52 protein-coding genes (2 of these 52 running past the window's edge) are annotated in these 56,363 nt (G+C 70.5%); 36 read left to right on the forward strand and 16 right to left on the reverse strand.

The window, feature by feature from the left end; translation table 11 throughout:
- From CRP50_RS07140 to CRP50_RS07165, 6 genes are all read left to right on the forward strand, one after another.
- Positions 1–520, forward strand: partial view of a DsbE family thiol:disulfide interchange protein gene (locus CRP50_RS07140; RefSeq protein WP_176525065.1) — the 3' portion only. Its footprint begins 83 nt before the window's first position; the window shows 520 of its 603 coding nt (coding positions 84–603); its start codon lies beyond the left edge, outside the window; it ends in the stop codon at positions 518–520.
- Positions 517–1,029 carry a cytochrome c-type biogenesis protein gene (locus tag CRP50_RS07145; RefSeq protein ID WP_097278284.1) on the forward strand — a complete coding sequence of 171 codons (513 nt, stop codon included), beginning with the start codon at positions 517–519 and terminating at the stop codon, positions 1,027–1,029. Before CRP50_RS07140 ends, CRP50_RS07145 begins: the two co-directional genes overlap by 4 nt.
- A 16-nt stretch (positions 1,030–1,045) precedes the next feature.
- Positions 1,046–2,491, forward strand: coding sequence for a c-type cytochrome biogenesis protein CcmI (ccmI, locus tag CRP50_RS07150; protein WP_097278285.1), 1,446 nt, complete (start codon positions 1,046–1,048; stop codon positions 2,489–2,491).
- Between the two features lie 12 nt (positions 2,492–2,503).
- Positions 2,504–2,719, forward strand: coding sequence for a light-harvesting protein (locus tag CRP50_RS07155; protein ID WP_097278286.1), 216 nt, complete (start codon positions 2,504–2,506; stop codon positions 2,717–2,719).
- Between the two features lie 248 nt (positions 2,720–2,967).
- A complete protein-coding gene (locus CRP50_RS07160) occupies positions 2,968–3,315 on the forward strand; it encodes a hypothetical protein (RefSeq protein WP_097278287.1) in 348 nt (115 codons plus the stop codon).
- Positions 3,316–3,335: 20 nt separating this feature from the next.
- Positions 3,336–4,997 (forward strand): EAL domain-containing protein, encoded by a 1,662-nt coding sequence (locus CRP50_RS07165; RefSeq protein ID WP_097278288.1) that lies wholly within the window; start codon positions 3,336–3,338, stop codon positions 4,995–4,997.
- 7 nt (positions 4,998–5,004) lie between these two features.
- On the opposite strand, the gene CRP50_RS07170 is transcribed toward CRP50_RS07165, so the two are convergent.
- The 7 genes from CRP50_RS07170 to CRP50_RS07200 all read right to left on the reverse strand — a co-directional run bounded on the left by CRP50_RS07170 (position 5,005) and on the right by CRP50_RS07200 (position 12,505).
- Positions 5,005–5,223 carry a hypothetical protein gene (locus CRP50_RS07170; RefSeq protein WP_097278289.1) on the reverse strand — a complete coding sequence of 73 codons (219 nt, stop codon included), beginning with the start codon at positions 5,221–5,223 and terminating at the stop codon, positions 5,005–5,007.
- Positions 5,223–5,636: a DUF411 domain-containing protein gene (locus tag CRP50_RS26325; protein ID WP_097278290.1), complete on the reverse strand. Its 414-nt coding sequence runs from the start codon at positions 5,634–5,636 to the stop codon at positions 5,223–5,225. The genes CRP50_RS07170 and CRP50_RS26325 overlap by 1 nt, the downstream gene beginning before the upstream one ends.
- A 71-nt stretch (positions 5,637–5,707) precedes the next feature.
- A complete protein-coding gene (locus CRP50_RS07180) occupies positions 5,708–6,181 on the reverse strand; it encodes a hypothetical protein (RefSeq protein ID WP_141415077.1) in 474 nt (157 codons plus the stop codon).
- Positions 6,159–6,446, reverse strand: coding sequence for a hypothetical protein (locus CRP50_RS07185; protein WP_097278292.1), 288 nt, complete (start codon positions 6,444–6,446; stop codon positions 6,159–6,161). Before CRP50_RS07185 ends, CRP50_RS07180 begins: the two co-directional genes overlap by 23 nt.
- A gap of 99 nt (positions 6,447–6,545) precedes the next feature.
- Positions 6,546–7,403 (reverse strand): universal stress protein, encoded by an 858-nt coding sequence (locus CRP50_RS07190; protein ID WP_097278293.1) that lies wholly within the window; start codon positions 7,401–7,403, stop codon positions 6,546–6,548.
- Between the two features lie 15 nt (positions 7,404–7,418).
- Positions 7,419–8,900, reverse strand: coding sequence for a SulP family inorganic anion transporter (locus tag CRP50_RS07195; RefSeq protein WP_097278294.1), 1,482 nt, complete (start codon positions 8,898–8,900; stop codon positions 7,419–7,421).
- Positions 8,901–9,070: 170 nt separating this feature from the next.
- A complete protein-coding gene (locus CRP50_RS07200) occupies positions 9,071–12,505 on the reverse strand; it encodes a PAS domain S-box protein (RefSeq protein ID WP_176525066.1) in 3,435 nt (1,144 codons plus the stop codon).
- 281 nt (positions 12,506–12,786) lie between these two features.
- Between CRP50_RS07200 and CRP50_RS07205 the strand changes: the two genes are divergently transcribed.
- Complete coding sequence (locus tag CRP50_RS07205; RefSeq protein WP_097278296.1) at positions 12,787–14,571, forward strand: acyl-CoA dehydrogenase; 1,785 nt, start codon at positions 12,787–12,789, stop codon at positions 14,569–14,571.
- 385 nt (positions 14,572–14,956) lie between these two features.
- Here the strand turns inward: CRP50_RS07205 and CRP50_RS07210 are convergent, their stop codons facing one another.
- Genes CRP50_RS07210 through CRP50_RS07220 form a run of 3 tightly spaced genes read right to left on the reverse strand, consistent with a single transcriptional unit; the run spans position 14,957 to position 16,721 of the window.
- On the reverse strand, positions 14,957–15,544 hold the full coding sequence (locus CRP50_RS07210; protein ID WP_097278297.1) for a type VI secretion system tube protein Hcp: 588 nt from the start codon (positions 15,542–15,544) through the stop codon (positions 14,957–14,959).
- A gap of 37 nt (positions 15,545–15,581) precedes the next feature.
- Positions 15,582–16,085: a type VI secretion system tube protein Hcp gene (locus CRP50_RS07215; protein ID WP_097278298.1), complete on the reverse strand. Its 504-nt coding sequence runs from the start codon at positions 16,083–16,085 to the stop codon at positions 15,582–15,584.
- A gap of 15 nt (positions 16,086–16,100) precedes the next feature.
- A complete protein-coding gene (locus CRP50_RS07220) occupies positions 16,101–16,721 on the reverse strand; it encodes a type VI secretion system tube protein Hcp (protein ID WP_097278299.1) in 621 nt (206 codons plus the stop codon).
- Positions 16,722–16,976: 255 nt separating this feature from the next.
- Between CRP50_RS07220 and CRP50_RS07225 the strand changes: the two genes are divergently transcribed.
- The 9 genes from CRP50_RS07225 (at position 16,977) to CRP50_RS07265 (ending at position 27,525) form a co-directional block, all read left to right on the forward strand.
- On the forward strand, positions 16,977–17,813 hold the full coding sequence (locus tag CRP50_RS07225; RefSeq protein ID WP_141415078.1) for a hypothetical protein: 837 nt from the start codon (positions 16,977–16,979) through the stop codon (positions 17,811–17,813).
- Positions 17,810–19,876 carry an MFS transporter gene (locus CRP50_RS07230; RefSeq protein ID WP_097278301.1) on the forward strand — a complete coding sequence of 689 codons (2,067 nt, stop codon included), beginning with the start codon at positions 17,810–17,812 and terminating at the stop codon, positions 19,874–19,876. The genes CRP50_RS07225 and CRP50_RS07230 overlap by 4 nt, the downstream gene beginning before the upstream one ends.
- A complete protein-coding gene (locus CRP50_RS07235; RefSeq protein WP_097278302.1) occupies positions 19,873–20,937 on the forward strand; it encodes an ABC transporter substrate-binding protein in 1,065 nt (354 codons plus the stop codon). Before CRP50_RS07230 ends, CRP50_RS07235 begins: the two co-directional genes overlap by 4 nt.
- 35 nt (positions 20,938–20,972) lie before the next feature.
- On the forward strand, positions 20,973–21,557 hold the full coding sequence (locus CRP50_RS07240) for a GNAT family N-acetyltransferase (protein ID WP_097278303.1): 585 nt from the start codon (positions 20,973–20,975) through the stop codon (positions 21,555–21,557).
- Positions 21,558–21,661: 104 nt separating this feature from the next.
- Complete coding sequence (locus CRP50_RS07245; RefSeq protein ID WP_097278304.1) at positions 21,662–23,011, forward strand: urea ABC transporter substrate-binding protein; 1,350 nt, start codon at positions 21,662–21,664, stop codon at positions 23,009–23,011.
- Positions 23,008–25,791 carry a hybrid sensor histidine kinase/response regulator gene (locus CRP50_RS07250; RefSeq protein WP_141415079.1) on the forward strand — a complete coding sequence of 928 codons (2,784 nt, stop codon included), beginning with the start codon at positions 23,008–23,010 and terminating at the stop codon, positions 25,789–25,791. Before CRP50_RS07245 ends, CRP50_RS07250 begins: the two co-directional genes overlap by 4 nt.
- Positions 25,792–25,947: 156 nt before the next feature.
- On the forward strand, positions 25,948–26,253 hold the full coding sequence (ihfB, locus tag CRP50_RS07255) for an integration host factor subunit beta (RefSeq protein ID WP_097278306.1): 306 nt from the start codon (positions 25,948–25,950) through the stop codon (positions 26,251–26,253).
- Positions 26,254–26,290: 37 nt separating this feature from the next.
- Entirely contained in the window at positions 26,291–26,635 is a 345-nt protein-coding gene (locus tag CRP50_RS07260) for a lipopolysaccharide assembly protein LapA domain-containing protein (RefSeq protein ID WP_101613964.1), read from the forward strand.
- A 134-nt stretch (positions 26,636–26,769) separates the two neighbouring features.
- On the forward strand, positions 26,770–27,525 hold the full coding sequence (locus CRP50_RS07265) for a Bax inhibitor-1/YccA family protein (RefSeq protein ID WP_097278307.1): 756 nt from the start codon (positions 26,770–26,772) through the stop codon (positions 27,523–27,525).
- 78 nt (positions 27,526–27,603) lie between these two features.
- Here CRP50_RS07265 and CRP50_RS07270 read toward each other — a convergent pair whose 3' ends face one another.
- The gene (locus CRP50_RS07270) at positions 27,604–28,704 is read right to left on the reverse strand and encodes a TRAP transporter substrate-binding protein (protein WP_097278308.1); all 1,101 of its coding nucleotides are present in this window, start codon (positions 28,702–28,704) and stop codon (positions 27,604–27,606) included.
- Between the two features lie 106 nt (positions 28,705–28,810).
- Positions 28,811–29,635: a HesA/MoeB/ThiF family protein gene (locus CRP50_RS07275; protein WP_097278309.1), complete on the reverse strand. Its 825-nt coding sequence runs from the start codon at positions 29,633–29,635 to the stop codon at positions 28,811–28,813.
- A 177-nt stretch (positions 29,636–29,812) separates the two neighbouring features.
- Here CRP50_RS07275 and hisN point away from each other — a divergent pair, with 177 nt between their 5' ends.
- From hisN to CRP50_RS07330, 11 genes are all read left to right on the forward strand, one after another.
- Complete coding sequence (gene hisN, locus CRP50_RS07280) at positions 29,813–30,610, forward strand: histidinol-phosphatase (RefSeq protein WP_097278310.1); 798 nt, start codon at positions 29,813–29,815, stop codon at positions 30,608–30,610.
- 165 nt (positions 30,611–30,775) lie between these two features.
- Positions 30,776–32,698: an extracellular solute-binding protein gene (locus CRP50_RS07285; protein WP_176525067.1), complete on the forward strand. Its 1,923-nt coding sequence runs from the start codon at positions 30,776–30,778 to the stop codon at positions 32,696–32,698.
- A gap of 21 nt (positions 32,699–32,719) precedes the next feature.
- Entirely contained in the window at positions 32,720–33,823 is a 1,104-nt protein-coding gene (locus CRP50_RS07290; protein ID WP_097278312.1) for a microcin C ABC transporter permease YejB, read from the forward strand.
- 11 nt (positions 33,824–33,834) lie between these two features.
- The gene (locus CRP50_RS07295; RefSeq protein WP_097278313.1) at positions 33,835–34,872 is read left to right on the forward strand and encodes an ABC transporter permease; all 1,038 of its coding nucleotides are present in this window, start codon (positions 33,835–33,837) and stop codon (positions 34,870–34,872) included.
- Positions 34,869–36,479 carry an ABC transporter ATP-binding protein gene (locus tag CRP50_RS07300; RefSeq protein ID WP_217991999.1) on the forward strand — a complete coding sequence of 537 codons (1,611 nt, stop codon included), beginning with the start codon at positions 34,869–34,871 and terminating at the stop codon, positions 36,477–36,479. Before CRP50_RS07295 ends, CRP50_RS07300 begins: the two co-directional genes overlap by 4 nt.
- Positions 36,480–36,511: 32 nt before the next feature.
- Positions 36,512–36,925 carry an NAD(+)--rifampin ADP-ribosyltransferase gene (gene arr / locus CRP50_RS07305; protein WP_245913391.1) on the forward strand — a complete coding sequence of 138 codons (414 nt, stop codon included), beginning with the start codon at positions 36,512–36,514 and terminating at the stop codon, positions 36,923–36,925.
- A gap of 58 nt (positions 36,926–36,983) precedes the next feature.
- A complete protein-coding gene (locus CRP50_RS07310) occupies positions 36,984–37,904 on the forward strand; it encodes a DMT family transporter (RefSeq protein WP_097278378.1) in 921 nt (306 codons plus the stop codon).
- 139 nt (positions 37,905–38,043) lie between these two features.
- On the forward strand, positions 38,044–40,059 hold the full coding sequence (locus CRP50_RS07315; RefSeq protein ID WP_097278315.1) for a methyl-accepting chemotaxis protein: 2,016 nt from the start codon (positions 38,044–38,046) through the stop codon (positions 40,057–40,059).
- 155 nt (positions 40,060–40,214) lie between these two features.
- Positions 40,215–41,408, forward strand: coding sequence for an aminotransferase class I/II-fold pyridoxal phosphate-dependent enzyme (locus CRP50_RS07320; protein ID WP_097278316.1), 1,194 nt, complete (start codon positions 40,215–40,217; stop codon positions 41,406–41,408).
- 22 nt (positions 41,409–41,430) lie between these two features.
- On the forward strand, positions 41,431–43,896 hold the full coding sequence (locus CRP50_RS07325) for an FtsK/SpoIIIE family DNA translocase (protein ID WP_245913392.1): 2,466 nt from the start codon (positions 41,431–41,433) through the stop codon (positions 43,894–43,896).
- 92 nt (positions 43,897–43,988) lie between these two features.
- On the forward strand, positions 43,989–44,573 hold the full coding sequence (locus tag CRP50_RS07330; protein WP_097278317.1) for a hypothetical protein: 585 nt from the start codon (positions 43,989–43,991) through the stop codon (positions 44,571–44,573).
- A 58-nt stretch (positions 44,574–44,631) separates the two neighbouring features.
- Here CRP50_RS07330 and CRP50_RS07335 read toward each other — a convergent pair whose 3' ends face one another.
- Entirely contained in the window at positions 44,632–46,233 is a 1,602-nt protein-coding gene (locus CRP50_RS07335; RefSeq protein ID WP_097278318.1) for a lysine--tRNA ligase, read from the reverse strand.
- 143 nt (positions 46,234–46,376) lie between these two features.
- Here CRP50_RS07335 and CRP50_RS07340 point away from each other — a divergent pair, with 143 nt between their 5' ends.
- The 8 genes from CRP50_RS07340 to CRP50_RS07370 all read left to right on the forward strand — a co-directional run bounded on the left by CRP50_RS07340 (position 46,377) and on the right by CRP50_RS07370 (position 52,849).
- Positions 46,377–46,598, forward strand: a complete 222-nt coding sequence (locus CRP50_RS07340; protein WP_097278319.1) for a TA system antitoxin ParD family protein — start codon at positions 46,377–46,379, stop codon at positions 46,596–46,598.
- Between the two features lie 9 nt (positions 46,599–46,607).
- Positions 46,608–46,886 carry a type II toxin-antitoxin system RelE/ParE family toxin gene (locus CRP50_RS07345; protein WP_217992000.1) on the forward strand — a complete coding sequence of 93 codons (279 nt, stop codon included), beginning with the start codon at positions 46,608–46,610 and terminating at the stop codon, positions 46,884–46,886.
- Between the two features lie 71 nt (positions 46,887–46,957).
- The gene (locus CRP50_RS07350; RefSeq protein ID WP_097278320.1) at positions 46,958–49,723 is read left to right on the forward strand and encodes an ATP-dependent DNA helicase; all 2,766 of its coding nucleotides are present in this window, start codon (positions 46,958–46,960) and stop codon (positions 49,721–49,723) included.
- Positions 49,724–49,795: 72 nt separating this feature from the next.
- On the forward strand, positions 49,796–50,158 hold the full coding sequence (locus CRP50_RS25005; protein ID WP_141415080.1) for a hypothetical protein: 363 nt from the start codon (positions 49,796–49,798) through the stop codon (positions 50,156–50,158).
- On the forward strand, positions 50,136–50,825 hold the full coding sequence (locus CRP50_RS07355) for a nucleotidyl transferase AbiEii/AbiGii toxin family protein (protein ID WP_176525068.1): 690 nt from the start codon (positions 50,136–50,138) through the stop codon (positions 50,823–50,825). Before CRP50_RS25005 ends, CRP50_RS07355 begins: the two co-directional genes overlap by 23 nt.
- A 144-nt stretch (positions 50,826–50,969) precedes the next feature.
- Entirely contained in the window at positions 50,970–51,374 is a 405-nt protein-coding gene (locus CRP50_RS07360; protein WP_097278322.1) for a tellurite resistance TerB family protein, read from the forward strand.
- Between the two features lie 47 nt (positions 51,375–51,421).
- Complete coding sequence (locus CRP50_RS07365) at positions 51,422–52,105, forward strand: NnrU family protein (protein WP_097278323.1); 684 nt, start codon at positions 51,422–51,424, stop codon at positions 52,103–52,105.
- 108 nt (positions 52,106–52,213) lie between these two features.
- Positions 52,214–52,849, forward strand: a complete 636-nt coding sequence (locus CRP50_RS07370; protein ID WP_097278324.1) for a LysE family translocator — start codon at positions 52,214–52,216, stop codon at positions 52,847–52,849.
- Positions 52,850–53,048: 199 nt separating this feature from the next.
- Here the strand turns inward: CRP50_RS07370 and zapE are convergent, their stop codons facing one another.
- From zapE to CRP50_RS07385, 3 genes are all read right to left on the reverse strand, one after another.
- On the reverse strand, positions 53,049–54,179 hold the full coding sequence (gene zapE / locus CRP50_RS07375; protein WP_097278325.1) for a cell division protein ZapE: 1,131 nt from the start codon (positions 54,177–54,179) through the stop codon (positions 53,049–53,051).
- 91 nt (positions 54,180–54,270) lie between these two features.
- Positions 54,271–55,317, reverse strand: a complete 1,047-nt coding sequence (locus CRP50_RS07380; protein WP_097278326.1) for an AI-2E family transporter — start codon at positions 55,315–55,317, stop codon at positions 54,271–54,273.
- Positions 55,318–55,539: 222 nt separating this feature from the next.
- A complete protein-coding gene (locus tag CRP50_RS07385; protein WP_217992001.1) occupies positions 55,540–55,755 on the reverse strand; it encodes a hypothetical protein in 216 nt (71 codons plus the stop codon).
- 188 nt (positions 55,756–55,943) lie between these two features.
- Here CRP50_RS07385 and CRP50_RS07390 point away from each other — a divergent pair, with 188 nt between their 5' ends.
- On the forward strand, positions 55,944–56,363 hold the 5' portion of the coding sequence (locus CRP50_RS07390; RefSeq protein WP_097278327.1) for an NADPH-dependent FMN reductase. The gene runs 159 nt beyond the window's last position; the window shows 420 of its 579 coding nt (coding positions 1–420); its start codon is at positions 55,944–55,946; the stop codon falls past the right edge of the window.

The following is a 56,363-nucleotide window of genomic DNA, read 5'->3' on the forward strand; positions in this document are numbered from 1 at the left end:
CATCGCGCCGACGCTGGTGTTCGTCGTGCTGCTGGGGTTCTTCCTCAAGCAGCTGGGCGAGGACCCGTCGCAGCTGCCGAGCGTGCTCATCGACCGCCCGGTGCCCGCCTTCGCGCTCGACCCGCTGCCCGGCCGCGGCATGGCGCTGTCGAGCGAGGACCTGAAGGGCGACGTGTCGCTGGTCAACATCTTCGGGTCGTGGTGCGTCGCCTGTCAGGTGGAGCACCCCTACCTGATGAAGATCAAGGAGTCCGGCTACGTCGCCATCCACGGCATCGACTGGCGCGAGAAGGACCCCATGGACGGCAAGCGCTGGCTGGAGAAGTACGGCGACCCCTACACCCGCGTCGGCCTCGACCCCGATTCGCGTGTCGCCGTCGACTTCGGCGTGACCGGCGCCCCCGAGACCTTCGTCGTCGATAAGACCGGCGTCATCCGCTACAAGCACATCGGCCCGGTGACCGACGAAGTGTTCGAAAAGACTCTGAAGCCGCTGATCGAGGAGCTGCGCAAGTCATGATCCGCACCGCGCGCGCCCTCGCCCTGGCGGCCGTGGTGGCCGTCGCCGCAGGTTTGCCGGCCCACGCCGTGCAGCCCGACGAGATGCTGGCCGACCCCGCCCTCGAGGCGCGGGCGCGGGAGGTTTCCAAGGAACTGCGCTGCGTCGTCTGCCAGAACGAGAACATCGACGAGAGCAACGCCGAACTGGCGCGCGACATGCGCCTGATCGTCCGCGACCGCATCGTGAAGGGCGACAGCAACGACGAGATCCTGGAGTTCATGGTCGCCCGCTACGGCGACTACGTGCTGCTGGAGCCGCCCTTCAAGGCCAGCACCTATGCCCTGTGGTTCGGGCCGGTGCTGTTCCTGCTGCTGGCCGGCGGCGTCGCCTTCGCCTTCTACCGCAATCGCTCCGCCGCCGCCGGCACGTCCGGCGCCGCCGCGGTGCCGCCGCCCGCCGACCTGACGCCGGAGGAGCGCCGCCGCCTCGACGCCCTGCTGCGCGACGGCGACGGCCCCAACACCTGAGGTTCGGTACCCCATCATGGCTCTGTGGATCGCGCTCGCGCTGCTGACGGCAGTCGTCCTCCTCCTGCTGGTGCTGCCGCTGCTGCGCCGGCCCAAGGGAGCGGTCGACCAGTCCCCCTACGACCTCGCCGTCTACAAGGACCAGCTGTCGGAGGTCGACCGCGACCGCGAGCGCGGCCTGCTGACCGAGGATCAGGCCGCCGCGGCGCGGCTGGAGATCCAGCGCCGCATCCTCGCCGCCGCGCCCGCGCCGGGCCGCAAGGCGGGCCGCAGTCAGGTCGGGCAGCCGGTCAGCGCCACCGCCCGCGTGGCGGCGCTCGCCAGCGTGGTGATCGTGCCGCTCGGCGCCCTCGGCCTCTACATGACCCTCGGCGCGCCGGGCTACCCGGACCAGCCGCACGCCGCCCGTATCGCCGCCCGCGCCGGGATGGAAACGGCGCAGGCGCAGGAAATGGTGACGCTGACCGAGCAACTGGCCGAACGCCTCGCCCAGGACCCCGACAATCCCGAAGGCTGGGCCATGCTCGGCCGCTCGTGGAGCACGCTCGGCCGCTACGAGCAGGCGGTGAAGGCCTTCGAGCAGGCGGTGAAGCGCGGCGTGTCCGACGCCGGCACCTGGGCCGCCCTCGGCGAGGCGCTGGTGGCGGTGAACCAGGGGCAGGTGACGGCGCCCGCCGCCGCCGCCTTCCGCAACACCCTGCGCAAGGAGCGCGACGACCCGCGCGCCCGCTACTACCTCGGCCTCGCCCGCGTGCAGCAGGGCGACGCCAAGGGGGCGCTGGCGGTGTGGCGCGACCTGGAGCAGTCGAGCCCGGCCGATGCCCCGTGGGTGCCCATGATCAAGGACGCCATCCGTCAGGTCGCCACCCAGGCCGGCATCCCGCCCATTTCCGTGGCGGCGGTGCATCCCCTCGACATGACCGACGCGCCCGCCGCCGAGTCGGGCGACGCCGGGGCGGCGATGCGCAACCAGGCCGACGCCGAGCGGGCGCAGTCGGGCGGCGGCTTCTCCGACGAAGAGCGGCAGATGATCCAGGGCATGGTCGGCGGCCTCGCCGAGCGCCTGAAGGAGAACCCCGACGACTACGCCGGCTGGATGCGACTCGGGCAGTCCTACGTGGTGCTGAAGCAGCCGTCCGAGGCGGCGGAGGCCTACGGCAACGCCGTGCGCCTGCAGCCGAACAACCTGGAAGCCTTGCGCAACCTCGCCAATGCCCAGGCGCTGGTCGCCAAGGATCAGGGCTCCGAGCAGCCGCCGGCCGCCTTCTACGAGACGCTTCGTCGCATCCTGACGGTGGAGCCGCGCGACACCGCCGCCCTCAAGCTGGTCGGCGAGTACGAGGCCGCCCAGGGCAACGCCGAGGCCGCCCGCGAGTTGTGGACGCGCCTGCGCGACCTGCTGCCGGAGGGCTCGCTGGAGCGGGACGAGGCGGAGCGCCGCCTGCAGTCCCTCGGCAGCTGAGGGCGACCGCCCGTGGATCTGACGGCGACCCTGGTCGCGCTGGCGGTGGCGGTGGCGCTCTGCGGTCTCGCCATCGTGCTCGACCGCCGGCCCTACGTGCCGGGCCGCATCTGGCGCTTTCCCAGCCGGCTGGTGATGGCGGTGTCGCTGCTGGCCGTCCTGGCGCTGGCGGCGCATCTGCTGTCGCTGCTGACCGGCCGGCCGTTTTCGGGGCGCACCGGCTTCTGATCGGTGCTGGCTACTTCTTTCGGCGCAATGCAAAATAGGAAGATCGGCGCGAAACGGGGCGCGGTGCCAGCCGCCGCGCGGCCGCCCACCGCCGTGCGGGGCGCGGTTTCCCGCAGCGACTCGCCAGCCGACCGGCCAAGACGAGCGGCGGCGGCAGACTGGCGCGGGGTTTGCTCTTCCTGACGCTGCGGACGGCGACAGGGGGCCGTCGAGAGCCGTCCGCGGACATCTTCGAGGAGGAGGATCCCGTGTTCGTCGCTCATCATCAGCCGGAAGTCCCGGCGTTCCCCCATGGTCGTGCCGGTCATCCCGCGCCGCGTTTCGACGGCGCCGCGGCGGCCCGTCAGGTCGGTCGCCAAGTGGCGCTCGTCGCCGAGTTGTCGGAGGTGGCGCGCACCTACTCGTTCGCCGCCGTGATCCGCTTCAAGTGCCGCCTCGTCCTGCAGGCGCACCTCGGCCACCTGCCGTCGCGCGCCGCCGTCGCCGCCGCCGTCCAGTTCGTCGACGGGCTGCGCAGCCCCGCCCGCGCCGACGAGGCGGAGCGGGCCGGCCTGCGCCTGCTCGCCCTGTTGTCGCACGCGCCCGCCGTCGCCTGACGCCCAGCCCGAGGCCCGCCATGAGCCAAGACGATTCGATCACCCGCCTGCGGGCCCAGAAGTCCCGCTTCATCGCCTTCGCCTTCGCCGGCAACGACGTCCTCATCGAGGTCGACGACGACGGCCGCATCGTCTACTGCGGCGGGGTGGTCGAGAACGTGCTCGGGCGCGACGCCGCCGACCTGAAGTCGGGCTTCGTGCACGATTTCGTCGCCGGCTGCGACGTGCTGCTGTTCGACGAGCTGCTGTTGCGCCTGCGCCGCTCCGGCCGCCTCGACCGCGTCCCGGTGCACGTGGAAGGCAAGGACAGCCGCCAGCGGCGCGTCTACCTGTCGGGCCTGACCATGCCCGAGGACCCGACGCGCGCCTACCTCGCCATGACGGCGGTGAAGGAACGGACGGTGCCGCCGCGCAAGTCCAAGACGGTGCCGGTGACCGCCGAGGTCTTCGCCGATACGGTGAAGCGCCGCCTGGAATCGGGCGAGGCGCCCGAGGATGCCAAGCTCACCCTGCTCGACCTCGGCCCCGAGGTGGTGGGCGCGGCGCTGCCGGCCGACAAGGTCGACGGCTTCATGACGCAAGCCATGGACTTCCTGTCGGCGTGGTCGGTGGGCGGCGATTGCGTCGGCCGCCTGCAGGACGGCACCGTCGGCGTGCTGCACGACGGGACGCTCGCCGAGGCCGACATCCGCGACCGCCTCAACCAGATGGTGGCGGTGTTCGAGCCCGGTGCTCCGCCGCTCGACCTGCGCATCGCCGGCATCGAGGCCAGCGCCAGCGGCATGAGCGAGGAAGACCTGTCCAAGGCCCTGGTCTACACCTTCAACACCTTCGCCAAGGGGGCGGAGACGCTGTCGATGGACTCGCTGTCGGCGGGCTACAAGGCTGCCATGAACGAGGCCATCGCCAAGGTCGTCGCCTTCCGCAACGCCATCGGCAGCAACCTGCGCCTCGTGTTCCAGCCCATCGTCGACCTCACCGGCTGGCAGGTGCACCACTACGAGGCGCTGGCGCGGCTGGAGAGCAACGAGCGCCTCGTCGCCCCCGCCGCCCTCATCGACTTCGCCGAGAACTTCGGCGTGGTGCAGGAACTGGACATGGCGGTGGTGCGCCAGGCACTGCAAGTGCTGGGCGCCAACCGGATGGTGCGCGGCGGCGCCAAGATCGCCGTCAACCTGTCCGGCCGCTCCATCGGCAACGACGCCTTCTGCCACGACCTCATGGCGCTGCTGCAGCAGCACGATCACCTGCTGCCGCGTCTGAAGTTCGAGGTGACGGAAAGCCACGAGATCGCCGACCTCGCCCGCGTGAACGCCGTGCTGCAGGAGCTGCGCCGCCGCTCCTGCCCGGTGTGCATCGACGATTTCGGCTCGGGCGCCGCCGCCTTCCAGTACCTGCGGGCGCTGGAGGTGGACTACCTGAAGATCGACGGCGCCTACATCCGCGAGGCCTTCACCGACCGCTGCGGCCGGCCGTTCCTGCGCGCCATCGCCGGCCTCGCCCGCGACCTCGGCATCAAGTGCATCGGCGAGATGGTGGAGAACGCCGAGACCATGTGGCTGCTGCGCGAACTGGGCATCGGCTACGGCCAAGGCTGGTTCTTCGGCAAGCCGAACCTCGACGTGTCGCGCTTCGTGCTCGGCGACAAGCCGGAGGGCTTCGGCCGCCGCCCCGCCAACTGACGGCACGTCAGCGCTCGCGCCGCGTGCCGCGCAGGATGCGCCCGAGCAGGTGGCCGAGCCCGCCGAACAGGACGAGGCTGAAGGCGACGCCGGCGATCAGGTCGGCGGCGACCATGGGCACGGCCGTCCCGCGTGGCAGCAGCGCGGCGAAGCCGAGGGTGACGGCCCACAGCCCGAGAGCGGTGGCGATGCCGACGGCGGTGAGCGTCCAGGGCAGCGACCGCATCACGACCGGTCCTTCTTCGGCGGCGGGAAGGCGCTGCGGCTGCCGTCGCGGTTGAGGGCCAGCACGCCGCCCTCCGGCGCGCCGTCCACCGTCAGGCCGGTGACGCCGCGCGGCTTCTTGCGCAGCAGCACCGACACCATGTCCGGCGGCACCGCGCCTTCCAGGGCGAACCCGCCGGTTCGCCCGGCGACGCAGGCGGTGGTTCTGCTGTCGGCCGAGGCCGTGGCCGTGGCGGGGTCGCCGCGCACCACCTCGAACCCGTCGGCGGCGAGGCTGGCGGCCCAGGCCTCGGCCTCGGCGGCGCAGCCGGCGGCGGCGGTGACCTCGACGACGGGGTCCTGGGTGAACACGGCGGCGGTGACGGACAGCCACCCGGCGGCGGCGGCGAGCGGCAACAGGACGATCTTGCGCATGGTCGGTTCCGGCTGAAGGGGGAGCATGCGCCCACCCTGCCAGCCGCCCCCGGCACCGGCCTTGATGGTGGTCAAGAGGCCGTCAGATGCCGCCGCGCCATGATGGGGCCGAGGTAATCGCGGGTATCGGCCGGATCCTTGTCCTGATCCAGGACGGCGAGCAGCTTGCGCTCCAGGATCATGCCCTTCAGCAGGCCCACGTGCGACAGGTTCCGGATGACATGGTAGGTGGTCATGTACGCATCGAGGCACGTCTCATGCCCGGGGCGCGGGACGATGCCCTCCCGGCTGTTCTGCAGCACCCGCTCCACCGCCTGAATCATGAAGTCGCGGCCGTCGGCGGTGTCGATGATCTCGGCGTAGAGGGCGATGAGGCCCAGATCGCGGTCGGTCAGCGCACCCGAGTCGAGCGCCCGTTCGGCGTGCATGCGGAACCGTTCGCGGTGAAGCCGCCTGCCTTCGGCATTGGCCGCCACCCGGCCCGCGACCCAGCGCAGCGCCAGACCGGCGGCCACAGCCAAGCTAATCGCGACGATCCAGATCAAGGAAGCCTCCATGCCGTTTCGTCCGCTCCTGCTCGATCCTGCGCGCCAGGTGCGCCATGTCGACCCGACGGGCCCGGCGATCCTGCCGGTCCAGGCGCCATGCCCGGATGGCGGCCGGCAGCGCGACGACGAGTATGATTGTAACGCATATGATGGCGAGGGCAGCGATTTTGTAGCCGTCGTCCTGGAAGGTGGCGATGACGCTCCAGTCGGGCCACAGGCTTCCCCCTCCGTCCGCCGGCTCCTCGACCGGCTGCCCCTGCATGGCGACCCGCCTCCCCCTATGGCATCCGCACGCAGCCGGTGCATGCGTCCTGCTGCGTGTGGGGATGTTTCCATAATCGCGGAAGGAGGTCCAGTGGGTCTAGTGCACCATGAGCAGCGGCACCTGACAGGTGCGGATGGTCTCGGTGGTGGTGGAACCGATGATGAGGGCGCGAATGCGCGAGTGGCCGTAGGCGCCCATCACCACCAGGTCGGCGGCGGTCAACTGGACGTGGGCGGCGATGGCCTCGGCGGGGGTGCCCTCGGCGGTGACGGCGCGGGCCTCGCGGCCGACGGCGCGCAGGGTGCTCTCGGCCCAGGGCAGGTCCTCGGCCGCGACCTTGGAGGACGGCCGCACCGCCAGCACGTCGACGGCGACGTCGTGCAGCAGCGGACCGGCGGCGGCCAGTTCCACCGCCCGGCGGGCGCTGGCGCTGCCGTCGAAGGCGATGACCGCCCGGCCGATGGGGCGGAAGGCGCGCGAGGCCACCAGAACGGGCTTGCGGCTGCTGCGCACGGCACGCTCCAGGTTGGCGCCGAGGTGGCCGCCGGCGACGTCGTGGGTCTCGCCGCGCTTGCCGATCACCACCAGGTCGGCGCCCTGCTCGCGCTCGCCCAGGGTTTCGACCAGGGTGCCGTGACGCAGCGTCGCCTCCACCTCCGCCACGCCGAGCGCCTGCAGGCGGGCCGTGGCGTCGTCGAGCACGAGGCGGCCCTTCTTCTGCGCCACCTTGGCCTTGGCGGCTTCCAGGTCGGCCAGCTGCTGCAGCAGTTCGTCACGGGCGTCGACGCCGATGGCGCCGGTGAAGTCGGCCAGCATCGCCTTCTCGCGTGCGGCGTCGAGGACGTGCAGCACCTCGACCGCCGCGCCGAGCCGCAGGGCGGCCCAGGCGGCATGGTCGTAGACGCTGGCGGAGTAGGGGGCGGAGCCGTCGGTGCAGGCGAGAATCTTCGGCATGGGAGAGTTCCTTCCTCAGTGCCCGAGCAGGCTGTCCATGGCGCCCGGCTTGTCGTGGATGGCGAGCCGGTCGACCAGCGTGGCGCTGGCCTCGTTCATGCCGACGATGTCGACCTCGGTGCCCTCGCGGCGGAACTTCAGCACCACCGTGTCGAGGGCGCCGACCCCGGTCAGGTCCCAGAAGTGGGCGCGGCTCATGTCGATGGTCACGCGCTCCAGCACCTCCTTGAAGTCGAAGGCCCGGATGAAGGTCTCGGCCGAGGCGAAGAACACCTGGCCCTCCACCCGGTAGGTGCGCGCCCGGCCGTCGGCGGAGGCTTCGCTGGTGACGCGGGCGATCTGCGACACCTTGCGGGCGAAGAACAGCGCCGACAGCAGAACGCCGACCAGAACCCCCTTGGCGAGGTCGTGGGTGAAGACGACCACCAGGACCGTCGCGATCATCACCGTGCTGGAACTGGCGGGCGTGGTGCGCAGGTTGCGCACGGAAGCCCACGAAAAGGTGCCGATGGAGACCATGATCATCACCGCCACCAGCGCGGCCATGGGGATCTGCCGCACCAGGTCGCCGAGGACGAGGATCAGGAACAGCAGGAAGGTGCCCGCCACCAGGGCCGAGAGCCGCCCGCGGCCGCCCGACTTCACGTTGATGACCGACTGGCCGATCATGGCGCAGCCCGCCATGCCGCCGAACAGGCCGGAGACGATGTTGGCCGTGCCCTGGCCCATGCACTCGCGGTTCTTGTTGCTGTCGGTGTCGGTGAATTCGTCGACGATGTTGGCGGTCATCAGGCTTTCCAGCAGCCCGACGATGGACAGCGTCAGCGCCACCGGGAAGACGATCTGCAGCGTCTCCAGCGTCCACGGCACGTCGGGCAGCAGGAAGACGGGCAGGCTGTCGGGCAGCTCGCCCATGTCGCCCACCGTGCGCAGCGGCATGTCGAAGGCCATGGCGACGGCGGTCAGCACCACGATGGCGACCAGCGGCGACGGCACCACCTTGGTCAGGTAGGGGAACAGGTAGATGATGCCGAGCCCGGCCGCCACCATGGCGTAGGTCGGCCAGGCGACGCCCGTCAGCTCGGGCAGCTGGGCCATGAAGATGAGGATGGCGAGGGCGTTGACGAAGCCGGTCATCACCGACCGCGACACGAACCGCATGTAGCGCCCGACGCGCAGCAGGCCGAAGCCGATCTGCAGTGCCCCGCACAGCAGCGTCGCCACCAGCAGGTACTGCAGGCCGTGATCGCGCACCAGGTCGGTCATCACCAGCGCCATGGCGCCCGTCGCCGCCGAGATCATGCCCGGCCGGCCACCCGCGAAGGCGATGACGACGGCGATGCAGAACGAGGCGTAGAGGCCGACCTTGGGGTCGACGCCGGCGATGATGGAAAAGGCGATGGCTTCGGGGATCAGGGCGAGGGCGACGACCATGCCGGCCAGCACGTCGCCGCGCACGTTGCCGATCCAGTCCGCCCGCAAACGGGACAAGGGCATGCGGAAATCCTAGTTGCGGGCCGGCGATGCCTGCAAAGCCGGCCTCGGTCCGGGCCGAGGGAGGGCGGGCCGGACGCTTCCTGCGGCGGCGCGAATCGCCGCTCGTGATGGTGATGGGGGGCTTATACCGTGGCCGTCGGCGCGCCGCAACCGGCGGTGGGAACGCGCCGTCAGCCTTCGGCGAAGCGCCCGGCCGGCAGCACGACCGTGACGGTGGTGCCGATGCCGGGCGTCGAGGAAATGCCGAGGCTGCCGCCGTGCAGCTCGACGATGTCCTTGGCCAGCGACAGGCCGAGGCCCATGCCCTCGTACTTGCGGCCGAGGCTGGAATCGATCTGGGTGAAGCGGTGCTGGATGCGCGCGAGGTCGGCCGCGCTCATGCCGATGCCGGTGTCGGAGACGACGGCGCTCAGGCAGCCGTCCTCGTCGCGGTCGATCACCAGCGAGACGGCCCCGCCCGCCTCGGTGAACTTGACGGCGTTGGACAGCAGGTTGACGAAGACCTGCTTCAGCCGGCGTTCGTCGGCGCGGAAGGGCGGCAGACCGTCGACCACGTCCACGGCCAAAGCGACGCCGGCGTCGAGCGACCGCTGCAGGGCGAGCTGTTCCACCGCCTTGCCCAGCCGCGCGAGGTCGACCTCTTCCTCGGTCAGCTCCATGCGCCCGGAATCGATGCGCGAGGCGTCGAGCACGTCGTTCACCAGGGCCAGCAGGTGCTCGCCCGAGAGGCGGATGTCGCGGGCGTATTCCAGGTAGGTCTCGTTGCCGAGCGGCCCGAGGGCCTGCATGCCCATGACTTCCGAAAAGCCGATGATGGCGTTGAGCGGCGTGCGCAGCTCGTGCCCCATGGCGGCGAGGAATTCCGTCTTGGCGCGGCTCGCCACCTCGGCGGCCTCCTTGGCGGCGCGCAGGTCGGCTTCGGCCTGGGTCAGCGCCGTCACCTCCGAGCCCGTGCCGCGGAAGCCGATGAAGCGGCCGGTGGCGTCGTGCACCGGCACGGCGTTGACGCGGATGAAATGGACCCGCCCGCGGATGTCGACCGTGCGGTAGACGAAGTCGCGCACCGGCTGCCGCTGTTCCAGGGCGTGGTGGTAGGCGGCGATGCCGGCCGGGTTCCAGGTCGGATCCATCAGGTCGTCGCGGCTGAGGCCGATCAGGTCGGCGGCGCGCAAGCCGGTGGTGTCGCCCACCCGGTCGGAGACGTAGGTGAAGCGGCCCATGCGGTCCATTTCCCAGAACCAGTCTCCGGACGACCGCGCATAATCGCCGAACCGGCGTTCCGCCTCCTTCTGGCGGCTGATGTCGGTGAGCACGGCGACGATGCCCTCGGGGTCGCCGTCGGAGCCGAAGTAGACGGTCTTCGACACGATCATGTCGCGGACCGACCCGTCGCCGAGCGTAGCGCGGGCCTCGTACGTCACGCTGCCGCCGGCCGCCAGCAGGTCGCGGTTGATCTGCTGTACGTCGACACCGGTTTCGCGCAAGGAGGCGTGGAAGACGGAGCGGCCGATGACCTCCCGCGCCGGGCGCCCCACCGCCAGCAGGAAGGCGTCGTTGCAGAACACGTAGCGGCCGCGGGCATCGTGGGCGTAGATGGGCATCTGCGCCGTATCGGCCAGCGCCTGGACGAAGCGCATGTTGTCGGCGAGCGCCTGTTCCGCCTTGCGCTGGGCCGTGATGTCGCGCCCTTCGGGGATCAGCATGGTGACGCGCCCGTCGGCGTCGCGCACCGGCTTGATGCTGACGTCGACCACGTGCAGGGTGCCGTCGGCCGAGGGATGCGTCGCCTCGAAGCGGACGGCCTCGCCGGTGGCGGCCTCGGTCAGGGCGTCGCGCAGCAGGTCCTGCTGGGTGCGGTCGTGGTTCCACCACGGCGTCTCCCAGAACCAGCGGCCGATGAGGTCTTCCTCGCGCCCGCCGATGAACGACAGGGCCGTCTGGTTGACGGCCAGCACGCGGCCGTCGGGCGACAGCTGGCCGATGAACTGCACCGAGTTGTCGAACATGGCGCGGAAGCGGGCGCGGCTCTCGGTCAGCGCCGCCTCGCGCAGCTTCATGTCGGTGATGTCGGTGCGCACCAGCAGGGTGTAGTCGTCGGCCGTCCGCGTCTCGCGCACCTGATACCAGCGCCCGCTGTCGAGCTGCATCTCCAGCGGCTCGGTGCGGTGGCCGATCTCGCCGAGGCGGGGCGAGACCCAGTCGGCGTCGCCGGGCATGCCGTCGAACCAGCGGATGGCGCCGCGCTCGCGCAGGGCCGCCAGGAACGCGGGGAACGAGCAGCCGGGCTCCAGCATCTCCTCGAAGCCCGGGTAGTGGTCGGCGTAGCGGCTGTTGACCAGCACGATGCGCTTTTCGGGGTCGAGCAGCACGATGCCGTCGGCCACCGTCTCGATGGCCGACAGCAGGTGGACCTCGGCGCGGGTGGCGCGATCCTCCACCGCCCGCGTGCGGGTGACGTCGAGCCAGGTGCCGACGACGCGCACCGTGCGGCCGCGGTCGTCGGTGACGGCCTTGGCGCTGGCGAGCACCTGCCGCTGACTACCGTCGGCAGTGTTCACGCGCAAAAGGCAGCGCCCGCCGCCGTCGAAGCACATGTCGGCGCGCTGCCGGTCGTCGGGGTGGACGGAGGCGAGCAGGGCCGCCCGCGACGGCACCGCCTCGGGCCCGACGCCGAGCAGGGCGCGCAGGCCGGCCGACCATTGCTCGGTGCCCAGGGCGTCGCGTTCCCAGCTGCCGAGATCGGCGAGCCGTTCCGCCTCCGCCAGCCGGTCGGCCGTGCGGGCGGCGCGCTCGCCGACGGCGCGCAGCTCGGTGATGTCGGTGTGGGTGCCGACCATGCGGACGGCGCGGCCGGATTCGTCGCGGATGATGTGGACGCGGCTGAGGATGGACCGCCACGAGCCGTCGCGGTGGCGCATGCGGAATTCGGTGTCGTAGGCGGGGGAGCCGTCCTCCACCGCCTGACGGGTGCGGGCCTCCACCCGCTCCAGGTCGGCGGGATGGGTGCGCTCGCGCCAGGTCTCCCAGGTGTCGGGCAGCTCGTCGGGGCGGTAGCCGAGCAGTTCCTTCCAGCGCGGCGAGTAATAGACGGTGCCGGCCGTCACGTCCCAGTCCCACACCCCGTCGGCGGCGGCCTTCATGGCGTAGTCGAGTCGTTCCTCGCGGGCCCGCAGGTCGGCCTCGCGCCGCTTCAGGTCGCTGATGTCGGTGTAGCTGACGACGCGGCCGCCGCCGGGCACGGGGCTGTCCTCGATGTACAGCCAGCGGCCGTCGGCGAGCTGCACCTCGCGCCGCCGCATCTCCCGCGGCGTCAGCAGGCGGCTGCGGAACAGGGCGCGGTCTTCGGGCTGCACCGCGAAGTAGTCGGAGCGGGCGATCTGGTCGACGATCTCGTCCAGCGACCGGCCCGGGGTGCACAGCGGCGCCAGGTCGGGGAAGAAGGACAGAAGGTTGCGGTTGGCGTGGATCAGACGGTCGTCGGGGCCGTAGACGACCACCGCCGGGCCGAGCGCGTCCAGGGCCGCGGCCGGAATCGCCGGGCCGGCGTCCCACGTCGCCGGCTCGTCGCCGACCACGGCGCGCGTCGATCCCCCGCTGTCAGCCACCAACCGTCAAGCTCCCCAAAGCCCCCGCTCGGTCCCCGTCCCGGATTCGGCCGCGACTGCACGTCGCCGGTACCCGATCGGATCAAAAGTATTACAACCCGTCCGTTCGGGACAGGACTAAAATGCACGGGCGGTCGCAGGATCCGTCCCTACGGCGGTCATGGAGATTTCGTTTCCACGGCGACGCGTCATGGGGTATTGCGTCGGGGTGACGTATTGGTCACCCTGCAGGGCCGCGGCACCACCGCGCAAAAGCACGAGACTGGGAAGGATCAGGAACGATGTCTGAGTACGTTGCGCCTCTCAAGGACATGAGCTTCGCGCTGAAGCTGGCGGGCATGGAACAGGTCGCCGCTCTTCCCGGCTTCGAGGAAGCGTCCGAGGACCTCGTCGCGGCCGTGCTGGAGGAAGCGGGCAAGTTCGCCCACGGTGTGCTGTCGCCCATCAACTGGGAAGGCGACCGCTCGGGCGGTGCCAAGCTGGAGAACGGCGTCGTGCGCACCGCGCCGGGCTGGCAGGACGCCTACCGCCAGTTTGCCGAAGGCGGCTGGAACGGCGTGCCGTTCGATCCCGAATACGGCGGCCAGGGCCTGCCGTGGGTGGTGACCACCGCCGTCAACGAGATGTGGCAGGCCGCCAACATGAGCTTCGGTCTGTGTCCGCTGCTCAACCAGGGCGCCTGCGAGCTGCTCAGCCACTACGGCAGTGAAGAACAGAAGCGCACCTACCTGGAGAAGATGGTCTCCGGCCAGTGGACCGGCACCATGAACCTGACCGAGCCGGGCGCCGGCTCCGACCTGTCGCAGGTGCGCACCAAAGCGGTGAAGGACGGTGACGTCTACAAGATCACCGGCTCCAAGATCTTCATCACCTACGGCGACCACGACCTGACGGAAAACATCGTCCATCTGGTGCTGGCCCGCACGCCGGACGCGCCGGAAGGGGTGAAGGGCATCAGCCTGTTCATCGTGCCGAAGGTGCTGGTGGGCGCCGACGGCTCGCTCGGCGAGCGCAACGACGCCCGTTGCGTGTCGCTGGAACACAAGCTCGGCATCCACGCCAGCCCGACGGCCGTGATGGCCTTCGGCGACACCGGCGGCGCCACCGGCTATCTGGTCGGCGAGGAGAACCGCGGCATCGAATACATGTTCATGATGATGAACAACGCCCGCCTCAACGTCGGCCTGCAGGGCGTCGCCATCTCCGAGCGCGCCTACCAGAAGGCGCTGGCCTACGCCAAGGAGCGCGTGCAGGGCAAGCCGGTCGGCTTCAAGGGCGACAAGACCCCGGCCATCATCGGCCACCCCGACATGCGCCGCATGCTCATCACCATGAAGGCGCTGACCGAGGCGACCCGCGCGCTGGCCTATACCGCCATGGCGCAGTTCGACATCGCCAACCGCCATGCCGAGCCGGAAGTCCGCCGCGCCGCCGCCGACCGCGTCGCGCTGCTGACGCCGGTGGTCAAGGCGTGGTCGACCGACGTCGGCGTCGAGGTGGCGAGCCTGGGCGTGCAGGTCCACGGCGGCCTCGGCTTCGTCGAGGAGACGGGTGCGGCGCAGTACTACCGCGACGCCCGCATCGCGCCGATCTACGAAGGCACCAACGGCATCCAGGCCAACGACCTGGTGTTCCGCAAGGTCGCCCGCGACAAGGGCGCCGTCGCCTTCGGCCTGATCGCCGAGATGCGCGACGTGGCCGCCGCCGCCACCGGCGACCTTGCGCCGCTGGGTGCGGCCCTGATGGCCGGCATCGACTCCCTCGAGACGGCCACGACCGCCATCGCCGGCGCCGACCCGGTGACCGTCGCCGCCGTCGCCTACCCCTACCTCCGCCTGTTCGGCACCGTCGCCGGCGGCTGGATGATGGTGAAGTCGGCCATCGCCTCCCAGGCAGCCCTGGCGGCCGGCGAGGGCGATCCGGAGTTCCACAAGGCGAAACTCGCCACCGCCACCTTCTACGCCACCAACCTGCTGCCGGCCCACGGCGGCCATCTGGCAGCGGTGCAGGCGGGCGCGGCGCCGGTCATGACCATGACCGACGACCAGTACGGCATCGACCTGTAAAACCGGGTCGCCTCAAAAGGTTGGAGCGCCCCCGGCCCTGTGGCCGGGGGCGTTTTCCTTTGTCGCCGACAGGGGTAACGTGCCGCTATACCTAGGTGCATGGTCGGGTATGCTTTGGGGCGTCGGCGTCCACCTTTCCACACCTGCGCGGCGGGCGGCCCGCTGGTAAGGTTCCTACATGGTCCTCTCCGGACCTGATCGCTCCCGCCGCACCCCACACCGCACATAGGGGTCCGCCCCCACTCGGCCCCTACGGACGATCAGCCGGACTGGATACAGCGGCCTCCTGGACCCCTCCGGGAGGCCGCTAAACTTTTCGGGGCACGGCGTCGGCCGCCGTGCCCCCTTCCCCCGACAGATCCTGCAGAAGCGAGCGCCGCGACCGTCAGTCGCGGCTGGCGACGTCGACGGCGGCCACCACGTTGCCGACGCACTTGCCGTTCTTGTAGACGATGTACTCCATCTTCACCTTCTTGAAGCCGATGGTGAAATCCTCGGTCAGGCTGTCGTTGCTGAGCGAGATTTCGTGGCTGGTGATGTGGCTGTCCGACAGGGTGATCTTCAGGAAGGGTTCCGTCCATTGCACGCCCGAGGTCAGCGAGGCGCCGCTCAGCGACACGTCGAGCTGCATGTTGCCGAGGCCGAGCGGGTCGTCGCGCTCGAAGGCGCGGCACACCAGGATCTTGGCCGTCTCGCCGCCGCCCAGTTCGTCCTTGTCGGCGAAGGCCAGCTCGAAGAACTTGGGCGTCGCCTTGTCGACGGTGCGGGTGATGGAGATGTTGTCGATGCCCATGGCCATGCGGGCTTCCTGCTCGTCGCCGTCGAGCGCCGGCAGGCGGTCCTTCAGCTTGGTCTCGCCGAGGGGGCCCATGGCGCAGCTCATCTTGAAGTCGGTGCAGGCGACGAGGCCCTTGAAGCCGGCCAGGGTGACCTCGCCCTTCACGCCCGGGAAATCGAGGAAGATGACCTGCATCGTATGCTCCTGAACAAGAAAGAGTGCCGCGTCTGCGTCAGATGACGCGGCCGGCCTGGACGTCGAAGGTGAACGAGGTCTTGCCGCGGGCGCCCTGGCCGGAATCGAAGGCGGTGTATTCCCACTCGATGGCGGCGGCGCTGACTTCCAGGGTCTCCTGGATGTCGCCGTCCTCGACCGTGATGGACTGCATGCCGATGAGGGCACGGTGCAGCTTCATGGTCATGAAGTGCTTGACCATGGCGTTCTCGGCCCCGGCCGCCTTGAAGAACAGCAGCGACCACGGGTACTTGGACACGCGCGTCGACAGCAGCGACCGGGTGATCTCGGCCGAGCCGCGGTCGAGCTTGCGTTCGATCATGACGTGCTCGAGGTGCGGCGCGTGGACGGTGCGGCGGCCCTCGACGTGCAGTTCGGCCTCCACCTCGATGTCGTAGGACACCTGTTCCACCACCAGCAGCTTCTCGTAGCCGACGAGGGTGGACTCGCCCTCCACCCAGGTGGAGTCGCCGGTCGGGATCTTCAGCAGGATGATCGCCATGGTGTGTCGCCCGCCTCAGCTCACGCGGCCGGACTGCATGTCGTAGGTGACGGCCACCTGGCCCTCCACCCGCTGCAGGTCGTTGGTCTTGTGGTAGACCCAGCGGATCTTGGTGCCGCTGACCTCCATGCTCTCCTCGGCGTCGCCGTCGCCGATGGAGAAGGAGTATTTGGTGATGAGCGGATTGAAGATCTGCATGGTCATGAACTTCACCTGCATGGGGCCCAGGTTCTCGCGCTGCTCGAAGCCGCCGCCCTCGAACTGGGTTTGCGACCGGATGGTCTGGCCGCCGACGGCGCGCAGGAAATAGAGTTCCCACGGGTACTTGCTGACCTTGGTGGTGAGCACCCAGCGGGTCAGCGCCGACGACGAGGTATCCACCCGCCGCTTGATCTTGATGGTCTCGATCTTGGGCGCGTGCACGGTGCGGCGGCCGTCGCCGGGTTCGTCGGATTCCACCTCGGTGGCCCATTCGACGGATTCCACCAGGATCATCCCACGGTAGTCGTCGAGCATGCACTCGCCCTGCACCCAGGGTGGTTCGCCTGCGGGAAGGCCGACCATGCTCGCCACGTCGCGCAACAGCTGCTCGGTGAAGTCGCTGCGGCGCGGAATCATGAGGACGATCTGTGCCACTCCCGGTCCTTCCTGGTTCCGCCTGTATGGGTTTCGGCTACCCCTTTACTCTCGGCCGAATCGCGCGGCAAGGGTACTGAAAAGTGGTGCCATTGGGAGTAAGGGTAAAACGAAAGGCGAGTTTCTAAAAGACTCTGGCGCGCCTTCTGGTGTATGGTTTCCATCCAGACGGCCGCGAGTGGGACCACGGCAGTCGCGGCGCGCCGCCGGGGGGAAGGCGAGTCGTGAAGTTGGATATTGGGGGGTATGGGAAAAGTGCCGATAGGCAGAGAGTCCGTATTTGGGCTGCGTTTCAGCTACAAGATCACGGCGACGATCCTCGTGCTCGTCATCTTCGCGTCGGCCGTGGTGGCGGTTCTTGCCTACCATAAGTACAAGTCGATCCTCGACGCGCTCATCCTGTCGCGTCTGGAGGTGACGGCCGGCGACCTGCACAACGGCATCCAGGCTCCGCTCCGGCTCGGGTTGTCGCTGTCGGACGTGCAGACCATGCAGGCCCTCATCGACCGCACCCTCGGCCAGGACCGCCTCATCACCGCCATCTACGTCTTCGAGGCGCAGCCCGAGCCGCGCCTCGTGTATCAGGCCGTGAAGGCGGGCATCCCCGTCGACACCCTGCGCCAGGGCTGGCTCGACGCCGTGGCTCGCCAGTCGGGCGGACGCTTCTGGCGCGGCACATCGGAGGGCGGCGACGTGGTCGGCACCACCCTGGTGGACCGGCTGGAGCAGCCCGTCGGCGGCGTCGCCATGGTCTACAGCCCCGCCTATGCGGCGCAGCGGGTGGATGGCATCACCCAGGAACTGTTCGACTACGTCATCATCGTTTCCGGCGCCGTCGCCGCCATCGGCTTCCTGCTGGTGCAGGTGCTGTTCCGGCCGGTGTCCAAGCGCCTGAAGACGCTCGCCGCCCAGGCCGTCGACCCCGGCGACACCCAGGCGGCCGCCGCGGCGGCCGCCGCCGACGATGCGCTGGGCGCCGCCATCGGGCGCGAGTACGCCCGCTTCGACGCCGCCGCCCGCGCCGCCGAAGTCGCCCTCACCGACGCCGAACTGGCGCTCGACTCCACCGCCGGACGGAAGCAGGCGTCATGACCGCCGAACGCAAGGACGACATGGACTTCGGGCACGTCCGCCAGCGCATCATCGTGGTCAGCGGCATCATGGTGGTCATCGCCGCCGTGCTGGTGCTGCTGCTGACGCTGCGCGCCTTCGAACGCGACCTGCTGCCCGAGGTGGACGCCAAGACCCAGGCCGTCGCCAACGCCCTGTCGGGCAGCCTGCAGCAGGCGCTCGACCTCGGCATCCCGCTCGACAAGCTCAGCGGCGTCGAGGAGGTGCTGGACGAGGCGCTCGGCGACAACCCGGAAATCGGCTACCTCGCCGTCACCACCATGGACGACCGCGTGCTGTTCCTGCGCGGCCCCAACGCCGACCAGATGCCGACCCAGCCGGCGCTCGGCTCCGATGGCGCCCGCGAGCGCAGCGTGGTGCTGCGCGGCGAGGGCGAGGGGGCGGCCGGCGTCGGCCGCCTGCGCGTCGGCATCGCCACCGACTTCGTCCGCCGCAGCATGACCGACATCATCCTCGACCTGGCGGTGGTGCTCATGGTGTCGCTGCTGGCGACCTTCGAGCTTCTGATGTTCTTCATCAACCGCTCGCTCGGCGGCCCGCTGACGCTGGTGGTGCGCACCCTGCAGCGCGGCGGCAACGGCGATTTCCGCCACGTCACCGGCATCCGCTCGGGCGACGAGGTCGGCCGGCTGGTCGGTGCCGTCGACGCCCGCGTGTCGGCGCTGAACGAACGCTTCCAGCACCTGCGCGACCGCCTGAGCGACGCCGGCGGCGAGGCCGCGGGCAAGCTGGCGGCGGCGCGCGAGCGGCTGCGCGGCTTCACCTTCGCCGACGGCGGCGTGGTGCCGCTGCAGATGCCGCTGCTGACCGACGTGCGCATGCCGCTGCTGCTCTACGTGCTGGCCGGCGAGATGTCGCGCTCGTTCTTCCCGAACTTCGTGAAGAACCTCTACACGCCCATTCCCGGCCTCAGCTACGAGGCGGTGCTCGGCCTGCCGATCTCGGCCTTCATGTTCTTCATGGCCTCGGCGACGCCCATTTCCGGCGGCTGGGCCGACCGCATCGGCGGCCGCCGGCTGTTCCTGCTGAGCCTGGTGCCGACGCTGGTCGGCATGATCGGCACCGGCTTCGCCCAGACCTTCGGCCAGCTCATCGCCTTCTGGTCGCTCAACGCCGTCGGCTACGCCATGGCGACCATCGCCTGCCAGAGCCGCATCGCCGAGATGACCACCGGCGAGAACCGCGCCCAGGGCATGGCGGTCTTCGTCACCGCCATCATGGTGGCGGCCATCTGCGGCACCTCGTTCGGCGGCGTCATCGCCGACCGTATCGGCTTCCGCGCCACCTTCGTGGTGTCGGCGGTGATGGTCATCATCTCCGGCCTCATCGTCGCCCACGTCTTCACGGCCCAGCCGAAGAAGGAGGCGGCGGCCCGCATGCCGCTGACCAAGGCCATGAAGCGGGTGTCGACCAACGGCCGCTTCATCGCCCTGCTGGTGCTCGGCGCCGTGCCCGCCAAGCTGATCCTGACCGGCTTCCTGTTCTACATGATCCCGCTCTATCTGGCGGAACTGGGCAACAACCAGTCGGCCATCGGCCGCCAGATGATGGTCTACTTCGCCATCATGATCGTCATGAGCCCGCTGTTCGCCCGTCTGGCCGACAGCCGCGGCTGGCGCGGCGGGCTGGTGGTGCTGGGCGGGGTGATCGCCGGCATCGGCGCCCTCGCCATCCCCTACCTCGGCGGCGGCGAACTGGGCGTGCTGGCGGCGGTGGTGACCCTCGGCATCGGCCATGCCGTCGCGACCGCCCCCCTCATCGCCATGATCCCCGAGATCTGCGTCGAGGAAGTGAAGGATATCGGCCAGACGGCGCTGCTCGGCGTGCTGCGCGTGGTGGAGCGCATCGGCAGCGTGCTCGGCCCGCTGGTGGCGGGCAGCCTCGCCACCTTCTACAGCTACCAGACCGCAGCCCAGGTGATCGGCGGCATCGTCGCCGGCACGGCGGTGCTGCTCTGGCTTTCGCTCACCTTCAGCAGACCGGCCGCCGGCCGACCGACCGTGCCCGAGGAGGCCGGACCATGATCCGCACCGCGTTGCTTCCGCTCCCGCTGCGCCGCCGCGCCCTGTCCCTGTTGCTGGCGGGCCTCGTCGCCCTGGCCGGCGTGGTCGCCCTGACGGCGCCGCCCGCCGCCGCGGCCGCCGAGGCGACGGCGGGGCAGGGGGCGTCCTACCGCATCGCCCTCATCGTGTTCCGTGGATGCGAGGACGCCTGCCGCGGCTTCCAGGACTTCCTGACCAGCCGCAAGGTGCCCGCCGCGGTCAAGGTCTACGACGCCGCCACCAATTCCGCCGCCATCCCCGGCTTCGTCGAGGAGATCAAGCGCGAGCGGCCCGATCTGGTCGTCACCTGGGGCACCACCACGGCGCTGACCACCTTCGGGCCCTACGACGCCGTCGACCCGGCCAAGCACATCACCGACATCCCCGGCGTGTTCATGATCGTCTCGCAGCCCATCGAGGCGAAGCTGGTGCCCGACTTCTCCTCGTCGGGCCGCAACATCACCGGCACCAACTATCTGGTGCCGGAGAGCGTGCAGCTGGAAGCGGCGCGGTCCTACCTGTCGTTCGACCGCATCGGCGTCATCTACACCCCGACCGAGAGCAACTCGGTCATCAACACCAAGCGGGTGGAAGAGGAAGGCGTGAAGCTCGGCGTCGAGGTGCTGGCCCGCCCGGTGGCGCTCGGCCCCGACGGCAAGCCCGACCCGACTAGCATCGCCCCGCTGGTGGCCGACCTCGCCGCCGCCGGCATCGACCTGCTCTACCAGGGCGCCGACACCTTCCTGAATATCAACCGCCAGACCCTGACCGCCGAGGCCGTCACCCACGGCATCCCCGTGTTCGCCGCCGGCGAGGCGCCGGTGCGCGACGGCAAGGCGCTGATGGGGGTGGTGAACCAGTACTACGTCGTCGGCCAGCTGACCGCGCTGAAGGCCGAACAGGTGCTGAAGGGCACCGCGCCTGCCGACATTCCCATCGAGGCGCCGCGGCGCTTCTCGTTCCTCATCAACCTGCCGGTTGCGAAGACGCTCGGCATCTATCCGCCGATGAAGCTGATCCGGTTCGCGGAGTTCATCCGCTGAGCCGCACCGGCCAGCCAGCCCCCAAGGAGGCCGACATGACGATGGGTCCCGCCGTGACCGCACCCACCGCCGCCGCCGAGCCCGACGAGCTCCGCACGCTGCCCGCCATGGAGGGGTTGACCTTCCGTCGCGCCACAGAGGACGACGTGGAGGCGCTGCGCGACCTCTACGTCCAGCTCATCCCCGACGCCCGGCCGACGCCGGAGGCCATGCGCGCCACCTTGCGCGACATCAACGCCAGCCCGCGTTCGGGCATGGTGGTGGTGGGTGAGCTGAACGGGCGCGTCGTCGCCACCTGCCAGCTGGTCATCTACTGCAACCTGGTGCGCAGCCCGCGGGTCAAGGCGCAGGTGGATTCGGTGGTGGTCGACTCCGCCCTGCGCGGCCGCGGCATCGGCAAGCGCATGATGAACTGGTGCCTCGCCAAGCTGCGGGAACGCAATTGCGCCCGCATCATCGTCGCCACCGCCTATACCCGCGAGGTGGCGCACAAGCTCTACAGTCGCCTCGGCTTCGTGCAGTCGGGCTACAGTTTCGTGCTCGACGGCCCGCCCATCGAGGACGGCGTCGATCCTGGGCAGGTCTTCACCGAGGCGGTGATCGAGGAGGCCGCGCCCTGACGTCGGCCACCTGACCGCGTTTCCCGCTTCGGCCCCGGCCCCGCCGCCTGCTATCCTGTTTCTCGTGCAGTGCAGCATGAGGCGGGCGGGGGAGGCGGCGGGCCATGGCGGCGGGGGAGCATGACCGGCGGGTCCTGGCACCGCGCCACCGCTACTACGCCGGCGCCATCGTCGCCGCGCTGGTCGGCATCTTCATCGCCATGAACGTGCCGGCGGTGCTCGGCGGCGCCGGGCAGCGGGCCAAGGCGCCCATCCGCGTCGGCGTTCTCCATTCCCTCACCGGCACCATGGCGGTCAGCGAGCGTCCCGTCGCCGAGGCGACGCTGTTCGCCATCGCCGAGCTGAACCGCGCCGGCGGCGTGCTCGGCCGGCCCGTCGAGCCCATCCTGGTGGACGGCGCCAGCGACTGGGACGTCTTCGCCCGCGAGGCCGAGACGCTCATCGTCGACAAGAAGGTCTCCGCCGTCTTCGGCTGCTGGACCTCGGCCTGCCGCAAGACCGTGAAGCCCATCTTCGAGGCGCACGACCACGTGCTGTTCTACCCTGTGCAGTACGAGGGGCTGGAGCAGTCGCCCAACATCGTCTACACGGGCGCCGCCCCCAACCAGCAGATCATCCCCGCCACCAAATGGGCGCTCGACAACCTGGGGCGCCGCATCTTCGTGGTCGGGTCCGACTACGTCTTCCCGCGCACCGCCGGCGCCATCGTGCGGGCGCAGGTGGCGGCGCTCAACGGCGAGGTGGTGGCGGAAGCCTACCGGCCGCTCGGCTCCACCGACTTCGCGGCGGTGGCGGAAGAGATCAAGGCGACGCGGCCCGACGTGGTGTTCAACACCATCAACGGCGACAGTAACATTGCCTTCTACAAGGCCCTGCGCGCCGCCGGGGTGACGCCCGACGCCATCCCCGTCATGTCATTCAGCCTCGCCGAGAGCGAGGTGCGCGCCATCGGGCCGGAGCTGGTACAGGGCGACTACGCCGCCCGCAACTACTTCCAGAGCGTCGCGACGGCCGAGAACCAGGCCTTCAAGGCCGGCTTCCGCGGCCGCTACGGCGCCGCCGCCCAGACCACGGCGCCCATGGAGGCGGCCTATTTCGGCGTCCGCCTGTGGGCGCAGGCGGTGGCGGAGGCGGAAAGCGACCTCTACCGCGACTACCGCGCCCGCCTGCTCGGCCAGTCCCTGAAGGCGCCGAGCGGCATCATCTACCTCGACCCCATCACCCAGCACACCTGGCGGCCGGTGCTCATCGGCCGGGTGCGCGGCGACGGCGACTTCGACATCGTGTGGTCGAGCGGCCGGCCGGTGCGCCCCATCCCCTTCCCCGGCCTGCGCTCGCGGCAGGAGTGGCAGGGCTTCCTGCAGGCCATGTTCTACGGCTGGGGCGGATCGTGGGCGGCGCCGGGGCCGGTCGCCGGCTCCTCGCCCGCCGCCGCCGGGGAGGCACGGCCATGAGCCGGCGGCCGGTGCGCTTCTCCCTGGCGGCCGAGATCGGCGCCATGTTCGTGCTGCTCGGCCTGCTGCCGCTCATGGTGGTGGGGTGGAGCTATTTCCGCTCCGCCGAGGACCAGCTGCGGCAGGAGATCAAGCAGTCGCTGGCCGCCGTCGCCGACGCCAAGGTGGGGCGGCTGGAGGCCTATGCCAACGACCGCCTGCGCGATGCCGTGGCGCTCGCCAGCATGCCGGCCATCGCCGACGCCGTGACCGCCTTCGCCGAGGGTCACGCGGCGGGCGGCATCGGCAGCCCGCGCTGGGGCGAGGCGGCGGAGCAGTACGAGCGCATGCTGCGCCACCTGCGCGAGAGCCTGGGGGCCTACGACCTGTTCCTCATCGCCGGCGACGGCGACGTGGTGTTCACCGCCATCCGCGAAGCCGACCTCGGCACCAACCTCGTCACCGGCGACTATCGCGGCACCACGCTCGCCAACGTGTTCGAGCTGGCGCGCACGCTGCTGGAGCCGCACGTTTCCGACTTCACCTGGTACCCGCCGTCCAAGGACATCGCCAGTTTCACCGCCGCGCCCATCCTGCGCGACGGGCGGGTCATCGGCGTCGTCGCCCTGCAGATCGACAAGGCCGACGTCTTCCGCATCGTCACCGACTATTCCGCCCTCGGCTCCACCGGCGAGACGCTGGTGGCCGGCATCGGGCCGGCGGGAGAGGGCATCGACCTGCACGGCCCGGCCCGCTTCCCCGAGGCGCTCGCCAGCCGTCGCTTCGCCGCCGACGATGCGGGCGCCGCCCCTTTCCGCCTGGCGCTCGGCGGCAGCCGCGGCGTCGGCGAGACGGTGGACTACCGCGGCGAGCCGGTGCTGGCGGCCTGGCGCTACCTGCCGTCGTTCCGCTGGGGCCTGGTGGTGAAGGTGGACGTGGCCGAGCGCATGGCGCCCATCGACCGCCTGCGGCTGACCGGGCTGGCGGTGGTGGCGGTGGTGCTGGCGCTCATCGTCACCGTGTCGGTGCTCATGGCGCGCGCCATCACCTCGCCGGTGCGCGAGCTGGAGACCGCGACGCGGCGCCTGTCGCAGGGGGTGCTGGAGGAAGTGGAGCCGCATACCGGCGCCTGGGAGCTGACCTCGCTGGCGCATGCCTTCAACGACATGGCGCGCCGCATCCACGTCTACCAGACCGGCCTGCGGCGGCTGGTGGACGAGCGCACGGCCGAGCTGACCCGCGCCAAGGAACAGGCGGAAAGCGCCACGCGCGCCAAGACCGAGTTCCTCGCCATGATGAGCCACGAGCTGCGCACGCCGCTCAACGGCATGCTCGGCATGGCGGAACTGCTGCGCCCGCGCCTCGCCCACGACCCGGAGGCGCTGCGCTGCCTGCGCACCATCCAGAGCTCCGGCGCCGCGCTGACGGATCTGGTCAACGACGTGCTCGACATCACCCGCATCGAGGCCGGCAAGCTGGAGTTCGCCGACCGCGCCTTCGAGGTCGCCGGGCTGGTGGAGGCGCTGGAAGCCCTGCTGCGCCCGACCGCCGAGGCCAAGGGCCTGCGCCTGTCGGTGGCGGTGGCGGCGGACGTGCCGGCGCGGGTGTCGGGCGATCCGGCGCGGCTGCGTCAGGTATTGCTCAACCTGCTCGGCAATGCGGTGAAGTTCACCGAGCGCGGCAGCGTCCGCCTGACCGTCGCGACGGTGGGGGAGGGGCGCCTGCGCTTCACCGTCGCCGACACCGGCCCCGGCATCCCGGCGGAGGGGCGCGAGCGCCTGTTCCAGCCCTTCAGCCAGCTGGAGGCCGGGGCGCGGCACGGCGGCGCCGGGCTCGGCCTCGCCATCTCGCGCCGGCTGGTGGAGGGCATGGGCGGCGCCATCGACGTGGGGAGCGACTCGGGCGCCGGCGCGGTCTTCACCGTCGACCTGCCGGTCCGCCCGGCGGCCGCCCCCGAGCCCGAGTCGGAAGACCTGCCGGCCCGCCTGACGCCCCTGTCGGTGCTGGTGGTGGAAGACGACGACGTGAACCGCCAGGTGATGGAAGGTCTGCTCGCCCGCGACGGGCACGTGGTGCGCGTGGTCGCCGACGGGGCGGCGGCGCTGGCGGCGGTGGCGGCGGGCTACTTCGACGTGGTGCTGTGCGACCTGCGCCTGCCCGACCTGCCGGGAACCGAGGTCGCCCGCCGCATCGCCGCCGCCGACGGCCCGCCGGTGGTGGCGGCGACCGCCAACCTGCTGCCGGAGGATCACGCCGCCTGCGCCGCCGCCGGCATGGTGGCGGTGGTGGCCAAGCCGGTGCGGCTCGACGATCTGCGGGCGGCGCTGGCCGCCGCCGTGGCGGGCCGCCCGGTGCCGCCGCCGCCGGCCGAAGCCGTCGCAGCCGAGGCGGACGCGGCGGCGCTGCTCGCCCCCGCCTACCTCGAGGAACTGGCCGGCGCCCTGCCGCCGGCGGACGTGGCGCGGCTGGTCGCCATGGCCGACGACTCCTTGCGCGGCAACGCCGCCCGGGTGCGCGAGGCGTGGCACGACGACGATCCGGCGGCGGCGGCGGCCGCCGCGCATCGGCTGGCCGGCGTGGCCGGCAGCTACGGCCTGCCGGCCCTGCGGGCGGTGGCCAAGGCGCTGGAGAAGGCGGCCCGCGCCGAGGACGGGCCGGCGGTGGAGGCCCTGCTGAGCGGCTTGCCGGCGCTGACGGAGGGCAGCATCCAGGCGCTCGACGCCTGGTGCGCCGGGTCCGGCGAGGGGGCCGTCGACGCCTCCGGCAGCCCAAGAAATATGCAAGCCGGCGCAAGGGCTTAACCTTGACGCACCGGCCCACCTCTGGCACGCTTTTGCAGACTGGCCGAAACGTGGCGTTGCGCCGCCGGCCGCCCGCAGGCGTATCGGGCGGCGCGGGCGGGGGACATGGGGTTCCCGCGCGTGGCGTGCCGGCCCTTCTCGCGAGGTAAGTGGGCCATGACCAAATCGGAACTCATCGCCCGTCTGGCGGAGCGCAACCCTCACCTCTACCAGCGCGACGTCGAGCGCATCGTGTCGTGCATCTTCGACGAGATCGCGACGGCGCTGGCTCGCGGCGACCGGGTGGAGTTGCGCGGCTTCGGGGCCTTCTCGGTCAAGCATCGCGACGCCCGCACCGGGCGCAACCCGCGCACCGGCGAGGCCGTAGACGTGGACGAAAAGGCCGTGCCGTACTTCAAGACGGGCAAGCAGCTGCGCGAGCTCCTGAACGACGCCGACGCGGCCGACGCCGCGGCCGAATGACCGGCCGTCCTGAAGCGAGGCCCGAAGGGAGGATCGCGTGAAACTGATTCGCCGGCTCATCGGCCTGCCGCTCGCGGTGGTCGCCATCGTCTTCGCCGTCGCAAACCGCGACATGGTGACGGTGGAACTGTGGCCCTTCCCCTGGACGGCGACGCTGCCGCTCTATCTGCTGTCGCTCGGCACGCTGGCAGTCGGCATCGTCATCGGCGCCCTGTTCGCCTGGGCCTCGGGCAGCCACAAGCGTGCCCAGACGCGGCGCGAGAAGAAGGGGCAGGAGCGCAAGATCCGCACCCTCGAACGCGAGAACCAGACGCTGAAGACGGAAACCGAGCGCCTCGCCGCGCCGGTGGAAGAGCAGAAGAGCCTGCCGCCGGCCGCCTGATCGCGCCCGTCCCGGCGCCCTGCCGGGCCTGCCACGAAAATACCACGGGAATCGAGACGGACCGTGGTTGAAGTCGTGGCGGAGGCGTCCATATTACGACCTAACTCAGTCTGTCTTGTTTCAGAGGGACGACCATGGCGCTTGATTACAATACCCGGTTCGCCGCGCGCACCGGGACGGCCACCCAGGCCGAGATCGACCAGGGCCTGCGGGCCTACATGCTCAAGGTCTACAACTACATGGCCTCGGGCGTGGCCCTGACCGGCATCATCGCCCTGCTGTCGAGCCCGACCTCGAGCTTCGGCGTGCTGGCGCCGATGTTCTACCAGATGGGGGCCGACGGCTCGGTGCAGCCGTCCATGCTGGTGTGGATCAGCATGTTCGCGACGCTCGGCATCGTCTTCTTCCTGTCGTTCCGCATCAACAAGATGTCGGCGGCGGCGGCGCAGGGGACGTTCTGGGCCTATGCCGCGCTGAACGGCATCTGGCTGTCGACCATCTTCCTGACCTACACCGACGCCTCCATCGTGCGGGTGTTCTTCATCTCGGCCGGTGCCTTCGCGGGCCTCAGCCTGTTCGGCTACACCACGAAGAAGGACCTGTCGGGCCTCGGCACCTTCCTCATCATGGGCCTGATCGGCATCCTGATCGCGTCGGTGGTGAACATCTTCCTCGGCAGCCCGATGATCTACTTCATCGTGTCGGTCGCCGGCGTGCTGATCTTCGCGGGCCTCACCGCCTACGACACGCAGAAGATCAAGGACATGTACTTCGAGGGCGACCACTCCGAGATCGCCGCCAAGAAGTCGGTCATGGGCGCGCTGACGCTGTACCTCGACTTCATCAACCTGTTCATCATGCTGCTGCGCCTGTTCGGCGAGCGCCGCTGATCCAGGTGACGGCGTAAACGAGAAGGCCCCGGAGCATCCGCTCCGGGGCCTTTTTCGTGGGCGTCGGTCCGGCAGGGATCAAGCGTTCTCGAAGAACCACTTGCGCATCTGCAGCACCGGCAGGTCGGCGTTGTTCTGGTAGCGCCAGGCCTTCTGGTTGTAGGCCATGTAGCTGTCGTGGACCTTCTTCACCAGCGCGTCCTTGGCGGCCAGTTCGTCCACCACCTCGCGAGTCGTCTTGGCCAGCGCCTTCAGGATGTCGTCGTTGAGCGAGCGCACCTGCACGTCCGGCCACTTCTCGGCGATCTGCGAGTAGATGTCGATGTTGTGGTAGGTGAAGTCGGCCAGGCTCTCGGCCGACGAGGCCTGCGCCGCGCGGGTCACGATGGCCTTCAGGTCGGGCGACAGGCTGTCCCACCGCGCCTTGTTGACCATCACCTCGAGCGCCGGGCCGGGCTCGTGGAAGGCCGGCATGTAGTAGTACTTGGCCGCCTTCTGCAGGCCGAAGGCGATGTCGAGCCAGGGGCTCACCCACTCCGCCGCATCGACCGCGCCCGACATGAGCGAAGGCATGATCTCGCCCGGCGGCGTCAGGGTGACGGCGACGCCGAGGCGGCGCATCACCTCGCCGCCGAGGCCGGCGATGCGCATCTTGAGGCCCTTGAGGTCCTCGACCGAGTTGATTTCCTTGTTGAACCAGCCGCCCGCCTGGACGCCCGAGTTGCCGGCGTAGAGGCCCTTCACGCCGAACGGCGCGTAGACCTCGTCCCACAGCTCCTGGCCGCCGCCGAAGTAGAGCCAGCCGGCCAGTTCCCAGGCGGTCAGGCCGAAGGGAATGGTGCTGAAGTAGTTGAGCGCCGGGCTCTTGCCGACCCAGTAGTAGGGCGTGGCGTGGGCCATCTGGGCGACGTCGGACTGCACGGCGTCGAGGCACTCGAAGGGCGGCACCAGTTCACCGGCGGAGAACAGGCGCACCGTCAGGCGGCCGCCGCTCATCTCGGTGACGGCATCGGCGAAGCGCTGGGCGTTGACGCCGACGCCCGGGGCGTTCTTCGGCCAGGTGGTGACCAGCTTCCATTCCTGCTTGTCCTGCGCGATGGCCGGCGCGGCCAGGCCGCCGGCCGCAGCGGCGGCGACGCCGGAAACTGCGGCGCCCGTCAGGAAGTCCCGTCGTTTCATGGTCGTTTCCTCGATCTCGGCAATTCCCGGCATCCCCCGGGTGCCAGAACAGTAACAATCCGGCAAAGCTCAGGCCATTGGAAAAAATAAGCTTTCGCAGCCGCCCTCAGCCCTGGGGGCGCACCCCGCAGGCGGCGGCCTCGCGGCCGGCGTGGGGCGACAGGTCGGTGATGGTGGGCGCGTCGCCGCACAGCGGGCAGCCGGGGTCGCGCGGCACGCGGACGGTGCGGAACTCGGCGCCGAGCGCGTCCCAGATGAGCAAGCGCCCGGCCATGGAGGTGCCGACGCCGAGGATCTCCTTCAGCACCTCGGTCGCCTGTAGCGAGCCGATCACGCCCGGCACGGCCCCCAGCACGCCGGCCTGGGCGCAGGTGGGGGCGGAGCCGGGCGGCGGCACGTCGCCGTAGATGCAGCGGTAGCACGGTCCGCCGCGGTGGGTGGCGAAGGTGGTCAGCTGGCCGTCGAACCGCAGGATGGCGCCGGAGACCAGCGTCTTGCCGGCGAAGTGGCAAGCGTCGTTGACCAGGAAGCGCGTCTCGAAGTTGTCGGAGCCGTCGGCGACGATGTCGTAGGCGCCCACCAGCTCCAGCGCGTTCCCGGCGGTGAGGCGGCAGCGGTGCTCGACCACGGTGACGTCGGGGTTGAGCGCCCGCATGCGCATCGCCGCGCTCTCTACCTTCGGGCGGCCGAGGGTGGTGGTGTCGTGGGCGATCTGGCGCTGCAGGTTGGAGGGGTCGACGGTGTCGTCGTCGACGATGCCGATGGTGCCGACGCCCGCCGCCGCCAGGTAAAGCCCGAGCGGCGAGCCCAGCCCGCCGGCGCCGATGAGCAGCACGCGGGCATCCAGCAGCGCCTGCTGGCCGGTGCCGCCGACCTCCTTAAGGATGATGTGGCGGGCGTAGCGGTGGATCTGGTCTTCGCTGAAGGTCACGGCGTCTCGTCCTCGTCGCGGTCCGGCGCCCATGTAACGCCGGGGCGGGGCCGCCTGTCCAGGGCCACCCGTCGTCGCCCGGCGGGGACGCACGCCCTTGTTCCCGTTGACCGCGCCCGCGCCGCCCTGTACCGACTGGGGCAGCGATCCAACCCCTGCCGCCGAGGTGCCCGCGCCATGACCGTCAGCTCGCTCAGCTCCCCCGCCGTGCCCGCCGAGCTTCTGGCGCTGGCCAACCGGCTGGCCGACACCAGCGGCGCCGTCATCCGCCAGTACTTCCGCACGCCGGTGGCGGTCGATGACAAGTCGGACGCGAGCCCCGTCACCATCGCCGACCGCGGCGCCGAGGAAGCCATCCGCGCCGTGCTGGCCGAGGTGGTGCCCGACCACGGCATCATCGGCGAGGAATTCGGCCGCGCCAACGAGGGGGCGGAGCTGGTGTGGGTGCTCGACCCCATCGACGGCACCAAGGCCTTCATCAGCGGCAAGCCGAGCTTCGGCACCCTCGTCGCCCTGCTGAAGGACGGCCGCCCTTGGCTCGGCGTCATCGACCAGCCGATCACCGGCGAGCGCTGGATCGGCGCCGCCGGCCACGGCACCACGCTGGCCGGCAAGGCGCTGAGGACGCGGCCCTGCGCCGATCTCGCCCAGGCGACGCTCTATGCGACGGCTCCGGAGATGTTCAAGGGCGACGACTGGACGGCCTTCCAGCGGCTGTATCAGTCGGTGAAGCTGCCGCGCTACGGCTCCGACTGCTACGCCTACGGCCTCTTGGCGCTGGGCTTCGTGGATCTGGTGTGCGAGGCGGACCTCAAGGTCTACGACTGGGCCGCCGTGGTGCCGGTGATCGAGCAGGCCGGCGGCATCGTCACCGACTGGCAGGGCCGGCCGCTGACGCCCGACTCCGACGGCCGCGTCCTCGCCGCCGGCGACGCCCGCCTGCACGCGGCGGCGCTGGAACGGCTGGCGGGGTAACTCCCTTCCTTCCTTCTTCCGAACGGCGGTTCTTCCGGCGGCGTTGTCCCTGGGAACCGGTCGAAAAATGGCACCAGCGGCTTGCGCCAGCCGCCGCGGGGACCCACTATCCCCTTATCCCATAAGGGTCAGTGGGTTCCGTCAGGGAGGGACGTCTTGCACCGCATGCTCCGCCGCCTCGTGTTCGCCGCCGTGGCCACCGCCGGGTTCGCTTCGGCCGCCGCCGCCCAGGACAAGGCGCAGGAGACGCCGCAACTTCCTGACATCGCCGCCGTCGAGCCCGTGGTCGGCGTCGCCATGCACGGCGAGCCGCGCTATACCCACGGCTTCCCCCATTTCGACTACGTGAACCCGAACGCCCCCAAGGGCGGCGAGATGCGGCTGTTCACCACCGGCACCTTCGACACCTTCAACCCCTACATCACCAAGGGCACGCCGGCGGCCGGCGTCAGCATGATCTACGACACGCTGCTCGCGCCCGCCGAGGACGAGCCCTTCAGCGAGTACGGCCAGATCGCCGAGACGATCCAGATGCCGGAAGACCGCAGCTGGGTGGCGTTCAACCTGAACCCGAAGGCCCGCTTCCACGACGGTGAGCCCATCACGCCGGAAGACGTCGTCTGGACGTTCCGCTTCCTCACCGAGAAGGGCGACCCGCTCTACCGCTTCTACTACGCCACCGTGAAGGACGTGGTGAAGACCGGCGAGCACCAGGTGACCTTCCTGTTCGACGGCACCGCCAACCGCGAGCTGCCGCTCATCCTCGGCCAGCTGCCGGTGATGCCCAAGCACTACTGGGAGAAGGAGGGCAACGACCCGACGGCGACCACCCTGACGCCGCCGCTCGGCTCCGGCCCCTATCGCATCGGCGCCTTCGAGCCCGGCCGCTACATCACCTTCGAGCGGGTGGACGACTACTGGGGCAAGGACCTGCCGGTGAACGTCGGGCGCTACAACGTCGACCGCATCCGCTACGACTACTACCGCGACCGCACCGTGGCGCTGGAGGGCTTCAAGGCCGGCGCCTACGACCTGCGGGTGGAGAACTCGGCCAAGAACTGGTCCGTCGGCTACGACTTCCCGGCCTTCCACCAGGGGCTGGTGAAGAAGGAGACCTTCGACAACGACCTGCCGTCGGGCATGCAGGGCTACGTCATGAACATGCGCCGGCCGGTGTTCCAGAACCCGCTGGTGCGCGAGGCGCTGGCCTACGCCTTCAATTTCGAGTGGACCAACGCGACGCTGTTCTACGGCCTCTACGCCCGCACCAACAGCTACTTCGACAACTCCGAGCTGGCGGCCGAAGGCTTGCCGTCGCCGGAGGAACTGGAGATCCTGGAGCCGCTGCGGGCGCAACTGCCCGAGCGCGTCTTCACCGAGGTCTACACGCCGCCCAAGGGCGACGAGTCCGGCAACATCCGCGACAACCTGCGCACCGCCTTCGGCCTGTTGCAGAAGGCCGGCTACGAGGTCGACCCCAAGACCCGCAAGATGGTGAACAAGGAGACGGGCAAGCCGCTCGCCTTCGAGATCCTGCTGGTCGACCCGACCTTCGAGCGCGTGTCGCTGCCCTTCGTGGAGAACCTCAAGACGCTCGGCATCGACGCCACGGTGCGCACGGTGGATACGGCGCAATACGTCAACCGCATGCGCGACTTCGACTTCGACATGGCGACCAGCATCTGGGGGCAGTCGCTGTCGCCGGGCAACGAGCAGCGCGAGTTCTGGGGCAGCCAGGCCGCCAGCCAGCCGGGCAGCCGCAACTATGCCGGCGTGCAGGACCCGGCCGTCGACCGCCTCATCGAGCAGGTGGTGCAGGCGCCCGACCGCGAGTCGCTGGTGACGCGGGTGCGGGCGCTCGACCGTGTGCTGCAGTGGAAGCACCTCGTCATCCCGCACTGGCACAGCCCGGTGCAGCGCATCGCCTTCTGGGACAAGTTCGGCTACCCCGAGGCGCGGCCCATGCGCGGCATCGACCTGATGTCGTGGTGGGTGGTGCCCGAGAAGGACGGCCGCGTCGCCGCCGAGCAGAAGAAGGAAGCGGACAAGGCGCCCGATCCGGCCGCCGCCGCTCCCGCGGCGCAGTAAGGCGGGGAGCGCACAGACTCCATGGTCGCCTACATCGTCCGCCGCCTGCTGCTCATTCCGCTGACGCTGTTCGGGATCATCCTGATCAACTTCGTCATCGTGCAGTTCGCTCCCGGCGGGCCGGTGGAGCAGATGATCGCCCGCATCCAGGGCACCGGCGTCGAGGCCACCGCCCGCATCACCGGCGGCGGCGGCGAGATGGCGAGCGGGGGCGGGCAGCAGGGCGACGGCGGCAGCGGCAGCGATTACCGCGGCGCCCAGGGCCTGCCGCCCGAGTTCATCGCCGAGATCGAGAAGCAGTTCGGCTTCGACAAGCCGGCGCACGAGCGCTTCTGGCTGATGATCAAGAACTACGCCACCTTCGATTTGGGCGAGAGCTATTACCGCGACCGCAGCGTGCTGGAGCTGATCTGGGAGAAACTGCCGGTCTCGGCCTCCCTCGGCATCTGGTCGACGCTCATCATCTATCTGGTGTCGGTGCCGCTCGGGGTGATGAAGGCGGTGCGCGACGGCTCGCGGTTCGACACCTGGACGTCGGGCGTGGTCATCGTCGGCTATGCGGTGCCGGCCTTCCTGTTCGCCATCCTGCTGATCGTGCTGTTCGCCGGCGGCCGCTACTTCGACTGGTTCCCCCTGCGCGGGCTGACGTCGGACGACTGGGCCGACCTGTCGTGGCCCATGCGCATCGTCGACTACTTCTGGCACCTCGCCCTGCCGGTGACGGCCATGGTCATCGGCGGCTTCGCCGGCCTGACCATGCTGACCAAGAACAGCTTCCTCGAAGAGATCAACAAGCAGTACGTCATCACCGCCCGCGCCAAGGGCCTCAACGAGCGCCAGGTGCTGTACGGCCACGTCTTCCGCAACGCCATGCTGCTCATCATCGCCGGCTTCCCGGCGGCGTTGGTGACCATGCTGTTCACCGGTTCGGTGCTGATCGAGGTGATCTTCTCCCTCGACGGGCTCGGGCTGCTCGGGTTCGAGGCGACCATCAACCGCGACTACCCGGTGATGTTCGGCACGCTCTACGTCTTCGGCCTCATCGGCCTGCTGCTCAACCTGGTCAGCGACATCACCTACCACATGGTCGATCCGCGCATCACCTTCGAAGCCCAGAGCACGTGAGGCGCGACCGCATGGCTCTGCTCCCCACCCTCAGCCCCATCACCCGCCGCCGGCTGGCCCGCTTCACGGCCAATCGACGCGGCTTCTGGTCGCTGTGGATCTTCCTCGTCCTGTTCACGCTCAGCCTGTTCGCCGAGTTCCTCGCCAACGACGAGCCTGTCTTCGTGTGGTACGACGGCAAGGCCCACTTCCCGGTCTTCGTGTCCTACCCGGAAACCGAGTTCGGCGGCTTCTTCCCGACCGAAGCCAACTATCAGGACCCGGCGGTGCAGGAGCTGATCGCCGAGAAGGGCTGGATGGTGTGGCCGCTCATCCCCTTCGACTACCAGTCGTCGGACCGCATGCTCGGCCAGCCGGCACCGAGCGCGCCCGACGCCCGCCACTGGCTCGGCACCGACGACCAGGGGCGCGACGTCATGGCGCGGCTCATCTACGGCTTCCGCCTGTCGGTGCTGTTCGGGCTGATCCTGACGCTGGTCTCGGCGGTCATCGGCATCGTCGCCGGCGCCGTGCAGGGCTACTTCGGCGGCTGGCTCGACCTCATCTTCCAGCGCTTCCTGGAGGTGTGGAGCGGCCTGCCGCAGCTGTTCATCCTCATCATCCTGTCGAGCGTCATCGCGCCGAGCTTCTGGACGCTGCTCGTCATCCTGTTGCTGTTCTCGTGGACGGCGCTGGTCGGCGTGGTGCGGGCCGAATTCCTGCGGGCGCGCAACTTCGATTACGTGCGCGCCGCCAAGGCGCTGGGCATGGACGACGCCCGCATCATGGTGCGCCACGTGCTGCCCAACGCCATGGTGGCGACGCTGACTTTCGCGCCCTTCATCCTGTCGGGCGCCATCGTCAGCCTGACGGCGCTCGACTTCCTCGGCCTCGGCCTGCCGCCGGGCAGCCCGTCGCTCGGCGACCTGCTGCGCCAGGGCAAGGAGAACCTGCAGGCGCCGTGGCTCGGCATCACCGGCTTCATGGTGATGGCGGTCATGCTGTCGCTGCTGGTCTTCGTCGGCGAGGCGGTGCGCGACGCCTTCGACCCGCGCAAACGGGTGGCATGATGGCGGGCGATCCCATTCTTTCGGTACGCGACCTGCACGTCGCCTTCGGGCGCGAGGGCGCCCAGGTGAACGCCGTGCGCGGCGTTTCCTTCGACCTGCACCGGGGGCGCACGCTGGCGCTGGTGGGCGAGTCGGGGTCCGGCAAGTCGGTGTCGGCGCTGTCGGTGCTGCAACTGCTGCCCTATCCGCTGGCGTGGCATCCCGGCGGCTCCATCAGGATGGAGGACACCGAACTGCTCGGCGCCTCCGACCGGGTGCTGCGCACGGTGCGCGGCAACCGCATCGCCATGGTGTTCCAGGAGCCCATGACGTCGCTCAACCCGCTGCACAACATCGAGAGGCAGATCGGCGAGATCCTGGCCATCCACAAGGGGCTGACGGGCGGCGCGGCGCGGGCGCGCATCCTGGAACTGCTGGACCTGGTCGGCCTGCGCAACGCCGAGAGCCGCCTGAACGCCCTGCCGCACGAGCTGTCGGGCGGCCAGCGCCAGCGCGTGATGATCGCCATGGCGCTCGCCAACGAGCCCGACGTGCTCATCGCCGACGAGCCGACGACGGCGCTCGACGTCACCATCCAGGCGCAGATCCTGAAGCTGCTGAAGGATCTTCAGGCCCGCTTCGGCATGGCCATCCTGTTCATCACCCACGACCTGACGGTGGTGCGCAAGATGGCCGACGACGTCTGCGTCATGAAGGACGGCGAGGTGGTGGAACGCGGCCCCGTCGCCGACGTGCTGGAACGGCCGCAGCACCCCTATACCCGCATGCTCATGGCCGCCGAGCCCAAGGGTGCCCCGCCGCGCCCGCCGGTGGACGCGCCGGAGGTAATGGCGGCCGACGACCTGAAGGTCTGGTTCCCCATCAAGAAGGGCATCATCCGCCGCACCGTCGACCACGTGAAGGCGGTGGACGGGGTGACGGTGGCGGTGCGCGAGGGCCAGACGGTGGGCGTGGTCGGCGAGTCCGGGTCGGGCAAGACGACGCTCGCGCTCGGCCTGTTGCGGCTCATCGGGTCCATGGGGCCGATCCGTTTCCAGGGCGAGCGCATCGACGAGCTGCCGCGCCGCCGCCTGCGGCCCCTGCGGCGCGAGATGCAGGTGGTGTTCCAGGACCCCTACGGCTCCCTGAGCCCGCGCATGTCGGTGGCGCAGATCGTCGGCGAGGGGCTGGAACTGCACGGCATCGGCGCCGACGAGGCCGACCGCGACCGCCTGGTGGCCGAGGCGCTGCGCGAGGTCGGGCTCGACCCCGAGACCCGCAACCGCTACCCGCACGAGTTCTCCGGCGGTCAGCGCCAGCGCATTGCCATCGCCCGCGCGCTCGCGCTGAAGCCGCGCTTCATGGTGCTGGACGAGCCGACCTCGGCGCTCGACGTCTCGGTGCAGGCGCAGATCGTCGACCTGTTGCGCGACATCCAGGCGCGCCACCGCCTCGCCTACCTGTTCATCAGCCACGACCTGCGGGTGGTGCGGGCGCTGGCCGACACCATCCTGGTGATGAAGGACGGCCACGTGGTGGAAGCCGGCCCCGCCGACCGCATCTTCGAGGCGCCGGAGCAGGACTACACCCGCGCCCTCATCAAGGCGGCCTTCGCGCTGGAGCTTTGACCCCTCGTCCTTCCTCCATCGGAGCCGACACCGTGACGGCAGGCGGCGACGGCGATTCCGTCGTTTACTATCACGGCACGCGCGCGGACCTGCGCCCGGGCGATCTCATCGGGCCGGGCAACCGGTCCAACTACGGCGCCCGCAAGGCGGCCTCGTGGGTGTATCTGACGGCGACGCTGGACGCCGCCATCTGGGGCGCCGAACTGGCGCAAGGGGAGGGGCGGCAGCGGATCTACATCGTCGAGCCGACCGGGCCCATCGAGGACGACCCGAACCTGACCGACAAGAAGTTCCCCGGCAACCCGACCAAGTCCTACCGATCCCGCGAGCCCTTGCGCATCGTCGGCGAGGTCGCCGAGTGGCAGGGCCATCCGCCCGAGCGGGTGCAGGCGATGAAGGATCATATCGAGGAGCTGAAGCGGCAGGGCATCGAGGCGATCGACTGAAGCGGGGGGATCGAAGCGGCTCTTGCCGCGGCGGCGGCGCGCCCGCATCATGCGGGCCATGAGCTCCCGCCCCGACGCCCCCGCCGCGCCCGCCGCCACCCCTGCCTCGCCGCCGCTGTTCGTGCGGGCGATGCCGGTTCTGTTCGTGCTGCTGTGGTCGACGGGGTTCATCGGCGCCAAGTTCGGCCTGCCCTACGCCGAGCCCTTCACCTTCCTGTTCATCCGCTTCGCCGCCGTACTGGTGCTGCTGGCGCCGCTGGCGGTGGCGGCGCGCGGCGGCTGGACCGGCTGGCGCGCCGCCGGCCACCAGCTGGTGACCGGCGCCCTGGTGCACGGCGTCTACCTCGGCGGCGTGTTCTGGGCCATCGAGCAGGGCCTGTCGGCCGGCGTCGCGGCGCTGGTGGTGGGCGTGCAGCCGCTGCTGACGGCGGTCGCCGTCGGGCCGCTGCTGGGCGAGCGGGTGACCGGGCGCCAGTGGCTCGGCTTGGTGCTCGGCCTCGGCGGCGTCGGCATGGTGGTGGGCGAGAAGCTGGTCGGCACCGGCGTCGGGGCGCTCGATCCGGTGGCGCTGGTGGGGGCGGTGCTGGCGCTGCTCGGCATCACCGCCGGCACGCTCTACCAGAAGCGCTTCGGCGGCGGCATCGACCTGCGGCTCGGCACCTTCATCCAGTATGTGGCCGCCGCCGCGGTGGTGGGCGTCGCCGCCCTGGCGGTGGAGACGCGCGCGGTGCAGTGGACCGGCGAGTTCGTCTTCGCGCTCGGCTGGCTGGTGGTGGTGCTGTCACTCGGCGCCATCAGCCTGCTCATGATGCTCATCCGCCGCGGCGAGGCCGCCCGCACCGCCAGCCTGTTCTACCTCGTGCCGCCGGTGACGGCGGTGACGGCCTGGGGCCTGTTCGGCGAGACCCTCGGTCCGGTGGCCCTGGTGGGCATGGGCGTCGCGGTGGCCGGAGTCGCCCTGGTGGTCTCTCGCCGCTGAACGATCGGGTAATCCTGAATCGACCTATGGATATCTACCCATTCCCTATCCCGAAGAGTAATATCGGCTGTCTGTGTTTTGCCTGAGCGGCGGCCCGGTGTGCGGGCACGGGCCGTGCGCGTATGGGGGAGTAGGGGGTATGGGACTGTTGGACAACATGAAGGTCCGGGCGAAGGTGTCGCTCGGCTTCGTCATCGTGCTCGTCCTTCTGGTGGTGACCGCGGTCGTCGGCGTCGTCGCGCTGCAGACCGTCGGGGACGCCTTCGGCGAGTATCGGCAACTGGCGCGCTTGAACAACGAAGTGGGCCGCGTCCAGGCCAACATGCTGTCGACCCGCATGGGGGCCAAGGATTTCCTCATCCGCGGCGACGAGGAAAGCGTCAGGATCGTGCGCGAGCGCAGCGCCGCCACCGTCAAGCTGGCCGAGGACGCGCAGACGCTGCTCGATCCCGCCGACGCCACCAACCGCGACATCCTGGAAGAGGTGCAGGGCGGCATCGTCGCCTACGTGAAGGCCTTCGAGACCGTCGTCGGCCATCAGGCGTCCCGCAACGCCGCCGTCGACAAGCTGAACGAGCTGGGGCCGCAGATGGAGCGCGCCCTCTACGGCATCATGGAAAGCGCCTTCCGCGATGGTGACGCCGACGCCGCCTTCCGCGCCGGCGTGACGCTGCGCCACCTGCTGCTGGCGCGTCTCTACGTCAACCGCTTCCTGGTCGACAACTCCGACGCCGCCTTCGACCGTGTGACGCAGGAAAAGCAGATCTTCGACCAGCGCCTGGACGAACTGGTGGCCGAACTGCAGAACCCGGAACGGCGCGGCCTCGCGACCACAGCGGCCGACGTGTCCGCGGCCTATACGGCCCAGTTCGCCGCCGCCGGCGCCGCCATCCGCGCCCGCAACGACGTGGTGCGGAACACTCTCGACGTGGTCGGCCCCAAGGTCGGCGACGACGTCGAACGCATGAAGCTGTCCATCAAGGATCGCCAGGACACGCTGGGTCCGCAGGTCGCCTCCAGCATATCCACCGCCACCACCGTCGCCGTCGTGCTCGGCATCGTGGCGCTGGTCGTCGGTGCGCTGGCCGCCTTCGCCATCGGCCGCGGCATCGCGGGGCCGGTGACGTCCATGACCACCGCCATGCGCCGCCTCGCCGACGGCGACCACGGCACCGAGGTCCCCGCCCAGGGCCGCAAGGACGAGGTCGGCGAAATGGCCGCCGCCGTGCAGGTGTTCAAGGAGAACATGATCCGCGCCAAGGAACTGGCGGAAGCGCAGGAGCGCGATCGGGCGGCCCGCGAACGGCGCGCCCAGGTGATCGAATCGCTCACCAAGCGCTTCGACGCCGACGTGTCCAACGTGCTCGGCGCCGTCGCTTCGGCGTCCACCGAGCTGCAGTCCACCGCCGAGAGCATGTCGTCCATCGCCGAGGAAACGGCGCGCCAGGCCACCGCCGTGGCGGCCGCGGCCGACCAGGCCTCGACCAACGTGCAGACGGTGGCGAGCGCGGCCGAGGAACTGTCGTCCTCAATTTCGGAGATCGGCCGCCAGGTGAACCAGTCGGCCACCATGTCGCGCCAGGCCGCCGAGGATGCCGAGCGGACCAACGAGGTGGTGCGCGGCCTCGCCGCCAGTGCCCAGCGCATCGGCGAGGTGGTCGACCTCATCACCGACATCGCCGACCAGACCAACCTGCTGGCGCTGAACGCCACCATCGAGGCGGCCCGCGCCGGCGACGCCGGCAAGGGTTTCGCGGTGGTCGCCAACGAAGTGAAGAGCCTCGCCAACCAGACCGCCCGGGCGACCGAGGACATCGCCCAGCAGATCACCGGCATCCAGCACGAGACCGAGAGCGCCGTGACGGCCATCGAGGGCATCGGCAAGGTGATCGGCGAGATCAGCCAGGTGGCCTCGGCCATCGCCTCGGCGGTGGAGGAGCAGAACGCGGCGACCCACGAGATCGCCCGCAACACCAACGAGGCGAGCGCCGGCACCAACGAGGTGACGGCCAACATCGCCGGCGTCACCCAGGCCGCCGGCGAGGCGGGCCATGCGGCGGGGCAGGTGCTCGATGCCTCGGGCCAGCTCGCCCAGCAGTCGGAACAGCTGCGCCACGTGGTGCAGGAATTCCTGGCCGGCGTCCGCGCCGCCTGAGGCGGGACGACGCGACGACGTAGAGGGGCGGGGCGCCGGCACCATCCGGCGCCCCGCCCCTTTCGTCGTTTTTCGCTTTGTCACGGCCGCGTCGCTTGCTCCCGAGTCGCGGCGGCGGTATCGTCGTTTCCGGTTTGTCCTCAGAACGTTGTCCGATGACCTTCAACCAGCGCCTCGACCTGCTCACCGACTACCCGTTCCAGCGCCTCGCGGCCCTGCTGGAGGACGTGACGCCGCCCGCCGACGGCGGCCTCGTCATGTCCATCGGCGAGCCGCAGCATGCCGCGCCCGCGCTCATCGCCGAGACGGTGGCAAAGACCGGCGGCTGGAACCGCTACCCGCCCGTCGCCGGCACGCCCGAGCTGCGCGCCAGCATCGCCGCCTGGGCGACCCGCCGTTTCCACCTGCCCGACGGCATGGTCGATCCCGGCCGCAACGTGCTGCCGGTGGGCGGCACGCGCGAGGCGCTGTACATGATCGGTCAGGTGGCGGTGCCGACGGTGCCCGGCCAGCGCACGCCGCTGGTGCTCATGCCCAACCCCTTCTACCAGGTCTACCTCGCCTCGGCGGTGATGAACGGCGCCGAGCCGGTCATGCTGCCGGCCGAGGAGGCCACCGGCTTCCTGCCCGACGTCACCGCGCTCAGCCGCGACGTGCTCGACCGTGCCGCCATGGTGTTCTTCTGCTCGCCGGCCAACCCGCAAGGGGCGGTGGCGCCGCTGGAGACCTGGAAGGAACTGGTGCGCCTCGCCCGCGCCCACGATTTCCTGCTGGTCGCCGACGAGTGCTATTCCGAGATCTGGCGCGAGACACCGCCGCCGGGCGTGCTGGAAGCCTGCCGCGACCTGGGTGGCTCGCTCGACAACGTGGTCGTGTTCAACAGCCTGTCCAAGCGCTCCAGCGCCGCCGGTATGCGCTCCGGCGCAGTGATCGGCGATGCCGCCGTGCTCGCCCGCTTCTCGCGCCTGCGCAGCTACGCCGCCGCGGCGACGCCGGTGCCGCTCATGGCCGCCGCCGCCGCCCTGTGGGACGACGAGGCGCATGTCGCCGACAGCCGCGCCAAATACCAGGCCAAGATGGCCGCCGCCGACCGCATCCTCGGCCCGGTGCTGGGGCGGGACCGGGTGGCGCCGGAAGGCGGTTTCTTCCTGTGGCTCGACGTCGGCGACGGCGAGGCGGTCACCCGCCGCCTGTGGGCCGAGGCCGGCATCAAGGTGCTGCCCGGCCGCTACCTGACCCGCGACGCGCCCGACGGCAGCAACGCCGGCGCCCGCTACATCCGCATCGCCCTGGTGCACGAGCCGGCGGTGGTGGAAGAGGCGCTCGCCCGCATCGCCCGCACCCTCTGACCCGGAGAGAGACACCGCGCCCATGGCCCGCAAGCCGCGTCCCAGCTCCTCCCGCGCTCCCGGCCCCGGCCCTGGTTCCGGCTCCGGCGCGGCACGGGCCCTGACCAGCCGCCTGCTGCCGCCCGAGCTGGTGACGGCGGCGCGCGGCATGGGCCTGCGGCTGGTCGGCCTCGCGCTGGTGGTGGCCGCCGGCGTGGTGGCGACGGCGCTGCTCACCCACACCCCCGGCGATCCGTCGTGGAACACCGCCAGCGCCCGGGCGCCGCTCAACGCACTCGGCCTGTTCGGCGCGACCCTGTCGGACCTCCTGCTGCAGAGCTTCGGGCTGGCGGCCGTGCTGCCGCTGCTCGCCGTGCTATCGTGGGGCGTGCGGCTGATCTCGGGCCAGCACGTCAGCGCCGTGTGGCTGCGCACGGTCGGCCTCATCGCCTGCGCCATCCTGCTCAGCCTCGGCCTGGGCGCCCTGCCGAAGCCGCCCGAGTGGCCCATCGCTGCGGGCCTCGGCGGCGCGGCGGGCGCGCTCCTGCTGCGCTCCGCCGTCACCCTGGGGGGCGAGAGCGCCGGCCTGATCGCCGCCATCGGCGGCGCGGCCGGGGCGCTGCTGTTCCTGTGGGTGGCGCACGTGCGCTTCGACGAATGGCGCCGCGCCCTGGCCTCGGTGCGCGGGGCGCCGGACGCCGTGCTCGGCCTCGGCGGCAAGGCGAAGGAGGCGCTCGCCCGCCGCCGCGAGGAGGCCGCCGCCACCCCCGTGCCCGAAGAGCCGCGCCGCGAGCGCCGCCGCCGCGTCGACCCGACCGTCACCGGCCGCCGCGAGCCCATCCTCGGTGCGCCGCAGCCGACCCCGCCGGAACCCGTCGCGCCGGTGCCCGACCTGGTGGTCGCGCGGCCGCGCCCGGCGGCGCCGTCCAAGCGCGAACTGGAGTCGCGGCAGGGCTCGCTGCTGCCGCCCGACCCGCACGAGGGCTGGGTGCATCCGCCCCTCGACCTGCTGACCCCGCCCGACACCAGCGGCAGCGGCCGCCTGGACGAGGAGGCGCTGTCCAACAATGCCCGCATGCTGGAAGGCGTGCTGTCGGACTTCGGCGTCAACGGTCAGATCGTGAAGGTGCGGCCCGGCCCGGTGGTGACGCTCTACGAACTGGAGCCGGCGCCAGGCACCAAGACCAGCCGTGTCATCGGGCTGGCCGACGACATCGCGCGCTCCATGGCGGCGGTGTCGGTGCGCATCGCCGTCATTCCCGGGCGCAGCGTCATCGGCATCGAGCTGCCCAACGCGCGCCGCGAGATGGTGGCCTTCCGCGAGCTGGTGGCGGCCGACGACTTCCACAAGACCGGCCAGGCGCTGTGCCTCGCCCTCGGCAAGGACATCGGCGGCGGGCCGCAGTACGTCGACCTCGCCCGCATGCCGCACCTGCTCATCGCCGGCACCACCGGCTCGGGCAAGTCGGTGGCGGTGAACACCATGATCTGCTCGCTGCTCTACCGCCTGACGCCGGACCAGTGCCGCTTCATCATGATCGACCCCAAGATGCTGGAACTGTCGGTCTACGACGGCATCCCGCACCTGCTGGCGCCGGTGGTGACCGACCCCGGCAAGGCGGTGGTGGCGCTCAAGTGGGCGGTGCGCGAGATGGAGAACCGCTACCGGCTGATGAGCCAGCTGGGTGTGCGAAACATCGCCGGCTACAACGCCAAGGTCGCCGAGGCGCTGAAGACGGACAAGGGCCTGACCCGCACCGTGCAGACCGGCTTCGATGCCGAGACGGGCAAGCCGGTGTTCGAGCAGCAGGCGCTCGACCTCAAGCCGCTGCCCTTCATCGTCGTCATCGTCGACGAAATGGCCGACCTCATGCTGGTCGCCGGCAAGGACGTGGAGGCGGCCATCCAGCGCCTCGCCCAGATGGCGCGCGCCGCCGGCATCCACCTCATCATGGCGACCCAGCGCCCGAGCGTCGACGTCATCACCGGCACCATCAAGGCCAACTTCCCCACCCGCATCAGCTTCCAGGTCACCAGCAAGATCGACAGCCGCACCATCCTGGGCGAGCAGGGGGCGGAGCAGCTGCTGGGCCAGGGCGACATGCTCTACATGGCGGCCGGCGGGCGCATCAGCCGCGTGCACGGACCGTTCATTTCCGACGAGGACGTGGAGCGGGTGGTGGGTCACCTGCGCGACCAGGGCGAACCCGACTACGTCGACAGCGTCACCGAGGAAGACGAGGAGGCCATGGCCGCCATCCCCGGTTTCGGCGCCGGCGGTGGCGGGGCAGGGGGCGAGGAGGGCGGCAACGACCTCTACGACCAGGCCGTGGCGCTGGTGTGCCGCGAGCGCAAGGCCTCCACCAGCTTCGTGCAGCGCCACCTGCAGATCGGCTACAACCGCGCCGCCCGCATCATCGAGCGCATGGAAAAGGAAGGCGTGGTCAGCCGCGCCAACCACGTCGGCAAGCGCGAGGTGCTCGCCCCGCCCATGGTCGAGATGGACTGACGGCGGCCCGTTTGCCGGCACCCGCCATCCCTCTTGCGGCCGTGGGCGTTTCCCGCGACAGTGACGCCCGACCCGACGGAGGAGACGGAGACATGCGACGCATCGCGGCGGCCCTCGCCCTGACGCTCACCCTGGCGGCGACCGCCGAGGCGGCCGCCCAGCAGGCGACGCGCCAGCCGGAGGTCTACGGCTTCGCCATTCCGCCGCGCTGGCAGGAGGCCGACCGCGCCCGCCAGCAGAACGTCGACATGATCACCTTCGTGCCGCAGGGGCAGTCGGCGCAAGGGTGGCGCGACATGGTGATCCTGCAGGTCTACCGCGACATGACGGCGCTGCCGGCCGAAGCCCTGCGCGACCGCACGGTCTCCGCCCTGAAGGCCGCCTGCGACGACGCGACGGCGAGCGAGCTGCAGACCGGCCTGACCAACGGCTACCCCTCGGCCTTCTGGGCGACCGCGTGCACGCGCAACAGCCAGAGCGGCGGCGGCGAGATCGCCTACTTCCGCTCCCTGCAGGGCAACGACAACCTCTATGTGGTGCAGCGGGTGTGGAGCATGGAGCCGTTCGACGGCGACGAGCCGCCGACCCTGGCCGACGCGGAGAAGCAGGAAGCCGTGAGCATCCTGAAGGCGCTGACCGTCTGCCAGCCGTCCGACCCGGCGCATCCCTGCCCCTGACGGGGAGGTGAGGGAGGCCGGCGGCAGCGAGGCGCCGCCGCCGGTCCCCTCGGCAGGGTTACGCGATGTCTTCGCCGGCGATGGCCTTGTCCAGCAGCGCGATGGATTCGTCTACGCCGTAGAGGGCGTAGAACGAGCCCATGCGCGGCCCCTGGTCCTGGCCCAGCAGCACCTGATACTGGCACTGGAACCAGGCCCGCAGTTCCGGGAAGACCTCGGCGTGGGTCTTGCCGACGGCGTAGACGATGTTCTGCAGCTCGGTGGCGTCGGTGCGCTGCTCGGCCGGCACGGCGGCGAGGCCGTCGCGCAGGTCCTTCAGCGCCGCCACCTCGGCCGCGGTCGCCTTGCGGTAGACCTTGGACGGCAGCACGAAATCCCGGTAGTAGCGGATGGCATAGGTCACCAGCCGGTCCAGCATGGGCGCCGTTTCCGGGCTCGCGTCCGGGGCGTAGCGGGTGATGTAGTGCCACAGCACCGCCGGGTCGTCGGAATGCGCCACGCCCGCGAGGTTCAGCAGGATGCCGAACGACAGGTGCGCCTTCATGGCCGGCGGCTGGCCGTTGTGGATGTGCCACGCCGGGTTCGCCAGCTTGTCCTTGGGCTCCTGGTCGTGGAACTTCTCGCACCACGTCAGGTATTCGTCGACGGCCTTCGGGATGACGTCGAAGTACAGGCGCTTGGCGGCCTTGGGCTTCTGGAACATGTAGAGCGCGAGGCTCTCGTCCGGCGCATAGGTCAGCCATTCCTCGACCGACAGGCCGTTGCCCTTGGACTTGGAGATCTTCTGCCCCTTGTCGTCGAGGAACAGCTCGTAGGTCAGGTTCTGCGGCGGCGTGCCGCCCATGATGCGGCAGATCTTGGACGCCAGTTCCACCGACGGGATGAGGTCCTTGCCCGACATCTCGTAGTCGACGCCGAGCACGTACCAGCGCATGCCCCAATCGCACTTCCACTGCAGCTTGCAGCCGCCCTTGTAGATGGACTGGGTGACGCGGGTGCCGTCCTCGTCCTCGAAGGTGATGAGGCCGTTCTCCACGTCACGGTCGAGGATGGCCACCTGGAGCACCCGGCCCGTGGTCGGGCTGACCGGCAGGAAGGGCGAATAGGTCTGGCGGCGTTCCTCGCCGAGCGTCGGCAGCATGACGTCCATGATGGCGTCGTAGCACTCGTTGACGCGCTTCAGGCCGCCGTCGAACTTGCCCGACATGTAGTAGTCGGTGGCCGACTGGAACTCGTACTCGAAGCCGAAGCTGTCGAGGAAGCCGCGCAGGCGGGCGTTGTTGTGGTGGCCGAAGCTCTCGTGCGTGCCGAAGGGGTCGGGAATGCGCGTCAGCGGCTTGCCCAGGTGCTCGCGCACCACATCCTTGTTGGGGATGTTGTCGGGCACCTTGCGCAGGCCGTCCATGTCGTCGGAGAAGGCGAACAGGCGCGTCGGCACGTCGCCGCCGGTGATCAGCTCGAAGGCGCGGCGCACCATGGTGGTGCGCACCACCTCGCCGAAGGTGCCGATGTGCGGCAGGCCCGAGGGGCCGTAGCCCGTCTCGAACAGCACGAAGCCTTTCGCCGGTTTCTCCCCCTTCAGCCGCTGCTCGAGCAGGACGCGGGCCTCCTGGAAGGGCCAGGCGTTCGAGGCGAGGGCGAGATCGCGGAGATCGGACATTCTCGTCTGTTCCAATGAGACGGGTTGATGGGAAGGCCGCCAAGCTATGCCGCGTGCGCCCGTGCGTCAATGGCGGGGGGAGCGGGTTGCAGAATGAAACCGGCGGCCCCATACTCCGTGCTGGCCCCTTGGAGACCGCTGCCATGCCCACCGCCCTGAAGCTCTCGACCGACCTCGTCGACGCGGCCCGTCCGCACGCCGCGGCCATGCATCGCTCGGTGTCGAAGCAGATCGAACACTGGGCGCGCATCGGCAAGGCGGCGGAGGAAAACCCGGACCTGCCGGGCAGCTTCATCCAGGACATTCTTCTTGCGAAGGAAGAAGAGAAGGCCGGCCTCGCCGAGCCGTACAGCCTGGACCAGTGAGACGAGGCCGTGACGCATCTCGTCGCCCTGCCGCGCTTTCAGAAGGCGGCGAAAAAGATGCGGCCGGCCGAAAAGGCGGCCCTTCACGATGCGATACGGGCCGTCGTCGCCGACCCTGCCGTAGGGGACATGAAGGTCGGTGACCTTGCCGGAACGCGGGTCCACAAGTACCGCTATCAGGCAACGCAGATGCTGCTGGCCTACTCCGTCAGCGACGACGGCGGCACCATCACGCTGCAGGCCATCGGCACCCACGAGAACTTCTACCGCGACCTGAAGCGGGATTAAGCAGGCGGCGCCTCCGCCTCCGCCCACCCCGCAGGTGCATCCGCCGCACCTGCGCACTATACTCCGCCGCCATGACCGCCGACGCACCCGCCGATGCGGCGCGCCAGCCGCGCCTCGTGATCCCGCCGAGCCCGGTGCTCGTGGCGGGCCTGCGACATGCGGTGATGCTGACGCCCGACGGCGAACTCGCCACTCTGCGCCTCGATCAGGCGGCGCAGCGGGCTAGGCGCGAGCGGCCGATCCTGGTGCATGCGCCGGCCGTCGGCACGCGCCTGCGTACCGATCCGTTCCACGCCTTCGACGTGCTGGAGCTGTTCGCCTTCATCCGCCCCGCCGCCTTCTGTCTGCCCACCGTGCGCGGCCTGGCGGAGGCGGTCGGCCTGCCGCGCCCGGCGAGCCTGGAGGACGAGGCGCCCGCCGTCATCGAGATCATCCGCCGCCTGCTGCGCGAGGCCGCCACCTGCGCGCCCAAGGCCCAGGGCGCCATGCGCGACCTCGCCTGGGGCATGGGACAGGCGGGCTGGGGCTGGGCGCCGGCGGTGCTCGCCGCCATCGGCGTGCACGGCGATGCGCCGCACCGCGCCAACGTCGCCGCCGGCCTGCGGGTGTGGGAACGGCTGCCGGAAACCTCGGAACACGCGCCCGAGCCGGCGCCGGGCAACACGCCGGTCTCGCCCGAACAGGCGCGCGCCCGCCTCAGTACCCTGCTCGGTCCCTTCGCCGAGGAACGGGCGCCGCAGGCGGAATACGCCAGCGCCGTCACCGCCGCCTTCCAGCCGCGCGACCGCGAGGGCGAGCCGCGCCTCGTGCTGGCCGAGGCCGGCACCGGCGTCGGCAAGACCCTCGGCTACATCGCCCCGGCGAGCGTCTGGGCGGAAGTGAACGAGGGCGCGGTGTGGATCGCCACCTACACCCGCAACCTGCAGCGCCAGCTCGACGCCGAGCTGGACCGCCTGTGCCCCGACCCGGCCGACAAGGCCATCCGCGTCGTGGTGCGCAAGGGGCGGGAGAACTACCTGTGCCTCCTGAACCTGGAGGAAGCCATCATGGGCCTCGGCCGCGACCCGCGGCAGACGGTGGCCCTCGGGCTCATGGCGCGGTGGGCGCTGGCGACCCGCGACGGCGACCTGGTGGGCGGCGACTTCCCCGGCTGGCTGACCGACATCCTCGGCAAGCCCCGCACCCTGGGCCTCGCCGACCGGCGGGGCGAGTGCGTGTTCTCGGCCTGCGCCCACTACGACAAGTGCTTCATCGAGCGTGCCGTGCGTCGCGCCCGGCGGGCCCGCATCGTGGTCGCCAACCATGCGCTGGTCATGGTGCAGGCGGCGCTCGGCGGGCTGGACGAGCGCCTGCTGCCGACCCGCTACGTGTTCGACGAAGGGCACCACGTCTTCGACGCCGCCGACAGCGCCTTCTCCGCCCACCTCACCGGCTTCGAGACGGCGGAGCTGCGCCGCTGGCTGCTGGGGGCGGAGGGCGACACCACCCGCTCGCGCGCCCGCGGCCTGAAGCGGCGGGCGGAGGACCTGGTGGCGGAAAGCCAGGCGGCGGCCGACGCCCTGCAGGAGATCCTGCATGCGGCGCGCATCCTGCCCGGCCCGTCGTGGACCATGCGCGTGCACGACGGCCAGCCGCACGGCCACACCGAGAAGTTCCTCGCCCTGGTGCGCGAGCAGATCTACGCCCGCAGCCCCGATCCGCGCGGCCCCTACAGCCTGGAGACCGAGACCGCCGCCCCCATCCCCGGCCTGTTGGAGGCGGCGGTAGCGCTGGAGACGGCGCTCGGCCGCCTGGAGGAGCCGCTGAAAGCGCTCTGCAAGGCTCTGGAGGCGCGGCTCGACGACGAGGCGGCGGACCTCGACGCCGCCCAGCGCCTGCGCATGGAAAGCCTGATGAAGAGCCTGGAGCGGCGGGCGCTCATGCCCGTCACCGCCTGGCGGGGCATGCTGGCGAGCCTGGGCGAGGAGACGCCGCCCGCCTACGTCGACTGGTTCGCCCTCGACCGCATCGACGGCCGCGACGTCGACATCGGCATGCACCGCCACTGGATCGACCCGACGCTGCCCTTCGCCAAGACGGTGGTGGAACCGGCCCAGGGGGTGCTGGTCACCTCTGCCACCCTGCGCGACGGCTCGGGCGACGACGAGTCCGACTGGGCGGCGGCGGAACGGCGCACCGGCGCCATTCATCTGGCGGCCCCGGCGGTGCGGGCGGCGGTGCCGTCGCCCTTCGACTACCCGGCGCAGACGCGCGTCTTCGTCGTAACCGACGTGCGCAAGGACGACATGAACCAGGTGGCGGCGGCCTATCGGGAGCTGTTCCTGGCTTCGGGCGGCGGGGCGCTCGGGTTGTTCACCGCCATCTCGCGCCTGCGGGCGGTGCATGAACGCATCGCCCCGGCGCTCGACAACGCCCACATCCCGCTGCACGCCCAGCATGTGGACGGCATGGACCCGGCGACGCTGGTGGAGATCTTCCGCGGCGAGGAACACGCCTGCCTGCTCGGCACCGATGCCCTGCGCGACGGTGTCGATGTGCCGGGCCACAGCCTGCGCCTCGCTGTCTTCGACCGCGTGCCGTGGCCGCGCCCGGACATCCTGCACAAGGCGCGGCGGGCGCACTTCGGCGGCAAGGCCTACGACGACATGATCGCCCGCCTGCGCCTGAAGCAGGCCTTCGGACGGCTGGTGCGGCAGTCGGACGACCGCGGGGTGTTCGTGCTGCTCGACCCCATGATGCCGACCCGCCTGCTGGGGGCCTTTCCCGAGGGCGTGCGGGTGGAGCGGGTGGGCCTCGCCGAGGCGGTGCGCGAGACGCGCGGGTTCTTCGGGGGGTAGGAGCGGGGGTGGCTGTTGCCGCCTGCACCTCTGCTGGTGCAAACTGCACCTCCTGACGTGGAGGATTGCACCATGGCTCATCCCATCGCCGAGGCGGTTCTCGCCCGCTACCGGCCGCCGCCGCGCCCGTCGCGCCGGCGAGGATCGGTCGATGCCGTGGTGGAGGCATTCGTCAACGTCCCGTTCCCGGCGGTGGTCCGGGCCGGTGTTCTGGCCGCCGCCCTGCGCGCGGAAGTGCCGCCGGCGGACATCTGGCCCCAGGTGGAGCGACTGCTGGCCGAAGCACCCATGGACCTGATCTTGCGGTTCTGCGACACCCATGGCGTGACGGCGCAGGATCTCGCGCGCGCGGTGGGCGCTTTGGAGCGGCATGGGCCGCGGCTGCACCGGAACGACCTGCAGGAGCACCTCCATGAGCTCCTTTCCCGTTCCTGACGGTCCCCACAACGACGACTGGAAGCGTTTGGTGGATCTGGCCCGCATCGTAATGGCGGAGGCCTGCCCGGACGAGGACGTCGCGAACTTCGTCCAGGTCGGCGGCGGCTCCATGCTGTTGCGCCGGTACCGGCACCGCCGTAGCCGGGACCTCGATCTGTTCGTGCCGGACGTCCGCATCGTGCGGGCGTGCTCGCCGCGGTTCAACGACGCGGCGGGCGATCTGTTTCCCGACTATGCCGAGGATGCGGCGTCGGTGAAGCTGGTGATCGGCCTGCAGGAAATCGACATCATCGCCGCAGCACCGCTGTTCGATCCTGCGGCCGGGCTGGATCCCGAGCCGCTGCCGGGCTGGCCGATCCGTGTCGAGCGGCCGCGGGAAATTCTGGCGAAGAAGCTGGCTTACCGCGGGCGCCGACTCCAGCCGCGCGACGTCTTCGATCTGGCCGCCGTCGCAGCCGTCGAGCCGGAGGAGGTGGCGGCGGCTCTCGCTGTGCTGCACCGGGGGCAGGTCGAGGCGATTCGCGTCCGCCTGGCCGAATTCTCGGCGGACTTCGCGACGGAGATCGCGCTGCGGGTCGACGCCTACCCCGAATTCGTCGACATCCGTGACGACTGCTTGACGATCGTGCGCGACGTTTTCGCCGGTCTCCCCGACCCCCATTGACCCCACGCCCGTTGGCCCCATCTCTCAAGCACTTGTGTCCGCGCCTTCACCCGGTCGCGCTTGACCGCGGTGGGCCTTCGGGCGTTACAGTCGGCAGGCGGTCCGGGGGGACTGGACTGAGGCCCAACCAGGAGTGACTTCCGCATGATCAGCCATCACGACGCCCTCATCTACACCATGGTCATGACCGCCGCGGCGGACGGTGACCTGAAGGACGAGGAGTTGCGCGCCATGGGCAACATCGTCCAGTCCCTGCCCATCTTCCGCGACTTCGACCCCGAGCACATCACCACCATCGCCGAGGATTGCGGCCAGCTGCTGTCGCGCGAGAACGGCCTCGACGACGCGCTGACCATGGTGCGCGACGCCCTGCCCGACAAGCTGAACGAAACCGCCTACGCGCTCGCCGTCGACGTCGCCGTGTCCGACGGCCAGCTCAAGCAGGAGGAGCTTCGCATCCTCGAGCTGGTGCGCCACGAGCTGGAGGTCGACCGCCTCATCGCCGCCGCCATCGAGCGCGGTGCCGTGGTTCGCCACCGCAAGGCCTGACGTCCGTTCGGCGGGACCGGAAGACCAGAACAAGGGGAACGACCGCCATGCTGCAACTCGTGCTCGCCTGCGTGGCGTTCATCGTTCCCCACCTGCTGGTGAGCCCGACGGCGGCGCGACCCGCCCTGATCCGGCTGGTCGGCGAGCAGGGCTATCGCGGGCTCTATTCCGCCGTGTCGCTCGCCGCCCTGGTGTGGATGGGGGTTGCCTACGGCGATGCGCCCTACGTGGCGGTCTGGGAGCCGCCGGTCGGTTTGCGCCATCTGTCGCTCATCCTGGTGCCGCTCGCCTTCGTGCTGCTGGTGCTGGCCGTCGCGAGCCCCAACCCGACCGCCGTCACCGGCGGCCGGGCGCTGGAGGAGGGCCGCGCGCCCGGCATCTTCGCCGTCACCCGCCATCCCATGATGTGGGCCTTCACCCTGTGGGCGGTGGCGCACCTGCTGGCCAACGGCGACCTCGCGTCCATCCTGCTGTTCGGCACGATCCTGCTGGTCGCCCAGGCCGGCATGGTGCTGCTCGACCACCGCAAGGCGCGCGAGGTGCCCAACGGCTTCGCACGGCTGGCGGCGGCGTCGTCGCGCACGCCGTTCCTCGCCATGATCCAGGGCCGCGCCCGCACGACCCTGCGCGAAGTCGGGCCGGTGAAGATCCTCGTCGGCCTGGTGCTGTTTGCCGTGGTGCTGATGTCCCACCGGGCGCTGTTCGGGGTGTCGCCGCTGCCGGGCGGGTGACCTCACCAGGGATCGTCCCACATCCGCATCTGTCCGATGCGCGGCGCCACGAATGCGGCTATCGTCTCATGTGATGCAACCGCTTCAGAACGCCGCAAGGACCGCCTCATGGACTTCATGATCCTCCTGCTCGCCGCCTCCGCCGGGGCCGTCTATGTGCTGACGCCGGGGCCGGCGTTTCTCGCCGTCCTAGGCATCGGGGTCAGCCAGGGGCGGCGGGCGAGTTTCGGGTTTCTCTCCGGGCATCTGGTGGGCGACGTGCTGTGGACGGTGATGGCGCTGACGGCCATCATCGGCGCGCGCAGCGTCGGGCCGCTGGTGTTCGACGTGCTGGGCGTGGCCTGCGGTGCCTACCTCATGTATCTCGGGGTGCGGGCGCTGATGGTGCGCAAGGGCGACGAGTCGGCGGGCGGCTTCAACACCCGCACGCCCTTCCGCCGCGGCCTGCTGTTCGGCGTGACCAACCCGAAGGGCTATCCGGTGGCGGTGGCGATGTTCACCGCGCTGCTCGCCGACCGGGCCGACTCGCTGACCTGGGCGGCCGCGCCGGAGCTGATCCTGGCGGCCTTCGCCGGGTTCCTGGTCGCCGATGTGATCCTGGTGTGGCTGACGGGCCTGTCGGGACTGAAGGCAGTCTATCGCCGCTTCGACATCTGGATCATCCGCGCCACCGGCGCCCTGTTCGTCGGCTTCGCCGTCAACGCCCTGGCGGCCAGCCTGCCGGGCCTGTGGAACCGGCGCTGACTGAGCCCCGGATCTTGCGCCACTACGGCGCGACCGCGCCGCGCGGCCCCTGCCGCGTGAGCCAAGCGGGCCGCGAGGTCCGCGCCCGGCGCCTGAGGGACACCCACAAGAACCACCTACGGCGCGACCGCGCCGCGCGGCCCCTGCCGCGTGAGCCAAGCGGGCCGCCGGCCCGCGCCCGGCGCCTGAGGGGCAAACACTAAGTCAAATGCGGCAGGCGGATGTAGTCTTCCGACTGCATCTCCATGAGGCGCGAGACCGTGCGCTGGAACTCGAACTTGCCGTCGCCCTCGCGGTAGAGGTCTTCCGGCGGCGCCTCGGCGGAACACACCATGAGCGTGCGGTGGTCGTAGAGGGCGTCGATGAGGGTCACGAAGCGCCGCGCCTGGTTGCGGTTCTCCGGCCCGAGGCGCGGGATGTTCTCGATCACCACCACGTCGTAGAGCGTCGCGATCTGCAGGTAGTCGTGGGTGCCGAGCGGCTTGTCGCACAGGTCACCGAAGGAGAACCGCGCCGTGCCGTTGCCGGCCTGCGGCACCGGGATGGCGCGGCCGTGCACCGTCACCGTGTCGGGCTTCGGGGCCTGGCCGTCGAGCAGGCGTTGGAAGATGGCCTCGATCTCGGCATCGGCCGCGGGGCCGAGCGGCGTCACGTAGACCTTGGAGCCCTGGACCCGGCCCATGCGGTAGTCCTTGGTGGAGGCCAGCTGCAGCACGTCGAGCTTGCGGCACAACAGGTCGATGAAGGGCAGGAACTTCTCGCGCTGCAGGCCGTCCTTGTACAGGTCCTGCGGCGGCCGGTTGGAGGTGGTGACGATCACCGTGCCGGCGGTGATGAGCGCCTCGAACAGGCGGCCGACGATCATGGCGTCGGCGATGTCGTGGATTTCCAGCTCGTCGAGGCACAAAAGCCAGGTGCGGTCCGCCACGCCGCGGGCGATGTCGGCAAGGGCGTCGTCGCCGCCGGCCTTGCTCTGGCGCCGCTTGTGGAAGTCGGCGTGGATGTCGCGCATGAACTCGTGGAAGTGCAGGCGCACCTTCTTCTGCACGGGGGCGGTCTGGAAGAACAGGTCCATGAGCATGGACTTGCCGCGCCCCACCTCGCCGTAGATGTAGAGGCCCTGCGGCGGTTCCGGCTCGTCGCGGCGGTGGCGCTTGGCGAAGCCGAAGCGGGCGACCCAGCCGGTGGGGCCGGTGGCGGGCTCGTAGCCCTTCAGGGCGTGGTACAGGCTTTCCAGCTTCTCCGCCGCCAGTTCCTGTGCGGCGTCGGGCTTCAGCTCCCCCGAGGCGAGCTTGCTGCGGTAGAAGGCGAGGGGTCCGTTCTGCGGCATGGCTTCCGGGAAGGCTCCTGGGGCTGGCGACGGGCGGCGGAAGGCAGGACGATAACGGCAAATGCCGCAGCGCGGAAGGGGCGCCCCGCCGTCACCCCGGCATGCGGCCGTCGCGGGGCTCCTCCTGCAGCGCGCCACGAACGTAGAGGCAGCGCACCAGCACGATGAGGGCGAGCACGAAGGGCGTCGCGAACAGCAGGCCGACGAAGCCGAACAGCATGGTGAAGGCGGTCGCCGCCGCCACCGTCACCGCCGGCGGCAGACTCACCGCCCAGCGTTCCGCCAGCGGCGTGATGACGTAGCTTTCCACCTGCTGGATGCCGAAATAGGCCAGCGCCACCCAGCCGGCGGTCTGCACGTCGACGGTCAGCCCCACCAGCACCGCCGGCACCGCCGCCAGCCAGGGGCCGAGGATGGGGATGAACTCCAGCAGCCCGGCGATGATCCCCAGCGCCAGCGCCATGGGCACGCCGAGCAGCAGCAGCAGGCCGGTGCTCAGCACGGCGATGGTCAGCATGGAGACCAACTGCCCGAGCATCCACCGCCACAGGCCTTCGCCGGCCTCGTCCAGGGCGGCATTGATCTGGGCGTGGCGCTCCTTGGGGAACAGCAGCACGATGCCGCGGCGGTAGACGCCCGGCGTCGCCGCCAGATAGATGCCGAGGAAGAGGATGATGAGCAGCCCCGCCATCAGGTCGAAGGCGGTGGTGGCGACGGTCATGGCGCGCGACATCAGGCCGCTGCCGACCACGCCGCCGCCACCGGACCCGCCGAGCAGCTGCATGGCGCCAACATCCCGCAGCCACGTCTGGATCTGGTCGAACCCCTGGCCGACCGTCTGGCCGAGTTGCTGGAACTGGCTGACCGCCTGGCTGCCGAACAGCCACCCGCCGCCGATCAGCGCCGCCGCCAGCAGGACCAGCAGCAGCGCCAGCGCCCACCGCCGCCCCATGTGCAGCACCCGCCCGAGCGCGGTGGAGGCGCGGTAGAGGATCACCGCCAGCAGGATGCCGGCGAAGGCGAGGATGAGGAAGGTGGCGAGCCGCCACGCGATCCACAGTCCCACCACCACCGCGGCGGCGATGAGGACCCGGCGGGAATAGGCGGCGAGGTCCTTGCGTTCTTCGGCGGCGAGCATGGCGTCGGGTGCTCCGGCTGATGGAGGGCTCCTGCCAAGAACACGAGCCGCCGCCGCGGCGTTCGGTCGCCGGCACGCGGAAAGGCCGCCCCCGGGGCTGGGGACGGCCGTTCCATGCGCGCGATCGAACTCCCGCGAATCGGGGAGCGAATGTCCTGTCCTTCCGAACTGCGAGCCGAGGGTCGACGCCGCAGGCCGCCGCGGACAGGGGCGGACGTGCCGTTACTGGGCCTGGTCCTGCATCTGGTCGGCCTTGTCCTCCATGGCGTCGGCGGCATCCTCCACCGCGTCGGCGCTCTGCTCGCCGGCTTCGTCCAGGTTCTCGCCCATCTGCTCCATCGGCCCCTCGTCCTCGCAGGCCGCGAGCGCCGGGGCGGCGAGGCCGAGCACCAGGGCGGTCAGCAGGGTCTTCGGGCCGGGCATCTGCATGCGACGCATGACGTGTCTCCTCGTGGTTCGTGGCGTCGGCGCCGACCGTGCGGCGCAGTCGTGGTGAAAGAACGCCGCCGCCCTCGTCGCGGTGCCGTGGCAAAGCCGTGACCGCGCTGGGTCCGTTCCGCCCTTTCCATGACCGCCCGGCGCCCCCACCTGAAAGGCTCCACCACCACTGGCGCGGGAGACGGTTCATGGCCTTGCGGGTTCTCGTCCTCTACGGCTCGGTGCGCACGGCGCGCCAGGGCATCCGGGTGGCGCGCTTCATCACGGCGAAGCTGGCGGAGCGCGGCTACGACGCCACGCTGGTCGACCCGGTCGACTACGCGCTGCCCATGCTCGACCGCATGTACAAGGAATACCCCAAGGGCGAGGCGCCGCCGCCCATGGAGGAGCTGGCGGAGATGATCCGCGGCGCCGACGCCTTCGTCATCGTGTCGGGCGAGTACAACCACTCGATCCCGCCGGCGCTGTCCAACCTGCTCGACCACTTCCTGGAGGAGTGGTTCTTCCGCCCGTCGGGCATCGTCTGCTACTCGGCCGGCATGTTCGGCGGCGTGCGGGCGGCCATGCAGCTGCGCGCCATGCTGAGCGAGCTGGGCATGCCCTCGATT

It is taken from the genome of Caenispirillum bisanense, assembly GCF_900230255.1.
In the GTDB taxonomy this organism is placed as follows: Bacteria; Pseudomonadota; Alphaproteobacteria; order Rhodospirillales; family Rhodospirillaceae; genus Caenispirillum; species Caenispirillum bisanense_A.

Excerpts from the sequence above, each read along its gene's own strand:
- CRP50_RS07145 (WP_097278284.1), top strand. The coding sequence starts at position 517 with ATGATCCGCACCGCGCGCGCCCTCGCCCTGGCGGCCGTGGTGGCCGTC.
- ccmI (WP_097278285.1), top strand. The coding sequence starts at position 1,046 with ATGGCTCTGTGGATCGCGCTCGCGCTGCTGACGGCAGTCGTCCTCCTC.
- CRP50_RS07165 (WP_097278288.1), top strand. The coding sequence starts at position 3,336 with ATGAGCCAAGACGATTCGATCACCCGCCTGCGGGCCCAGAAGTCCCGC.
- CRP50_RS07170 (WP_097278289.1), bottom strand. The coding sequence starts at position 5,223 with ATGCGGTCGCTGCCCTGGACGCTCACCGCCGTCGGCATCGCCACCGCT.
- CRP50_RS26325 (WP_097278290.1), bottom strand. The coding sequence starts at position 5,636 with ATGCGCAAGATCGTCCTGTTGCCGCTCGCCGCCGCCGCCGGGTGGCTG.
- CRP50_RS07185 (WP_097278292.1), bottom strand. The coding sequence starts at position 6,446 with ATGCAGGGGCAGCCGGTCGAGGAGCCGGCGGACGGAGGGGGAAGCCTG.
- CRP50_RS07190 (WP_097278293.1), bottom strand. The coding sequence starts at position 7,403 with ATGCCGAAGATTCTCGCCTGCACCGACGGCTCCGCCCCCTACTCCGCC.
- CRP50_RS07195 (WP_097278294.1), bottom strand. The coding sequence starts at position 8,900 with ATGCCCTTGTCCCGTTTGCGGGCGGACTGGATCGGCAACGTGCGCGGC.
- CRP50_RS07205 (WP_097278296.1), top strand. The coding sequence starts at position 12,787 with ATGTCTGAGTACGTTGCGCCTCTCAAGGACATGAGCTTCGCGCTGAAG.
- CRP50_RS07210 (WP_097278297.1), bottom strand. The coding sequence starts at position 15,544 with ATGCAGGTCATCTTCCTCGATTTCCCGGGCGTGAAGGGCGAGGTCACC.
- CRP50_RS07215 (WP_097278298.1), bottom strand. The coding sequence starts at position 16,085 with ATGGCGATCATCCTGCTGAAGATCCCGACCGGCGACTCCACCTGGGTG.
- CRP50_RS07230 (WP_097278301.1), top strand. The coding sequence starts at position 17,810 with ATGACCGCCGAACGCAAGGACGACATGGACTTCGGGCACGTCCGCCAG.
- CRP50_RS07235 (WP_097278302.1), top strand. The coding sequence starts at position 19,873 with ATGATCCGCACCGCGTTGCTTCCGCTCCCGCTGCGCCGCCGCGCCCTG.
- CRP50_RS07240 (WP_097278303.1), top strand. The coding sequence starts at position 20,973 with ATGACGATGGGTCCCGCCGTGACCGCACCCACCGCCGCCGCCGAGCCC.
- CRP50_RS07245 (WP_097278304.1), top strand. The coding sequence starts at position 21,662 with ATGGCGGCGGGGGAGCATGACCGGCGGGTCCTGGCACCGCGCCACCGC.
- CRP50_RS07250 (WP_141415079.1), top strand. The coding sequence starts at position 23,008 with ATGAGCCGGCGGCCGGTGCGCTTCTCCCTGGCGGCCGAGATCGGCGCC.
- ihfB (WP_097278306.1), top strand. The coding sequence starts at position 25,948 with ATGACCAAATCGGAACTCATCGCCCGTCTGGCGGAGCGCAACCCTCAC.
- CRP50_RS07265 (WP_097278307.1), top strand. The coding sequence starts at position 26,770 with ATGGCGCTTGATTACAATACCCGGTTCGCCGCGCGCACCGGGACGGCC.
- CRP50_RS07270 (WP_097278308.1), bottom strand. The coding sequence starts at position 28,704 with ATGAAACGACGGGACTTCCTGACGGGCGCCGCAGTTTCCGGCGTCGCC.
- hisN (WP_097278310.1), top strand. The coding sequence starts at position 29,813 with ATGACCGTCAGCTCGCTCAGCTCCCCCGCCGTGCCCGCCGAGCTTCTG.
- CRP50_RS07285 (WP_176525067.1), top strand. The coding sequence starts at position 30,776 with ATGCTCCGCCGCCTCGTGTTCGCCGCCGTGGCCACCGCCGGGTTCGCT.
- CRP50_RS07290 (WP_097278312.1), top strand. The coding sequence starts at position 32,720 with ATGGTCGCCTACATCGTCCGCCGCCTGCTGCTCATTCCGCTGACGCTG.
- CRP50_RS07295 (WP_097278313.1), top strand. The coding sequence starts at position 33,835 with ATGGCTCTGCTCCCCACCCTCAGCCCCATCACCCGCCGCCGGCTGGCC.
- CRP50_RS07300 (WP_217991999.1), top strand. The coding sequence starts at position 34,869 with ATGATGGCGGGCGATCCCATTCTTTCGGTACGCGACCTGCACGTCGCC.
- CRP50_RS07310 (WP_097278378.1), top strand. The coding sequence starts at position 36,984 with ATGAGCTCCCGCCCCGACGCCCCCGCCGCGCCCGCCGCCACCCCTGCC.
- CRP50_RS07315 (WP_097278315.1), top strand. The coding sequence starts at position 38,044 with ATGGGACTGTTGGACAACATGAAGGTCCGGGCGAAGGTGTCGCTCGGC.
- CRP50_RS07320 (WP_097278316.1), top strand. The coding sequence starts at position 40,215 with ATGACCTTCAACCAGCGCCTCGACCTGCTCACCGACTACCCGTTCCAG.
- CRP50_RS07325 (WP_245913392.1), top strand. The coding sequence starts at position 41,431 with ATGGCCCGCAAGCCGCGTCCCAGCTCCTCCCGCGCTCCCGGCCCCGGC.
- CRP50_RS07330 (WP_097278317.1), top strand. The coding sequence starts at position 43,989 with ATGCGACGCATCGCGGCGGCCCTCGCCCTGACGCTCACCCTGGCGGCG.
- CRP50_RS07335 (WP_097278318.1), bottom strand. The coding sequence starts at position 46,233 with ATGTCCGATCTCCGCGATCTCGCCCTCGCCTCGAACGCCTGGCCCTTC.
- CRP50_RS07340 (WP_097278319.1), top strand. The coding sequence starts at position 46,377 with ATGCCCACCGCCCTGAAGCTCTCGACCGACCTCGTCGACGCGGCCCGT.
- CRP50_RS07350 (WP_097278320.1), top strand. The coding sequence starts at position 46,958 with ATGACCGCCGACGCACCCGCCGATGCGGCGCGCCAGCCGCGCCTCGTG.
- CRP50_RS25005 (WP_141415080.1), top strand. The coding sequence starts at position 49,796 with ATGGCTCATCCCATCGCCGAGGCGGTTCTCGCCCGCTACCGGCCGCCG.
- CRP50_RS07355 (WP_176525068.1), top strand. The coding sequence starts at position 50,136 with ATGAGCTCCTTTCCCGTTCCTGACGGTCCCCACAACGACGACTGGAAG.
- CRP50_RS07360 (WP_097278322.1), top strand. The coding sequence starts at position 50,970 with ATGATCAGCCATCACGACGCCCTCATCTACACCATGGTCATGACCGCC.
- CRP50_RS07365 (WP_097278323.1), top strand. The coding sequence starts at position 51,422 with ATGCTGCAACTCGTGCTCGCCTGCGTGGCGTTCATCGTTCCCCACCTG.
- CRP50_RS07370 (WP_097278324.1), top strand. The coding sequence starts at position 52,214 with ATGGACTTCATGATCCTCCTGCTCGCCGCCTCCGCCGGGGCCGTCTAT.
- zapE (WP_097278325.1), bottom strand. The coding sequence starts at position 54,179 with ATGCCGCAGAACGGACCCCTCGCCTTCTACCGCAGCAAGCTCGCCTCG.
- CRP50_RS07380 (WP_097278326.1), bottom strand. The coding sequence starts at position 55,317 with ATGCTCGCCGCCGAAGAACGCAAGGACCTCGCCGCCTATTCCCGCCGG.
- CRP50_RS07385 (WP_217992001.1), bottom strand. The coding sequence starts at position 55,755 with ATGCGTCGCATGCAGATGCCCGGCCCGAAGACCCTGCTGACCGCCCTG.